At 62.1% G+C, this 56,470-nt stretch carries 52 protein-coding genes and 3 tRNA genes (2 of these 55 only partly in view); 29 read left to right on the top strand and 26 right to left on the bottom strand.

Going from position 1 to position 56,470, the window contains the following annotated elements; genetic code table 11:
- A protein-coding gene (uvrC, locus tag PCO31010_RS12150; protein WP_150664603.1) for an excinuclease ABC subunit UvrC crosses the window boundary here: on the top strand, positions 1–1,313 show its 3' portion. It extends 829 nt beyond the left edge of the window; 1,313 of the gene's 2,142 nt are visible here — the last part of the coding sequence; the start codon falls outside the window, past its left edge; it ends in the stop codon at positions 1,311–1,313.
- Between the two features lie 107 nt (positions 1,314–1,420).
- Here the strand turns inward: uvrC and kch are convergent, their stop codons facing one another.
- The gene (kch, locus tag PCO31010_RS12145) at positions 1,421–2,671 is read right to left on the bottom strand and encodes a voltage-gated potassium channel protein (protein WP_246184568.1); all 1,251 of its coding nucleotides are present in this window, start codon (positions 2,669–2,671) and stop codon (positions 1,421–1,423) included.
- 172 nt (positions 2,672–2,843) lie between these two features.
- Here kch and pgsA point away from each other — a divergent pair, with 172 nt between their 5' ends.
- From pgsA to PCO31010_RS12130, 3 genes are all read left to right on the top strand, one after another.
- Positions 2,844–3,437: a CDP-diacylglycerol--glycerol-3-phosphate 3-phosphatidyltransferase gene (gene pgsA / locus PCO31010_RS12140; RefSeq protein ID WP_150664481.1), complete on the top strand. Its 594-nt coding sequence runs from the start codon at positions 2,844–2,846 to the stop codon at positions 3,435–3,437.
- 188 nt (positions 3,438–3,625) lie between these two features.
- Positions 3,626–3,701, top strand: a tRNA-Gly gene (locus tag PCO31010_RS12135).
- A gap of 116 nt (positions 3,702–3,817) precedes the next feature.
- Positions 3,818–3,891 (top strand) — tRNA-Cys (locus PCO31010_RS12130).
- A 102-nt stretch (positions 3,892–3,993) separates the two neighbouring features.
- Here PCO31010_RS12130 and PCO31010_RS12125 read toward each other — a convergent pair.
- Entirely contained in the window at positions 3,994–4,779 is a 786-nt protein-coding gene (locus PCO31010_RS12125; RefSeq protein WP_150664480.1) for a helix-turn-helix domain-containing protein, read from the bottom strand.
- A gap of 171 nt (positions 4,780–4,950) precedes the next feature.
- Between PCO31010_RS12125 and PCO31010_RS12120 the strand changes: the two genes are divergently transcribed.
- The 3 genes from PCO31010_RS12120 to PCO31010_RS12110 all read left to right on the top strand — a co-directional run bounded on the left by PCO31010_RS12120 (position 4,951) and on the right by PCO31010_RS12110 (position 14,110).
- A complete protein-coding gene (locus tag PCO31010_RS12120) occupies positions 4,951–5,400 on the top strand; it encodes a hypothetical protein (RefSeq protein ID WP_217426157.1) in 450 nt (149 codons plus the stop codon).
- Positions 5,401–5,511: 111 nt separating this feature from the next.
- On the top strand, positions 5,512–6,165 hold the full coding sequence (locus tag PCO31010_RS12115) for a glutathione S-transferase family protein (RefSeq protein ID WP_150664479.1): 654 nt from the start codon (positions 5,512–5,514) through the stop codon (positions 6,163–6,165).
- 295 nt (positions 6,166–6,460) lie between these two features.
- On the top strand, positions 6,461–14,110 hold the full coding sequence (locus PCO31010_RS12110; RefSeq protein WP_150664478.1) for a type I polyketide synthase: 7,650 nt from the start codon (positions 6,461–6,463) through the stop codon (positions 14,108–14,110).
- A gap of 70 nt (positions 14,111–14,180) precedes the next feature.
- On the opposite strand, the gene PCO31010_RS12105 is transcribed toward PCO31010_RS12110, so the two are convergent.
- Complete coding sequence (locus tag PCO31010_RS12105; RefSeq protein ID WP_150664477.1) at positions 14,181–14,699, bottom strand: lipocalin-like domain-containing protein; 519 nt, start codon at positions 14,697–14,699, stop codon at positions 14,181–14,183.
- Between the two features lie 166 nt (positions 14,700–14,865).
- Here PCO31010_RS12105 and PCO31010_RS12100 point away from each other — a divergent pair, with 166 nt between their 5' ends.
- The gene (locus PCO31010_RS12100) at positions 14,866–15,744 is read left to right on the top strand and encodes a LysR substrate-binding domain-containing protein (protein ID WP_150664476.1); all 879 of its coding nucleotides are present in this window, start codon (positions 14,866–14,868) and stop codon (positions 15,742–15,744) included.
- Positions 15,745–15,896: 152 nt separating this feature from the next.
- On the opposite strand, the gene PCO31010_RS12095 is transcribed toward PCO31010_RS12100, so the two are convergent.
- Positions 15,897–16,586 (bottom strand): GNAT family N-acetyltransferase, encoded by a 690-nt coding sequence (locus tag PCO31010_RS12095; RefSeq protein ID WP_150664475.1) that lies wholly within the window; start codon positions 16,584–16,586, stop codon positions 15,897–15,899.
- A 33-nt stretch (positions 16,587–16,619) separates the two neighbouring features.
- Positions 16,620–17,045 carry an MAPEG family protein gene (locus tag PCO31010_RS12090; protein ID WP_150664474.1) on the bottom strand — a complete coding sequence of 142 codons (426 nt, stop codon included), beginning with the start codon at positions 17,043–17,045 and terminating at the stop codon, positions 16,620–16,622.
- Between the two features lie 100 nt (positions 17,046–17,145).
- Between PCO31010_RS12090 and PCO31010_RS12085 the strand changes: the two genes are divergently transcribed.
- A complete protein-coding gene (locus tag PCO31010_RS12085; RefSeq protein WP_150664473.1) occupies positions 17,146–18,114 on the top strand; it encodes a GlxA family transcriptional regulator in 969 nt (322 codons plus the stop codon).
- A 3-nt stretch (positions 18,115–18,117) separates the two neighbouring features.
- Here the strand turns inward: PCO31010_RS12085 and PCO31010_RS12080 are convergent, their stop codons facing one another.
- Both PCO31010_RS12080 and PCO31010_RS12075 read right to left on the bottom strand, forming a co-directional pair.
- Entirely contained in the window at positions 18,118–19,074 is a 957-nt protein-coding gene (locus PCO31010_RS12080) for an alpha/beta hydrolase family protein (protein ID WP_246184567.1), read from the bottom strand.
- Positions 19,075–19,180: 106 nt separating this feature from the next.
- Entirely contained in the window at positions 19,181–20,029 is an 849-nt protein-coding gene (locus PCO31010_RS12075) for an AraC family transcriptional regulator (RefSeq protein ID WP_343039170.1), read from the bottom strand.
- A 92-nt stretch (positions 20,030–20,121) separates the two neighbouring features.
- Here PCO31010_RS12075 and PCO31010_RS12070 point away from each other — a divergent pair, with 92 nt between their 5' ends.
- A complete protein-coding gene (locus PCO31010_RS12070; RefSeq protein WP_150664472.1) occupies positions 20,122–20,796 on the top strand; it encodes a pyridoxamine 5'-phosphate oxidase family protein in 675 nt (224 codons plus the stop codon).
- A 31-nt stretch (positions 20,797–20,827) separates the two neighbouring features.
- Here the strand turns inward: PCO31010_RS12070 and PCO31010_RS12065 are convergent, their stop codons facing one another.
- The 3 genes from PCO31010_RS12065 to PCO31010_RS12055 form a co-directional block, all read right to left on the bottom strand.
- Positions 20,828–21,574 (bottom strand): FadR/GntR family transcriptional regulator, encoded by a 747-nt coding sequence (locus PCO31010_RS12065; RefSeq protein WP_150664471.1) that lies wholly within the window; start codon positions 21,572–21,574, stop codon positions 20,828–20,830.
- A gap of 255 nt (positions 21,575–21,829) precedes the next feature.
- On the bottom strand, positions 21,830–23,002 hold the full coding sequence (locus PCO31010_RS12060; RefSeq protein WP_281357730.1) for a porin: 1,173 nt from the start codon (positions 23,000–23,002) through the stop codon (positions 21,830–21,832).
- A gap of 134 nt (positions 23,003–23,136) precedes the next feature.
- The gene (locus PCO31010_RS12055) at positions 23,137–24,411 is read right to left on the bottom strand and encodes a glucarate dehydratase family protein (protein WP_150664470.1); all 1,275 of its coding nucleotides are present in this window, start codon (positions 24,409–24,411) and stop codon (positions 23,137–23,139) included.
- A gap of 307 nt (positions 24,412–24,718) precedes the next feature.
- Here PCO31010_RS12055 and PCO31010_RS12050 point away from each other — a divergent pair, with 307 nt between their 5' ends.
- Genes PCO31010_RS12050 through PCO31010_RS12035 form a run of 4 tightly spaced genes read left to right on the top strand, consistent with a single transcriptional unit; the run spans position 24,719 to position 28,833 of the window.
- Positions 24,719–25,894: an extracellular solute-binding protein gene (locus tag PCO31010_RS12050; RefSeq protein WP_150664469.1), complete on the top strand. Its 1,176-nt coding sequence runs from the start codon at positions 24,719–24,721 to the stop codon at positions 25,892–25,894.
- A gap of 10 nt (positions 25,895–25,904) precedes the next feature.
- Complete coding sequence (locus PCO31010_RS12045) at positions 25,905–26,999, top strand: ABC transporter ATP-binding protein (RefSeq protein ID WP_150664468.1); 1,095 nt, start codon at positions 25,905–25,907, stop codon at positions 26,997–26,999.
- Entirely contained in the window at positions 26,996–27,880 is an 885-nt protein-coding gene (locus PCO31010_RS12040) for an ABC transporter permease (protein WP_150576152.1), read from the top strand. Before PCO31010_RS12045 ends, PCO31010_RS12040 begins: the two co-directional genes overlap by 4 nt.
- Positions 27,881–27,933: 53 nt before the next feature.
- On the top strand, positions 27,934–28,833 hold the full coding sequence (locus tag PCO31010_RS12035; RefSeq protein ID WP_150664597.1) for an ABC transporter permease: 900 nt from the start codon (positions 27,934–27,936) through the stop codon (positions 28,831–28,833).
- On the opposite strand, the gene PCO31010_RS12030 is transcribed toward PCO31010_RS12035, so the two are convergent.
- The gene (locus PCO31010_RS12030; protein ID WP_246184566.1) at positions 28,808–30,451 is read right to left on the bottom strand and encodes a methyl-accepting chemotaxis protein; all 1,644 of its coding nucleotides are present in this window, start codon (positions 30,449–30,451) and stop codon (positions 28,808–28,810) included. The two genes, PCO31010_RS12035 and PCO31010_RS12030, sit on opposite strands and share 26 nt — an antisense overlap.
- A 430-nt stretch (positions 30,452–30,881) precedes the next feature.
- Here PCO31010_RS12030 and PCO31010_RS12025 point away from each other — a divergent pair, with 430 nt between their 5' ends.
- From PCO31010_RS12025 to PCO31010_RS12015, 3 genes are all read left to right on the top strand, one after another.
- Positions 30,882–31,274, top strand: a complete 393-nt coding sequence (locus PCO31010_RS12025) for a COG4315 family predicted lipoprotein (RefSeq protein WP_084103996.1) — start codon at positions 30,882–30,884, stop codon at positions 31,272–31,274.
- Between the two features lie 176 nt (positions 31,275–31,450).
- Positions 31,451–32,023, top strand: a complete 573-nt coding sequence (locus tag PCO31010_RS12020; RefSeq protein WP_150664466.1) for an RNA polymerase sigma factor — start codon at positions 31,451–31,453, stop codon at positions 32,021–32,023.
- Positions 32,023–33,033 carry an anti-sigma factor family protein gene (locus PCO31010_RS12015; RefSeq protein ID WP_174984659.1) on the top strand — a complete coding sequence of 337 codons (1,011 nt, stop codon included), beginning with the start codon at positions 32,023–32,025 and terminating at the stop codon, positions 33,031–33,033. The genes PCO31010_RS12020 and PCO31010_RS12015 overlap by 1 nt, the downstream gene beginning before the upstream one ends.
- 86 nt (positions 33,034–33,119) lie before the next feature.
- Here PCO31010_RS12015 and PCO31010_RS12010 read toward each other — a convergent pair whose 3' ends face one another.
- A complete protein-coding gene (locus PCO31010_RS12010; RefSeq protein ID WP_150664465.1) occupies positions 33,120–34,694 on the bottom strand; it encodes an aldehyde dehydrogenase (NADP(+)) in 1,575 nt (524 codons plus the stop codon).
- A 10-nt stretch (positions 34,695–34,704) separates the two neighbouring features.
- Positions 34,705–35,616 (bottom strand): 5-dehydro-4-deoxyglucarate dehydratase, encoded by a 912-nt coding sequence (gene kdgD / locus PCO31010_RS12005; protein WP_150664464.1) that lies wholly within the window; start codon positions 35,614–35,616, stop codon positions 34,705–34,707.
- Between the two features lie 379 nt (positions 35,617–35,995).
- On the opposite strand from kdgD, the gene garD reads away from it, so the two are divergent.
- A complete protein-coding gene (gene garD, locus PCO31010_RS12000) occupies positions 35,996–37,582 on the top strand; it encodes a galactarate dehydratase (RefSeq protein ID WP_150664463.1) in 1,587 nt (528 codons plus the stop codon).
- A 30-nt stretch (positions 37,583–37,612) separates the two neighbouring features.
- Here the strand turns inward: garD and PCO31010_RS11995 are convergent, their stop codons facing one another.
- Positions 37,613–38,089 (bottom strand): nitrate reductase associated protein, encoded by a 477-nt coding sequence (locus PCO31010_RS11995; RefSeq protein ID WP_150664462.1) that lies wholly within the window; start codon positions 38,087–38,089, stop codon positions 37,613–37,615.
- 453 nt (positions 38,090–38,542) lie between these two features.
- Between PCO31010_RS11995 and PCO31010_RS11990 the strand changes: the two genes are divergently transcribed.
- The 3 genes from PCO31010_RS11990 to PCO31010_RS11980 all read left to right on the top strand — a co-directional run bounded on the left by PCO31010_RS11990 (position 38,543) and on the right by PCO31010_RS11980 (position 40,815).
- Positions 38,543–38,806: a hypothetical protein gene (locus PCO31010_RS11990; RefSeq protein WP_150664461.1), complete on the top strand. Its 264-nt coding sequence runs from the start codon at positions 38,543–38,545 to the stop codon at positions 38,804–38,806.
- Positions 38,803–39,795, top strand: a complete 993-nt coding sequence (locus PCO31010_RS11985; RefSeq protein ID WP_150664460.1) for a hypothetical protein — start codon at positions 38,803–38,805, stop codon at positions 39,793–39,795. The genes PCO31010_RS11990 and PCO31010_RS11985 overlap by 4 nt, the downstream gene beginning before the upstream one ends.
- 126 nt (positions 39,796–39,921) lie before the next feature.
- Positions 39,922–40,815, top strand: coding sequence for a DMT family transporter (locus tag PCO31010_RS11980; protein WP_150664459.1), 894 nt, complete (start codon positions 39,922–39,924; stop codon positions 40,813–40,815).
- A 24-nt stretch (positions 40,816–40,839) separates the two neighbouring features.
- Here the strand turns inward: PCO31010_RS11980 and PCO31010_RS11975 are convergent, their stop codons facing one another.
- From PCO31010_RS11975 to PCO31010_RS11950, 6 genes are all read right to left on the bottom strand, one after another.
- Positions 40,840–41,667: a DUF4088 family protein gene (locus PCO31010_RS11975; RefSeq protein ID WP_150664458.1), complete on the bottom strand. Its 828-nt coding sequence runs from the start codon at positions 41,665–41,667 to the stop codon at positions 40,840–40,842.
- Between the two features lie 349 nt (positions 41,668–42,016).
- Positions 42,017–43,009, bottom strand: coding sequence for an L-histidine N(alpha)-methyltransferase (gene egtD, locus PCO31010_RS11970; protein ID WP_150664457.1), 993 nt, complete (start codon positions 43,007–43,009; stop codon positions 42,017–42,019).
- Positions 43,009–44,265 (bottom strand): ergothioneine biosynthesis protein EgtB, encoded by a 1,257-nt coding sequence (gene egtB, locus PCO31010_RS11965; protein WP_150664596.1) that lies wholly within the window; start codon positions 44,263–44,265, stop codon positions 43,009–43,011. Before egtB ends, egtD begins: the two co-directional genes overlap by 1 nt.
- Positions 44,266–44,566: 301 nt before the next feature.
- Positions 44,567–45,091: a chromate transporter gene (locus PCO31010_RS11960; protein ID WP_246184565.1), complete on the bottom strand. Its 525-nt coding sequence runs from the start codon at positions 45,089–45,091 to the stop codon at positions 44,567–44,569.
- Between the two features lie 5 nt (positions 45,092–45,096).
- A complete protein-coding gene (locus tag PCO31010_RS11955; protein WP_150664455.1) occupies positions 45,097–45,753 on the bottom strand; it encodes a chromate transporter in 657 nt (218 codons plus the stop codon).
- A complete protein-coding gene (locus PCO31010_RS11950; protein ID WP_150664454.1) occupies positions 45,750–45,974 on the bottom strand; it encodes a hypothetical protein in 225 nt (74 codons plus the stop codon). The genes PCO31010_RS11955 and PCO31010_RS11950 overlap by 4 nt, the downstream gene beginning before the upstream one ends.
- A 91-nt stretch (positions 45,975–46,065) precedes the next feature.
- On the opposite strand from PCO31010_RS11950, the gene PCO31010_RS11945 reads away from it, so the two are divergent.
- The 4 genes from PCO31010_RS11945 to PCO31010_RS11930 all read left to right on the top strand — a co-directional run bounded on the left by PCO31010_RS11945 (position 46,066) and on the right by PCO31010_RS11930 (position 47,818).
- Positions 46,066–46,150: transfer RNA gene (locus PCO31010_RS11945), tRNA-Leu, on the top strand.
- Between the two features lie 198 nt (positions 46,151–46,348).
- The gene (locus tag PCO31010_RS11940) at positions 46,349–46,906 is read left to right on the top strand and encodes a hypothetical protein (RefSeq protein ID WP_150664453.1); all 558 of its coding nucleotides are present in this window, start codon (positions 46,349–46,351) and stop codon (positions 46,904–46,906) included.
- Positions 46,907–46,967: 61 nt separating this feature from the next.
- Positions 46,968–47,363 carry a helix-hairpin-helix domain-containing protein gene (locus PCO31010_RS11935; protein WP_217426155.1) on the top strand — a complete coding sequence of 132 codons (396 nt, stop codon included), beginning with the start codon at positions 46,968–46,970 and terminating at the stop codon, positions 47,361–47,363.
- Positions 47,364–47,476: 113 nt separating this feature from the next.
- Positions 47,477–47,818 carry an immunity protein Imm33 domain-containing protein gene (locus PCO31010_RS11930; RefSeq protein WP_150664452.1) on the top strand — a complete coding sequence of 114 codons (342 nt, stop codon included), beginning with the start codon at positions 47,477–47,479 and terminating at the stop codon, positions 47,816–47,818.
- A gap of 78 nt (positions 47,819–47,896) precedes the next feature.
- Here PCO31010_RS11930 and PCO31010_RS11925 read toward each other — a convergent pair whose 3' ends face one another.
- Positions 47,897–48,406, bottom strand: coding sequence for a hypothetical protein (locus PCO31010_RS11925; RefSeq protein ID WP_150664451.1), 510 nt, complete (start codon positions 48,404–48,406; stop codon positions 47,897–47,899).
- A gap of 908 nt (positions 48,407–49,314) precedes the next feature.
- Positions 49,315–49,935 (bottom strand): LPS-assembly lipoprotein LptE, encoded by a 621-nt coding sequence (locus PCO31010_RS11920; RefSeq protein ID WP_150664450.1) that lies wholly within the window; start codon positions 49,933–49,935, stop codon positions 49,315–49,317.
- A 154-nt stretch (positions 49,936–50,089) separates the two neighbouring features.
- On the opposite strand from PCO31010_RS11920, the gene PCO31010_RS11915 reads away from it, so the two are divergent.
- Entirely contained in the window at positions 50,090–50,614 is a 525-nt protein-coding gene (locus PCO31010_RS11915) for a P-loop nucleotide/nucleoside kinase family protein (RefSeq protein ID WP_150664449.1), read from the top strand.
- Between the two features lie 86 nt (positions 50,615–50,700).
- Here PCO31010_RS11915 and PCO31010_RS11910 read toward each other — a convergent pair whose 3' ends face one another.
- Entirely contained in the window at positions 50,701–51,465 is a 765-nt protein-coding gene (locus PCO31010_RS11910) for an SDR family NAD(P)-dependent oxidoreductase (RefSeq protein WP_150664448.1), read from the bottom strand.
- A 159-nt stretch (positions 51,466–51,624) separates the two neighbouring features.
- Between PCO31010_RS11910 and PCO31010_RS11905 the strand changes: the two genes are divergently transcribed.
- Entirely contained in the window at positions 51,625–52,545 is a 921-nt protein-coding gene (locus PCO31010_RS11905; protein ID WP_150664447.1) for a LysR family transcriptional regulator, read from the top strand.
- 133 nt (positions 52,546–52,678) lie between these two features.
- Positions 52,679–53,725 (top strand): cation diffusion facilitator family transporter, encoded by a 1,047-nt coding sequence (locus PCO31010_RS11900; RefSeq protein ID WP_150664446.1) that lies wholly within the window; start codon positions 52,679–52,681, stop codon positions 53,723–53,725.
- An 84-nt stretch (positions 53,726–53,809) separates the two neighbouring features.
- Here PCO31010_RS11900 and PCO31010_RS11895 read toward each other — a convergent pair whose 3' ends face one another.
- Positions 53,810–54,445, bottom strand: coding sequence for a hypothetical protein (locus PCO31010_RS11895; RefSeq protein ID WP_246184564.1), 636 nt, complete (start codon positions 54,443–54,445; stop codon positions 53,810–53,812).
- A 385-nt stretch (positions 54,446–54,830) separates the two neighbouring features.
- Between PCO31010_RS11895 and PCO31010_RS11890 the strand changes: the two genes are divergently transcribed.
- On the top strand, positions 54,831–55,358 hold the full coding sequence (locus PCO31010_RS11890) for an Lrp/AsnC family transcriptional regulator (RefSeq protein WP_150664444.1): 528 nt from the start codon (positions 54,831–54,833) through the stop codon (positions 55,356–55,358).
- Between the two features lie 28 nt (positions 55,359–55,386).
- On the opposite strand, the gene PCO31010_RS11885 is transcribed toward PCO31010_RS11890, so the two are convergent.
- Together PCO31010_RS11885 and PCO31010_RS11880 are read right to left on the bottom strand one after the other, a co-directional pair.
- On the bottom strand, positions 55,387–56,241 hold the full coding sequence (locus tag PCO31010_RS11885) for an EamA family transporter (protein ID WP_150664443.1): 855 nt from the start codon (positions 56,239–56,241) through the stop codon (positions 55,387–55,389).
- Positions 56,242–56,404: 163 nt separating this feature from the next.
- A protein-coding gene (locus PCO31010_RS11880; RefSeq protein ID WP_150664442.1) for an alpha/beta fold hydrolase crosses the window boundary here: on the bottom strand, positions 56,405–56,470 show its end. 846 nt of this gene lie beyond the right edge of the window; only the last 66 of its 912 coding nucleotides appear in the window; its start codon lies off the right edge, out of view; it ends in the stop codon at positions 56,405–56,407.

Here is a 56,470-nt window from a genome sequence, read left to right as displayed (position 1 = left end):
CTTGCGTGAACCTTGCGATGGTGCGCGGCGGACGTCATCTGGGCGACAAGGCGTATTTCCCGGCGCACGTCGAGCGGGGTGTCGAAGGCGGGATTGCCGACGAATTCGAGGAAGACGAAGTGCTGGCCGAGTTGCCGTCCGATGATTCGGACGATGCTGTGGCCAAGCCGGACGTGGGCGACAACGATCCGTCCACGCAAGTCGAGCAAGCACCGTCAGCGTCGCTCGAGTCGCGTCTGCTCGAAGCGTTCGTCGCGCAGCACTATCTCGGCCAGTCGGTGCCGCCGGTGCTGGTGGTGAGCCATGCGTTGCCGAACGACGAGTTGCTCACCGCGCTCTCGGAGCAAGCGGGCCGCCGTATCGCGATGGTGCGCCAACCGCAGGGCCAGCGACGCGCGTGGCTCGACATGGCGTTGCAAGGCGCACAACTTGCGCTCACGCGTTTGCTGACGGAGCAGGGCAGCCAGCAGGCGCGCACCAGCGAGCTGATCCAGACCATCGGACTCGACATCGACGATCCCGCGTTGCTGCGCGTGGAGTGCTTCGACATCAGCCATACGCAGGGTGAAGCCACCCAGGCGTCGTGCGTGGTGTTCCATCATCACAAGATGCAGACGAGCGAGTATCGGCGCTACAACATCACGGGTATTACGCCGGGCGACGATTATGCGGCCATGCGTCAGGTGCTCACGCGCCGGTACGGCCGTTTGATGGAGGCTGCCGCTGCGACGGTAAGCGACGCAGCGGATCCGTCGTCTGTGGCCGCCGACGTCGCACGTGCCGAGGCCGACACCTCCGTCGTGGCAGCAGGTGACGCCATCGAATCGAGTGCATCGACTACCTCCGATATCGCCGACGTCGAAGCCAATCTCCCGCAACTGGTGCTGATCGACGGCGGCAAGGGGCAGGTGGAAGTGGCGCGTCAGGTGTTCGTCGAGTTAGGGATCGATATTGGCCGTCTGGTCGGCGTGGCGAAGGGCGAGGGACGCAAGGTGGGTCTCGAGACGCTGGTCTTCGCGGACGGACGTGCACCACTCGAACTCGGTCGTGAAAGCGCGGTGCTGATGCTGATCGCGCAGATCCGCGACGAGGCGCACCGTTTCGCGATCACAGGCATGCGGGCGAAGCGTGCGAAGGCGCGTCAGACGTCGCGGCTGGAGGAGATCGAAGGCATTGGTGCGAAGCGCCGTCAGCGGTTGCTGATGCGCTTCGGCGGCTTACAAGGTGTGGTGTCCGCGAGCGTCGATGAATTGGCAAGTGTCGAGGGCATCTCGACAACGCTCGCCGAGCAGATCTATCGCCAGCTTCACTAGTTCGGTCAGTTCACCAGGGACGCCGGGCCGCTACCTCCCCCGGCGGTCCTCGTCACCCCTTCGTCACCCCTTCGTCACCCCTTCGTCACCCCCTCGTCACCCCCTCGTCACGTATCACCATGAAACAGCAATCGCATCACGGTGTCGTTATCGACGGTTTCACCGGAGAGCGTGCGGGCGAGCAACTCGCCGCCGACGACTGGCGGTGCAAAAATCATGTCCGGCTGCACGCGCTTGAGTTTGCTCAGGTGCTTGCTGTCGTTCACTGAGGCGATGGTGCGCACGGTCGGCGCGATCTCTTTCGAGGCGAGCACGATGAACGCATTTTCGGAATCGTCCGCCCGCAGTGCGAGCACGGCTTTGGCGTGCTCGATGCCCGCATGGGTCAGCACGGTGTTGTCGCTGGCGTCGCCGTGCATGACGTCCGCTTCTTCCGGGTAGGGGTTGTCCGCACCGCTCGCGATGATGACCGTCACCGGCCAGCCGCGCTTGGTGAGTTCATGGTGGACGTTGACGGCCAGCGGCGAGGCACCGGCCACGATGAAGTGGTTCTTTCGTATCACGTGCGTGAATCTCCCGGCGAGAATTTTCTTGAGGTTACCCCCGACGAGCGGGCCGATGACGACGGAGAGCGACGTCGCGAACACGCTGATCCCGAAGATGATGACCGACGCGGTGAACAGGCGCGCGTCGGTCGATACCGGCACGATATCGCCGTAGCCGACCGTCGTCATCGTGACGATGGCGAAGTAGAACGCCGTGGCGAGATCGCTGACATTCGGCTTGAACTCGCGCCCCAGATACATCGTGCCGAACGTCGCGTAGATCACCAGGGCGAACACGGCCACCAGCGTGTAGAGCGTGGCGGCGGCGAAGCTGGCCCGGTCGAATTCGCGCCAGTACCAGAGCAACAGTCCGAAGCAGACGAGCGAGAGAACGAACGTCAAGTCGAAGCGGATGTTGAGGTGGAAATTGATAGCGGCGGCAAGCGCGAGCATGACCAGCGTGAAAGCCCACGCGGTGCGCGCGCGAATCACGAGTCCGCAGGACAGTGCGACGAGCGCCGTGCCGACGAGCGCGCGGGGCAGATGCGAGAAGTCGATGCGCTCGATGGCGTTCAACCCGAACAGTAGCCGGGGCAGGTGCGTGGCTTCGATATGTTCGAGGGCGGAGAGGTCGCCGCGCACGAAGAGGTCGATGAGCAGCGAACCGGGCACGCGCAGCAATACGGAGGCAACGAGCAGCAGGCCGTCGATGCCGACGAGTCCTGCGATCAGCACGTGCCGGGGAATGAGCGACCCGAGAGGTGGCCGGTGCAGGGCACTACGCAGGGCGGGCAGGGGCGAGTGCAGTTTCACGAGATCGGCGCTATTGGCGGGATGTTGCGAGCAAGATAGGGTCACACTGGCGCACATGTCAACAGGTGTGCGGTGCCGCGGCCTTGTCGCTACGGGGCAGACACGGCACAATGCGGGTCTGGTACGGCTGCCGAGTGCGCCGTGTGTCGACGTTTGCCGAACTCATGCTGCCATGCCTTTCAATGTCCCCATATTCCTGACCTGGCTCCGGATCGTGCTGATCCCGCTGGTGGTCGGCGTCTACTATTTGCCGACGACGTGGTTGTCGTCCGTCGAGATGAACTGGGTGGCGTGCGCGGTGTTCGTGCTGGCGGCGCTAACCGACTGGTTTGACGGGTTTCTGGCACGCCGCTGGAACCAGACGTCGGCGTTCGGAGCGTTTCTGGACCCGGTGGCCGACAAGCTGATGGTGGCGGCGGCGCTACTGATGCTGTTACAAATGGGACGAATCAACGCGCTGGTGGCGCTCATCATCATCGGGCGGGAAATCACGATTTCGGCGCTGCGGGAGTGGATGGCGCAGATTGGCGCGTCGCGCAGCGTGGCGGTGCATCAGCTGGGCAAGATCAAGACGGCGGCGCAGATGGTGGCGATTCCGTTGTTGCTGTTCAACGGCACGGTGGCGTGGAATGGATTGCGTTTCGACTCGCGATTCTGGGGCACGTGGCTGATTTACGTGGCGGCGGTTCTCACGTTGTGGTCGATGCTGTATTATCTGCGCCGCGCGTGGCCGCAGATTCGTGAGCGTGGCGGCACACAGATGTGAGCGTAAGTCTCTGAATATGCGGGAAGTGCGCGGGATCTGTGCGGTGGAGGAGAAAAAACTTCACAAATTTTCAGTGCAGGTGCTTGACACTGAATCGTCGTTTAGACATAATCTCCTTCTCGCTGCTACGGCGTTAGCCCGGCAGCGAAGTTTTTAGAAGTCGATGGATTGGTAGTACGCATGACAATGCGGGAGTAGCTCAGTTGGTAGAGCGCAACCTTGCCAAGGTTGAGGTCGCGAGTTCGAGACTCGTCTCCCGCTCCAAATCCAGAGGGAAGCCTGACTTCCCTTTTTATTTGCCGAAAAGCCCACGGCGATCGATCCGACGGGCGCCCTCGATGGCAACAGCGAGTGGTTACAATGCGGCAGCATGTCTCGATGGCGGGATAGCAAAATGGTTATGCAGCGGCCTGCAAAGCCGTTTACGTCGGTTCGATTCCGTCTCCCGCCTCCAAAATTCAAAAGCCCTGACTTGTCAGGGCTTTTTCTTTTTCTGCGTCGGTTTTCTCGTCTGTAAGCATCCTCGCTGCGCAATAAGGCTGAGCGCAGCCCGGCTTCACAACACCATCGCACGCATAATCCGGCCGGTCGCCTCATCGGCCGGGTAGAACGCTTCGAGCGCCATCTCGGCGAGCGTCACATCCACCGGGGTGCCGAATACCGTGGTCGTGCTGAAGAACGACAGCAGACCCTCGTTTGCGTGCAATTGCATAGGCACGAAAATGTTCGCCGTGGGCGGTACCGCCGGTGTTGGCCCGCGCTCTGCCACGGGATACGCCTTCAGCTCCTCGTACAACTCGCTCAGCGTCGTATCGCCGCTCGCGTGAATCTGTTGACGCAGGCGATGCAGCAGATGCGCACGCCATTCCGGCAGATTGGCGATACGCGGCGCGAGACCGTCTGGGTGCAACGATAGACGCAGCACATTCACAGCACCGCTCAGCAACGAAGGATCGACGCCCGCGAGCAGTGGCATCACCGCGCGATTTGCCGCGAGCAGCGTCCAATGTCGGTCGACGGCCAGTGCCGGATACGGCTCGTGACCATCGAGCACGCGCTGGACGGCTTCTCTGGCGACGGTCATGTCGGGGCCGTCGAACGCACGAGCCTCGAAGCGGGGCGCGAAGCCCGCCGCGACTAGCAGGGCATTGCGCTCACGCAGTGGAATGTCGAGCGCTTGCGCGAGATGCAGGAGCATCTCGCGGCTGGGTTGCGCGCGGCCGGTCTCCACAAAGCTCAAATGGCGGGTGGAAATCTCGGCTTCCAGCGCGAGATCGAGCTGGCTCATGCGTCGACGCTGACGCCAGTCGCGCAACAGGGTTCCGATAGCAGGTGTCGTCATGATGCGGAGTGTGGCGCGGTTAGAGGACGAGCAGCCATTACCTCGCAGGTAATCGACGGTGCGTCGCGCAATCGGGAAGATTATAGCCAGCGGGACACGATGTCTCGTCATCCTGAGCAACGCTGCCATGCGCGCGTTGTCGGGATCGGACCCACTCCAATGGAGGTCATCATGATGTCATCCCGTCAGTCCTCGCTTGAGGCTTCTAGCCGCCATTCGCTTCATTCCTCCTCCCGCGCTTCGATGCTTGCTCGCGTCATGCTCACTGACGCGCTGGTGAGCGGTGCCGTCGGACTCTTGCAGGTACTCGCCGCAACGTCACTGGCAGAGCTGCTGGATCTGCCGGCCGTCGGGCTGCGCATCACGGGCCTTGTCCTGCTTGTCTACGGGGCTGCGCTCGTCTGGATGGTGCGACGCACCGCGTTACCCGCTGGAGCCGCGTGGGCGGTCATCGGCATCAACGTGATCTGGGCACTCGATTGTGCCTTGTTGCTGGCATCGGACTGGATCGCGCCCAACGGTCTAGGCGTGGCCTTCATCTGTGTGCAGATCGTCACTGTGCTGGTGTTCGCCGAACTGACGTTCATAGGACTTCGCCGCCGTCGGCTGGTGTCGGTCTGATGGGTGGGGTGCCCCCGCGACGGCAAGAGTTCACTGATATTCGATAACGGCGGGGGTAGTCGGCGTTACTATCGTCAGAATTGATCCAGACTTCAGAAATCGACGACAGACATGACCGCGAAGAAACTGTTCTACTACCCCAGTAACGCCAGCATGGCCCCTCATATCGTTCTGGAGGAAATCGGCCAGCCATTCGAACTTGTGCTGGTAGATCGTAAGCACAATGAACACAAGTCAGCCGAATATCTGCGCCTGAATCCCAACGGATTGATTCCGGTGCTGGCCGATGGCGACATGGTGTTGTACGAGACAGCCGCTATCTGCCTGCATCTGGCAGATACATCGCCTGAAAGCGATTTGGCACCCAAGCTGGCAACGCCGGAACGGGCCGAGTTTTACAAGTGGCTCATGTGGCTGACGAATACGCTTCAGTCGACATTGATTGTCTATTTCTACCCGGAGCGTTGGGTGGACGTCGGCAACGTGGCGGGCGTTGATCAGGTGCGGGCGCATGCCGAATCGAAGATCGGCGCTTTGCTTGAACAGTTGGAGCAACAGCTTCAGTCGAGCGGCGGCCCTTGGTTGCTGGGCGACGAATACTCGATCCTCGATCCGTACGCGTTCATGCTCTGTCGTTGGACAAGAGGCTTCACGCAACCGGCACGCGAGCGGGCGCTGCTCGGTCAGTATTTGCAGCGGATGCTTGCACGACCTGCAGTTCAACGTATGTTGAAGACGGAAGGGCTCGCCGCGCCCTTCGTGTGAAGCATCGGATCGTGTAGCTGTTTGCATCCATTCCAGCCTCGATTTCCAGAAATTCAAAGCCCTGACTTGTCAGGGCTTTTTCTTTTTCTGCACCGCGTCCTGTCCATCCCGCTTCCTTCATCCTCGTTAGCCGTATGCGGAGGCGGGGGGGCGGGCGAACCAAGCTCATTCGGGAAAATGCACGGCGCTGCCTTCGTCGGCGTCACCTAATATTGTTTCGGCAGGCAGCATACGTCCATAACTAAACGATCAACAGGAGTACGGAAATCTCGTAAATTGATAAGGAGTACTTATTTTGAACCACGGAGCCCAATTAAATCAGTCGAAGCGAGCGAGTGATCAAGTCGCCGTTGTCGGAATCGGATGTCGGTATCCCGGCGCGCAAGGGGTTAAAGAGTTCTGGGAAAACATTCTTGCCAAGCGACAGCAGTTCAGGCCGATTCCGGCGTGTCGGCTTTCGAAGCAAGGCTACTTTTCATCGGACCGAAGGGCAGAGGATCAAACCTACGCCTGGCAGGCAGCCGTAATCGACGGATATGCATTCGATTGGCAGGCGCGCCGCATTCCTAAAAGTACATTCGAGTCCACTGACATTGCGCACTGGTTGGCGCTCGATACCGCGATCAGCATGCTTGAGGATGCTGGCTATGTGGGCGGCGAGCGATTACCCCGGGAATCTACCCGGGTGATCGTAGGCAATACCCTGACAGGCGAGACGACGCGTGCCTACGACCTGCGCTTGCGTTGGCCGTACGTGTTGTCTTGCGTGCGAAAGGCGTTGGCATCTTCCGGTTGGAACGCCGACACGACCATCTCGTTCGAAAATCGTCTCAAAGAGATTTACAAGCGTTCATTTCCGGAAGCCAACGAAGACTCCCTGGCCGGAGGGCTTTCCAACACCATTGCCGGACGTATAGCCAACTACCTGGACCTCAATGGGGGCTGCTATACGATAGACGGTGCCTGCTCGTCCTCCCTATTGGCAATTCACGCAGCGGCGACCTGTCTGATCGCAGGGCAGTGCGATTTTGTGATCGCAGGTGGTGTCGACATCAGTCTCGACCCATTCGAACTGGTCGGCTTCGCAAAGGCAGGTGCGCTCACACCGACACAAATGCGCGTCTATGACGATCGCGGCAACGGGTTTATTCCAGGAGAAGGGAGCGGCTTCGTCGGATTGAAACGCCTGAGTGACGCGATTGAGAGTCATGACAAGATCTATGCAGTGCTCGACGGTTGGGGGATGTCGTCCGATGGTCGAGGGGGGATCATTGCACCGAGCGCACGGGGTCAGCACCTGTCGCAGGCGCACGCCTATCGCTTAGCCCGTGTTTCACCGGAAGCGCTTGATTTTGTAGAGGGGCACGGCACCGGCACTGCCGTAGGCGATAGGGCTGAATTGAATGCCCTCGGCATGACGCTTTCCTCGTCGGACGACGCACACGTTTGTGGCATTACGTCACTCAAGTCCATCGTAGGTCATACCAAAGCAGCTGCGGGGATTGGTGCATTCATCAAGAGCGTGATCGCAGTCAATCAACGTGTCTTGCCCCCGACGGCAGGGTGCGATGAGCCGCATCAGGCGTTTTCCAGCAGTGCACGTGCTTTGTTCCCAGCGATACGCGGCCGGGCATTTTGCGAAGCAGATGTGTTACGGGCCGGTGTCTCGGCGATGGGATTTGGCGGCGTCAACGTGCACGTTACGCTTAGATCCTACGTTTCCCCGCCGGCCTCGCATCTGCGTAGCGACCTGGAGAATCGCAGTGCGATGGCGAGTTGGCAGGACAGCGAAGTCTTCCCTTTGACGGCATCGTCTTCCACGGAACTTAGACACCGCGTGGCGAACCTTCGACGTGATGTCGAAGGAATCAGTCTGGCCGAACTTTCCGATCTGGCCGCGCACTGCGCGCGAAATGTCGATCTATCAGCCCCATGGCGTGCTGCAATCGTCTCGGCGTCGCCGGAGCAATTGTCCGAAAGACTGGCGCGGCTCGATACGGCACTCATCGATGCCAATTCTGTAAGTCCTGTCTCGGATCGCGAGCACGAGTTCACGTTCGGGCGCGTGACCGAATCGCCTCGGGTCGGCTTGTTGTTCCCGGGGCAGGGTGCCCAACGACTGGGCATGGCAGGCGCGCTGATGGAGCGCTATCGTTGGGCGCGCCGGAGCGCGGAGCAAGCCGAACAATGGGCGGCCAGGTATGGCGCGCCAAGCATTCTGAAGACAATGCACCCGGAGCTGGACCGGTTTCCCCATCAGGCGGAACGCGAGTCGCTCATGAACACGCTGCAACGCACCGAATGGGCGCAACCATCTATTGTGCTGGCGTCTCTGATCTGGCTGCAAATGCTGACGCGATTGGGAATTCGGCCCAACTGCGTCGCGGGGCACAGCCTCGGAGAGCTGGTCGCATTCCATGCGGCAGGGGCGTACGGCATGCAGACCGCCGTCGAATTGGCCGCTGTGCGAGGGCGCGAGATGGCGGCAGGTACCGGTGCCGCAGGAGCGATGCTTAGCCTCGCATGTACCCGCCTTCAGGCTCAACGCCTCATCGGCGAGGCAAAAACGTCCGGTTATGCCGTATTGGCCAACATCAACAGTGAGCGCCAGATGGTTGTGTCGGGGGAGATTGCTGCCATTGACGTCATTGAAAAGGCTGCCATCTCGGTCGGTACAGCCGCAGTTCGATTGCCCGTCAGTCACGCATTTCACTCGAAACTTGTCGAACACGCCGCCGATGCCGTAGGCAAGTGCGCACCGATCGCTCGCGACTGCGACGCGCTGACCTGCGTGTTGATTTCGAGTATCGATGGTCTGGAACTATCGCCGCAAGTTGAGCTGAAAGAGCATTTTGCTCGCCAAATCGTCAGTCCCGTCGACTTTGTGCAAACGCTGAACTCACTGGCAAGGCATGTCGACGTCGTGCTTGAAGTCGGACCGGGAAACGTTCTCACGAATTTGTCGCGTAACGTTACTGGCACAAGGGACTTGCCATGCTTTCCGGTGGAGAGCAAGTCGGAAACTTGGCGCGACATCAACTGGGCGCTTGCCAACCTGCACGTACTGGGTTCTCCCATCGTCTGGCGGGAGTTGCACGCAGAGCGAGTTATCCGGCCGTTTATTCCTGCGCGCAGTCGCGTGTTCATCGCGAATCCTTGCGAGTGCTTGGCCGGGGAGACGTTGCCGTCATGCGTGCCCGGTGATCAGATCGTTTCGCCGCCCGAGATTGCAACTTCCGATACAGCTCGCGAAGCCGAAAAAACGTCAGCTAAAGATGTCGCATTCGATTCTGAATCGCTGACGCCTGCCGCTGACGTTTCCGCATGGCCGGTCCTTCGACGCTTGTCTGCACAGATTACAGGTTTTGCCGAGGCGGCCATTGTCCGCGAGTCTCGCCCGCTCGACGACCTGAATATGGATTCGATCAAGACGGCTAATCTTATCTCACGTGCAAGCGAAGCCGTGGGTATTGCTCCGGGAACACTCGACGCGGTCGCACTTTCTGCGAAGCGGCTTGGCGAGATCGCTGACGCGATGACGAGTGTCAAAGGATGTGCGAGGGCTCCCGCTGAGGAACGCTCGGTAATGAGCGTGTTGCTCGACGAGGTTTCTCGGGTCACAGGATTCGACAAGTCGCGCCTGACCCCGGATGCTCGCTTGCTGGACGATCTCAATCTCGATTCCATCAAAGCTGCGGCATTGCTCGCTGGCATCATGCGCGTTACCGGGGTCGAAGGGGGCGGCGAACTTGTCAGGCTCGCCAACGCGACGCTGCAAGAAATTGCCGCACACGTATCCGGGTTGGCCGAGCGCGTTGTTGATCCCTCTACCGCGCCCGACCTCCCTGTGCAAACCGTTACGCCAACCCAGGCGAACGACACCGAATCACCCAAGTGGGTGCGCGCTTATGAAATGATCTGTGTTCCGGCAACTGCGCCCGAAGTCTCGGAGAGAGGGGACGGTGTGCGCTCGCGCGTTATGGCGATCGATCCGGTCGGTACGATGCGCCCGACCCTCATGGAGGCGTTGGCGTCGGTGGGCGTGAAGGTATTTGACGGGTTGAGCGTTAGCGTCGAACGAGTCGAGCACGCCGTGATCGTACTACCTCGCCGCGCGCGAAGCGCTCCCGCCCCGAGGCGCGATTACATCAAGTCGATTGTCGAGCCGCTGCATAGTTCAGTCGATTTTCTGACGCGAATGAGATGCGAACGCGTCACTTTCGTGCAATTCGAGCTGGGTCAGTTGTTCGGATTGCCGTCGCACGGCGGCGAATCCCCGTCGCCAGAGACGTCCTGCGCTCAGGCTTTCGCGTCCAGTCTTCGTATGGAGCGCCCGGAGCTGAGCGTCCACATTCTGGATTTTCCATCTGTCGTGCCTGATGAAGTCGTTGTGCAACGCATTTTGGAAAGTGCGTCGGACGCGTCCAGGTACCGGTTCTCGCTTCATGATGAGGCGGGGCAGCCATACGCTTTGACGCCTCGCGTTCTCGACATCGCCTCACTGCCGGATCGGACGCTGACATGGTCGTCCAAAGACGTCCTGCTGGCGACTGGGGGAGCGAAAGGGATTACTGCTGAGCTGGCGCTGGCTTTTGCCAGGCAAACCAATGCGACCGTAGTGCTGGTCGGAAAGAGCCCGGCGAATAACGCAGAGGTTCGCGCTACCGTGGCCAGATACGTTCAGGAGAATCTCCGCGTCGCCTACTTCGCTTGCGATTTATGCGACGCCGGAGGCGTTGCGGACCTCGTCAGAAGCATCGATGGACAGTTTGGCTCCGTGACGGCTGTGATACACGGCGCTGGCGTCAATGTCCCGAGGCGTATCGAACAGGCCAGTGTCGATGACGCCACTCAGGAAGTCGCTCCCAAGTTGCAGTCAGCGCTTTCCCTCGCTCACGCACTCGGGGATCACCCCCTCAAGCTCGTGGTTGGACTTGGCTCTGTTATCGGTGTAACAGGGATGCCCGGGAATGCGTGGTACGGATTCGCAAATCAGGCGATGGACGTGGTGCTGAACAATCTTGCCGTTCAGCGACCCGAGGTATCGACGCTCACCATCGATTTCAGTGTTTGGTCCGATGTTGGCATGGGGGCGAGGATGGGAAGCGACGTGCGTCTCTCGAAGACCGGCGTCGGCGCCATACCGAAAAATATCGGAGTCGAAAGCTTTCTCGGCCTGATCTTGCGCTTGCCGCCGGCGAAGCGAATCGTCGTCGCCGGCAGCCTCTCCGGACTCGAGACCTGGCAGGCGATGCTACCTGATCCTGTGGTGAATGGCCGCTTCGTCGAACGCGTAATTCGTTATCAGCCGGGAGTGGAGATCGTCTGCCGCCCGGATCTTTCCCTGGCTCACGACGCCTATTTGAAGGACCATGAGTATCACGGAGCTCTCTTGTTTCCTACGGTCTTCGGACTTGAGGCAATGGCGGCGTGCGCACACTCTGTGCTCGGTATTTCGGCATCCGCGGGATGGACGGGATTCAGATTCGAGAACGTTGTGCTTGAGCGGCCGGTGATCGCGAGTCCGACGGGCAACACCCGCATCGAAATACGCGCACTGGTGAGACAGAAGCAATCGAGCGAGGAACCTCTGCGGGTCGATGTCGTCATCGCGGCCGAACAGACTGGGTATCGACCGCGTCACTTTTCTTGCGAAGTCGTGTTCGAGAACGACCGGCAGACACCGGATGAAATGACGTGGCCTGAGGATACGATTTCAAACCTTTCGCCGAGCGACTTGTACGGCCGACAGTTGTTTCAGGGACCACAATTTCAGCGCATCAAGGCCCTCCATATGATGGACTGGTCTGGGGCGCGGGTCAGCGTCGAGACCCGAGATTCCGAGCGGGCGTCGTCGTTTATCACTGGCGATCCGTATTTCCGCGATGGCTTGCTACAAACCTCTCTGCTCGTGATTCAGGGGGATTTCTTGCCCGCGCACATCGAGCGCATTGAGCGCTTCGGCCTGATCTCCGACGAACGGACGTCTTACCTGGTCAGAAACGACGTGACATCGCGTACGGACGATTCCGTGGTATCGAACGTCGTGGCAGTGTCGGCGGACGGCCGTGTTGTCGAGAAAATCACCGGCTATCGAATTCAACGAATATCTGGCGACGAGCGAAATCCGACGCCTCTGGACTGGGTCGACCCCAGTTGCCGCGACAGCGGGATTCTCCATCGTGCTTTGCGTGTCGCTTCCGAGGCACTCACGTGTGAATCGCCACAAGTCCTGCTGCGTTACACACCTGAATTGCAGGGGGCGCAACGCTCGAAACGCCATGCGGAGGAACGTCCTCAACTGGCTGCCGTGATCGAGGCGGCGCTGACCGCCAGGCAAGTGAATTTTTCCGCCGAAGACACCACCGTTTCATGGGACGACAATGGCAGGCCCTATCTAACTGGAGCGATTGGAGAGCGCTTCGGTGTATCGCTTGCGCATGACACATCACATTGCTTGTGTGTGTGCGGAGCATGGATTCAAGGGTGTGACGTCGAAGAGATAACGTGTCGAGATGAGTCCATGTGGCGTCGAATTCTAGGAGACGTTTCGTTCGGATTGATGCCAGGTTTACGCCGCGACGGCGACACCCTGGACGAGGCCGGCACACGTTTGTGGTGTGCGATGGAAGCTGCCGTCAAGTCCTTGGGGAAAACAGATATCCAACTCGCGCTGACGCAACGGTCCGGCGATGCCGTCATGTTGCGCGGCGAAGGCGCGGGCGGGGCGCGAGGGGTGAACGTCCTCACTTTGCCCTGCGAGTTGACGCGGCATCCGAAGAAAATGTTCGCATTTGTCGTGAATCGTGGTGGCGTGCAGAGCGAGCCTGCCGGTCGGGTGCCTGGTGTCGCCTTGTCCTGTGCAACATCTGCGCAAAGTTCGGGGCCGGAGCATTCTGAGTCTCAGCAGCCCACCTTCATTACGAAAACTCGGTTCCGCGCGGCATTCAAGGATACATGGCCACCTGTGCTCACATTAAGCTCGGGAACGATCGCCGAATGGATGGGACGGCTTAGAGAGGAGCATGCCGTTGATTTCGGGCGGCAGATTCTGGACAAGTTCGATACCGGTGTGTTCGGCATGGCCACCAATCATTCCAGCGTCGAGTCGATTGCACGACCGGATACCACTGATCTCGTAGAGGGCCGATTTTGGTTTACCCGCCAATATGGCCGCGGTGATTCGACACTTGATCAAAATCTCGAGTGGCACCGGATCGACGCGGCGGGGAACAGCACGTTGATCGCCCGCGCAAAGATGACGACGTCATCGACGACAATAGTGAGCCATGGCGTGATAGAGCCGGTGAACCTGCCCGCGTTCTATGGTGACTGGCTTGCGCCGCGTCTTGCCGGTTTGCGCGATTGGCTGGAATCACATCCGTCCATCGATACGCCGCATCCCTCGTTTGAATGGAGTACGGCGGCCTCGTATGTGGCATGCTTGGCCCCCGCGTTGGAGTCGATACTCTGCCGGAAGATCTTTGAGACGTCACTCAGCAGCGGAAATTTGGTCGGGAACGTGTACTTCGCCCACTACTACCGTTGGCAGGATCTCATCGCTGAGCAGTATTTCCGGTCGATCTCGTCCGAAATGCCACATCCTTCTGCTGCCAGAGAGGGGTTCCATTGCTGTTCGGCTTCCGTGGACCATTTGCGTGAAGCCATGCCGTTCGACAGGATCGAAGTTGTCATGGCGCTTCAGGCGTTGCACGCCGACGGGCTCGAACTGCGCTTCGAGCACTATCGTCTTGGCGATGGTGACGAGCGAATCAAGTTGGCAGCGGGTTCTGCTCGGTACGTTTGGACACATCGTACACCTGCCGGAATCGCGATCTGCGCACAGCCATTGCCGCGTGTGCTGTTCGACGCGCTTAAGGCAGCATGCAGCTCGTTTCGAAACGAATCCTGTTTGCCGAAGACGGATGCTCACCCCCTCGCTTGATCGTCTACCGATCCGGTCATGTGGCAGTGGTCTTCAGGAGACGATCTCGCGCGATTTCGATGCTGTTGTGTCAGTCCACCCGCTGCCAGACGGAGATCGGCGTATCGCCGTTTGGCCGCGGCCTCACGCGGTAGCTCAGCACGCCTTCCTTGAGTTCGTAGTTGCGCTTTTGCTGTTCTCCCTCCCAGTTGGGAAACGAAGCGTTATGGATGTGGAACGTCAGCGTGCCGTCGGCCGGATCGATGCTGATCGTGCCCGTGTGTGTGCTGGAGCCCATGACTGCCGCCTTGTACTCGGCGGGCGTTCCCGCGCTCTTGTCTCCCGACGCGAACTTAGGCCGTTCCGCCTTGAAGATTTGCAGCGAGTAGTTTCCCTTCGCGTCGATGACAAGCAGGCCCTTGGGCGCCGCGCCATAGTCGCGTGCGCGAGAGCCGTCCGGATGCAGGACGTCAGCCGCGACCAACGTCCACGTGCCCGCGAGTGACGGCGCAACCGTCGGCGTCGCGGCGTGTGAGCCCGTCGTCAATATCGTGCACACTGAGAAGACCGCGCCGAGCATGCCGCGCTTGAGCATCGTCTGACCGTTCATAAGGTGATTTCTCCGTGACCGGAAGGAGGTAAGAGGGATGGCCGGGGAGGGCGCGCGCAGATCGTGCGAGACACGCGGATCGACCCGGCACAGTCACCGATGATAGCCAGATGAACGATGCAGTAAATGCGATAATTCGGCATCGATGCTTCAGAGAAACTGAATAATGGCGATCCCGAATCTCGACATGGATGCCCTGCGGACATTCCTCGCGACCCAGCATCTGGGCAGTCTGAATCGCGCGGCAGAACGCGTCGGACGTTCGCAATCGGCCGTCAGTCAACAGATGCGCAAGCTCGAAGAGCAGGTCGGCGAGTCGCTGTTTCGTCGACAAGGACGAGGTCTGGTGCTCACCGATGCGGGCGAACTGATCCTCTCCTATGCGCACCGCATCCTCGATCTCAACGACGAAGCCGTTCGTGCGGTTCGCGGGGCGTCGGTCGAAGGCGCGGTGCGCTTTGGTCTGCCAGGCGACTTCGCCGAAACGTGGTTACCGGCGGCGCTTGGGCAATTCAAGAAGACGCATCCGGGCGTGCGCGTGGAAGTGGCCGTCGAACGCAACGGCGTGTTGCTTGAACGGCTGGACCGAGGGGAACTCGACCTCGTGCTTGTGATGGGCAACGAAAGCCGGTCCGATGCCGAACCGCTCTCAACGTTGCCGATGACGTGGATCGGACCTGTCGGCGTCGACGTTGCCCTAACCCCGGGGCTTCCTCTGGAGCTCGCGCTTTACAACCCGCCGTGCTTCTTCCGTCGTGCGGGCATCGAGGCGCTCGATGTCGCAGGCATTTCGTGGCGGCTGGCCTACACGACGGCGAGTCTTCAGAGTCTTTGGTCGGGGGTCGCCGCAGGGCTAGGCATCACATTGAGAACGGCGGCCGGTCTGCCGCCGTCGCTAAAACGGCTCGGCGCAAAAGAGGGCCTGCCGCCGCTGCCGTCGGTTGCCCTCTGCCTGCATACGGGCCATCGGGACACGCCACCCGCATTGGCGCAGCTCAAGCGCGTGGTAACGGAATGTGCGGGCGCGAACCTCGCTGCAGCATAGTTTCTGCGGGACGCAAGTATACCGGTGCCGTATTGCCGCTTCGTGACGTTCGTCAGCGAATTGACGACGCCACGCGCGAACGCATTGCAAAAGCGGGATAAACGGGTAAGCAAGCGAATGAACTAGCGAATCGCGTGCCGAATCCTCAACGCTTAGGCTAGCGCTATCCGATTCATCACAAACGTCTGACGCGTTTCAAACCCCATGCGCTTGTAAAGCGCGATAGCCGCTTCGTTGTCATCCTTCACATGAAGGAATGGGGTATCGCCGCGTGCTTTGATTTGTTGGCGAAGGATGTTCATCAGGCGGCCCGCCAGCCATTTGCCGCGGTGACGCTCATCCACACACACCGCGCTGATTTCCACATAACCGTCCAGACGCATGCGCTCGCCCGCCATCGCAATCAGTTCGCCGTCTGCACGAATCCCGATGTAGTTGCCCATCTCGATCGTGCGCTTGCCGAACGGCCCGGGACGTGTTCGCTCCGTGAGCGCGATCATCTCTGGTACGTCGCTCACACCGAGTTGTACAACGCCTTCGTCGTTAAGCGCGCCGACATTGCCTGCATCCACCATCTGAATCACGGAAAACACGTGATCGTGATGAATGCCGTCCATCGGCGGCAATGCTTCCAGCGACGGCAGAAACACAAAGCCACCTCGCGAAATGATCGACGCCAGCGCATGAATTGCCGCCTGCGTCGTATTCGCCACGCCAGCAAACGGCGCCACATCGGCTTCGTATCGACGTGCCAATTCAGTCCCTTGCGCGAGTGCGGATTGCTGCGTCACCAGCGCATTCCACGTCGGGTTGTCGAGACGGCAATGATTCGGATATTCCATGTTCGTTTTCCTTGCTGATGCCTTGATGTCGATTTACACCGCGTGTCCGAGAATCGCCGTGGCGAACGAGACCGTCGCGCCGAAACCCACAAGAAATGCCAGCGTGCGCACGACCGGAATGCCGGCGACATAAACGACGTAATGCACGATGCGTGCGATCAGATACAGCTTCGCCGTGAAAACCGTGGCGGGTGTCGAAATTCCGACCAGTGCGGCAATCAACACGAGCGGCGCAAAGACGGCGAGGTTTTCTACCGCATTGGCATGCGCGCGTTTGGCGCGTTGCATCCATGCGGGCGTGGCGGCCCCGGGCGTCTGTCCGGCAACTTCCGGCACAGGATTAGCCATCGCGCGAATGGGTCCGCGCAGTACGATCCCAGCCAGAATGTAGGGAATCCACATGGCCGCCGTCAGCAATGCCACGAGGGCGAGGTAATACAGTTCCGGCGTGAGCTTCATGGTGCCCCCTTGTTGGAAGTCGTTGAATATGAGGCGATTCTAGACTTCGGGGGGCGACAGGAATATAGTCGCAAATGACAATATTTGAGTCATTTACGACATGAAGATTTGCGTTTTTGCACTGGACGGCGCGTTCGACACCGGCCTGACTGCGATCCTCGATACGCTCTGCACGGCCAACGAACTCGCGATGCTGCGCGGGGCCGATGTTTTGCCGTTCGACGTGAGCGTTGTCGGCACGAAGTCGCGCATCAAAACGGCACTGGGGATGACGATGGCCGTCGAACCGGCGCGTGACGTCGAACACTCGTCCCAGTTGCCCGACTGGGTGGTCGTCCCCGCGCTGAACGCCAAGTTGCCGGACATCCTCGTGCCTGCGTTAGCGCGACGTGACGTCGAAGACGCCAAGTCGTATATGCGCACGTGGCGCGAGCAGGGCGTCGGCATCGCGGCGGCCTGTATCGGCACATTCGTGGTGGCCGACAGCGGCTTGCTCGACGGGGAGGAAGCGACAACCACGTGGTCGCTTGCACCGTTGTTCCGCGAGCGATATCCGACGGTGAAGCTGAGCGATTCGCGAATGGTCGTGGAGTCGAACGGGCTGGTGACGGCCGGTGCGGCGATGGGGCATCTCGACCTTGCGCTGTGGTTCGTGCGGCAGGCCAGCCCTGAGCTAGCGTCGCACGTCGCGCGGTTCCTGCTGATCGACAACCGCTCGTCGCAGGCGCAGTACATCATCCCGGACTTCCTCGCGCATGCCGATCCGCTCGTCGAACGCTTCGAGCGATGGGCGCGCGAGCACATGTCGCAGGGTTTCTCGCTGGAGAGCGCCGCGCAGGCGTTGCATGTGCACGTGCGGACGTTGCAACGTCGCACGGAGCAGGTGCTCGGCAAGTCGCCACTGGCGTTCTTTCAGGACCTGCGCATTCAGCGCGCGAGACAACTGGTGTCGAACGGCTGCGATCTCGACACCGTCGCGACGCAGGTTGGCTATGCGGATGCCTCCACCCTGCGCAACCTGCTCAGACGCAAACTCGGTCGCACCGTGAAGGAGCTTCGCAGCGATTGACGCTCAGAATCCGATCTGTTTGAGAAATTCGTTGACCGGACCCGACCACATCTTGCCGCCGTAGGTGAGCAGCATGTGACCGTCGTGCCCAGCGATATCCTCCGTGTGGACGAACTTCGCCGGACTGCCCGACGCAGCGAACGCGTCGAACCATTGTTTCGGTGCGTCCGGTCCCCAATACTGGTCGTTGTGCGCGTACAGCCAGAGCCCCGGGATCTTCGTCGTCTTGCCGAATTCGCCGTAGACCGTCTTCATCTGCTCGGGATCGCAACTGTGTTGCGGCGACAACTCGGGCGACCCGCCTGCGCCGCCGGAGAAGTTGATGTAACCGACGACGCCCGGCGGATTCGTCGCCACCGTGGAGACGGTCGTGAAGCCGCCGACCGAGCGGCCCTCCAGCACCACACGATGCTTGTCCGCCCAGGGTTGCGCCTGGACCCACTTCAACGCCGCGAGGTTCGCTTCGGCCGTGACCTTCGCGAGCTTCTCGAAGTCGGGACGTCGCACGCATTGGCCGTTCTTGAACGACGAACCGGAGTTCTCCCGATCCGGCCCGCCCGTCAGTCCATAGCCGACACGAATCGGCGCGACGATGGCGAACCCCCGCGCCAGCCAGAACCGTACGTGACCCTTGAGAATCGGGGCGTCGAGCTTCGCACGAACTAGCGGATCGCCTGCGCGTCCGTGCTCGAAGATCAGTACGGGGAACGGGCCGTTGCCCGCCGGTTTGTAGACTTCCGTGTGCATGGCGATGTCGCCGCCGAAGGTATTCGCCCCGGGCACGACGATGCCGACGATTTCAGGCTTGACGTCCGTCTGCGACGGGGCGGCGCTCGCAGGCGGTGTCGAGTTGTCGTCCGTCGCCGCGAACGACGTCGGCATCGAGACGAGAAGTGCCGTCAGCGCAATGGCGCAGAGCGAGCCGGTGCGCTTGAGCGCGCATGCAGCGAAGCGTGTCATATGAGGGACGATCGTGTTGTATGAGCGAGGTGGGCTTGCAAACCGACGCTATCGTACTTCGCACTGTGTGACAGCGGCACTCATTCTAACGGCTGAGGATGTTGCTTCAGTCGACGGCTTCGATGCCGTCGTCGTCGGCGTTCGCCACGTCGACGATCTCCGTCGAATCCGTCGCGAAATAGCGGCCAGGTGTGGTGTCGAAGGTGCGTCTGAACAGCGCGATGAAGGCGCTGGCGTTGTCGTACCCGAGGTCCAGCGCGACGGCCCCGACCGGTTGCCCGGCGGCGAGCAGTTCCAGCCCGCGCAACAGACGCGCGCGCTGACGCCACGCCGTGAACGTCAGCCCCGTCTCCTCAACGAAGCGGCGGCTCACCGTACGCGTCGACGTGCTGGCCCAGTTGGCCCATGCGTCGAGCGAGCGGTCGTTGGCCGGATCGTCGATGAGGGCGGCGGCGATGCGTCGCAGGCGAGGGTGGCTTGGCATCGGGAGACGGAAGGCGTCGGCGGGGCTGACGGCGATCTCGTCCAGTATCACGTGCATGATGCTCAATTGCGCCCGATCCGGCTCGCCCAGCGCCCACTGTGCGGCACGCGCCACCGCCTCGCGCAGAAGTCCGGACACCGCGATCGCGCGCGGCTGATCCGGCAACCCGGCGCATTGATCCGGACGCACATACACCGCCCAGCCATTGAACGGGCCATGCGAGAAGGCCGCATGCGGGCAGTGCGGCGGTACCCAGACGGCACGCGACGTCGGCACGACCCACGTGCCGAGATTGGTGCGAACGGAGATCAGGCCGCTGAACAGCCCGAGCAACTGTCCCGACGCGTGTTGGTGCGTCTGCGAGACACGCGGCACACTTTCCCGACCGACGAGCGCAATCAGCGGCGGGTCCTGCGCGTCCATAATCTGTACGCGCGCCATTTTCGGCTTCAGGTGGTCGGGAAATTCCATGGCGTCATTTCGCTATTGAATGGCTTGGATAGTCTATCAGCGCCATCAGGCAACGCGATAAGCTCGGCACATGTTTTTGAAGGAGCATCGCCATGTCGTTGCCAATCTATCCCGTCGGTTCGCGTGACGCCGTGCAGTCGCCTGCGTCTTCGGCATCCCCCGATCCCGCTCGTGTCGATCTAGATGCCCTGTACGATCCGCCGTCCGAGGGGATCGTCAAAGGCGTGATGTCGCGCCTGTTGCCGTTCCACACGGCTTATCTCGATGTCGCGACGTTCTTCTGCGTGGCCACCGGCAATGCGCAAGGGCTCGACGCCTCGCCGCGCGGCGGCGCACCGGGCTTCGTCAAAGTACTCGACGAGAAGACTGTCGTCTTCGCGGACTGGCCCGGCAATAACCGTATCGCCTCGCTGCGCAATCTGACCGAAGACGACCGCATCGGCATGTTGTTCCTGTTCCCGGGGCTGGAAGTCTTTATGCGTATCAACGGTCATGCGCGCATTGCCGTCGACCCGATGTTGCTCGCGCAACTGAAGGAAGGTGAGCGTACGCCGAAGACAGCCATCGTCGTGAGCATCGACGAAGTGCTGTTTCACTGTGGCAAGGCGATCAATCGCGCGAAGCTCTGGTGTGCCGAGTCGCAACTCGACCGCAAGGCCGTACCGTCGATGGGAGATATGAAGGCGGCGCTCACGGGGATGGACCCTGCCCGCGCCAGCGAGATCGATGCGGGGTACTACCGCGCGGTGCGCGGCGACCTTTATTGACGACCGGTGTGCCGGTCTTGTGCCATAGCGCTTAGTTCTGGGTGCCAGCCGACTCTTGCGCGCGGCGCAGACGCTCGCGGCTGTTCGTGAGGTGCGTGCGCATGGCGGCGCGTGCGGCTTCCGGATCGCGACGCGAAATCGCGTTGTAGATGTCTTCGTGTTCGCGATTCACGCGATTGAGATACGACACCTGATCGTCGTCGGCCAGCGCTGCCGAGTTCACGCGCGTACGCGGAATGATCGTGTTGCCGAGTTGTTCGAGGATGTCGTGGAAATAGCGGTTGCCGGTCGCGCTCGCCACTTGCAGGTGGAAGGCGACGTCGGCCGTCACGGCGTTGCCGGTGCGCTGACGCACGTGCATCTCGAAGTCGTCCAGCGCCTGACGCATCGCCTTGAGTTGTCCGTCCGTGCGACGGTTTGCCGCCAGACCTGCCGCTTCCGTTTCGAGCGAGATGCGCAGCTCCAGAATCGCCATCACGTCGAGCATCGTCAGAATGCTGTTCGTGTCGACTTGCAGCGCATTCTCGCGCGGGGCTTCGAGCACGAAGGTGCCGATGCCGTGACGCGTCTCGACCAGCTGTGCCGCTTGCAGCCGCGAAATCGCTTCGCGCACCACCGTGCGGCTCACGCCCAGACTTTCCATGATGGCCGACTCGGTCGGCAGCTTGTCGCCCGGACGGAACGTGCCGGCGCGAATCTGCTCGGACAAGGCGCTCACCACCTCCTCCGTGAGGCTGCGAGACTTGCGGCGAGGACGTGCGGGCAACGGGCTGGTCATGGACATGGCGTCGGTTGGAATTGTGGGTGACGATAAATGGCAAAAACGCCCCCAGTTTACCTTATCGACCGTCGCATACATACGACAACCGATAAGAATCGACCGCCAACGCCACAGCCCAGACGTTACCGGGCGCTGGCGGCCGAAAAGACTGCTTTGTGCGACTTCTCGCGACCACTCTCAAGCACTTGCTGCCATCCGGACCGGCACGCGCACAGCGTCGGTCCGGACGGCGTTACCCCTTAGGCACGGGCATCAGAAATCGACGCGGATCCCCAGCATGCCGACGAACTGCGAGCTCGTCGCCGACGGCGTGCTGTTCTGCGAGTCGCCGACCACCGGACCCGCGTTGATGATGCTCACGCCGTTCGCCGAGATCGACTTACCGTTGGCGTGTTGCCACGCTTCGAGCGCATACAGCGACGTGCGCTTCGAGAGCGAGTACACCTGCGCAAGCGACACCTGATGGTAAGTCGCGGCGTCGGTGATGCCGTTGGCCTTGGAGGCAGCCGTGTAGCTATACGCTGCCGCCAGACGCCACTGCGGCGCGACGATCCACGACGCGTGCACGCCCGCCGTATTGAAGATCGCGCTGTCGTGGAAGAGCGACGCGGCGCCCGGCTTGTACTGCACGTTGCTGTAACTCGCACCCAGCGTCAGACTGCCGAGCGTGTAGATACCGGCCACCGCAATGTGTTGCAGCGAGTCGGCGGTAACGTAGCCCTGATTGACGGCCGACGTGCCCGGCACCCCGGTAGACGAGCTGTTCCAGGTCGTGCCGCCGCCGATGTTGTTCATCCGCAGGTAGCCCGCCGCCAACGACACCGGACCGCCGTCGTAACGCAACGCACCGGAGAACGTGTTGCCCTTGCCCATCGCACCGGCCTGACCGCCGAAGCCGTATTGAACGCTGGCCGTCACGCCCCACAGCACCGGCGACGTGTACGTCACCGAGTTGTTGATGCGGATGGTCGTGTCGAGGCCGTCGATATCGCCCGGGTGCGCACCGGTCGCACCCGTGACATAAGCGACGGGACCGATCGTGCCGACCATCAGGTAATACGGCGAGTACTGACGGCCGATGGTGACAGTGCCCGCTTGTGCGTTCTTCACGCCGACGAACGCCTGACGGTTGAACATCACGCCCGACGAACTGAATGCGCCGCTGTTCACGTCAAAGCCGTTTTCCAGTTGGAAGAGTGCGCTGGTGCCCCCGCCCAGATCTTCCGTGCCGCGCAGGCCCCAGCGGCTGCCCGCGAGGTTGCCGTTGCGCAGATAGGTGTTCGACTTGCCGTTCTGGTTGCTGCTGTAGGTCAGTGCATCGTCGACGATCCCGTACAGCGTCACGTTCGACTGTGCGAACGCCGGCATTGCACCGGCGGCGAGACCGGCCAATACGAGCCCGGCAAACAGTTTCGAATGTCTCACGACTTCTCCTCTTGTGATGTGTTTTCTTGGACTTCGCGTACTTCGTTTTTATGTGAAGCGGGTGCTGCTTTTGTGGTGCTGCCGTGGTGTTCTGTCGGGTGAGTGCTGGCCTGAATGAACGCGCAAAAGCGCGCTTAAAAACGCGGTGCTTTGCCGCTCCAGTCGGGCCGGTATTTGCGCATCTGCACCGCGTCGTTGCGCGTGCGCAGGCCGCAGCGCAGGTATTGCTCGTGGAGCTTGGCCAGTTGGTCCTGATCGATTTCGAGTCCGAGTCCGGGCGCCTTCGTGATGGCGACCGCGCCGTTGCGAATCGCGATCTTGCCGCCACGCACGACTTCCTCGTCGGCTTCCTGCCACGGGTAGTGCGTGTCGCAGGCGTAGGACAGGCGCGGCACGCTCGCCGCCAGATGCGTCATCGCCATCAGGCTGATGCCGAGGTGCGAGTTCGAGTGCATCGACAGGCCGATGTCGAACGTCTCGCACATACGCGCGAGCAGCTGTGTGTCGCGCAGTCCGCCCCAGTAGTGGTGATCGGAGAGGATGATTTGCGCGCCGTTCAGGCGCACGTTCTCGCGGAACTGCCGCAGATCGGTGACGACCATGTTCGTCGCGAGCGGCATGCCCGTCGCACGATGCAGTTCCGCCATGCCTTCGAGCGTGGGCGTGGGGTCTTCGTAGTATTCGAGATCGCCCGCCAGTTCGCGTCCCATCGCAATCGCCGTCGGGAGCGACCAGTTGCCGTTCGGATCGATACGCAGCGGCTTGTCGGGGAAGGCGCGCTTGAGGGCCTTCAGGCATTTCACTTCTTCGGCCGGTTCCAGCACCCCGGCCTTGAGCTTGATACTGCCGAACCCGTACGTGTCGATCATGAAGCGTGCCTGAGCGACGAGCTGCTCGGCGTTCAGCGTCTCGCCCCAGCTATCCGGCGCGTACGGCGAATCGATGTGCTGCGCGTACTTGAAGAACAGATACGCGCTGTACTGCACTTCCTGACGCACGGCGCCGCCGAGCAGCTCGACGAGCGGTATCCCCAGATGCCGCGCCTGCAAATCCAGAAACGGAACTTCGAACGCGGAGTAGAGCTTCTCAGTGTCCTTGCGCGGGTCGGTGCCCGGCGCGAGTTCGTATTCCACGCGCTCGCCACGAACGCCCTGACGCACCACAGCGGCGACCCGTTCGCGCAGCCCATTCGTGTCGAACGGGTCCATGCCGATCAGCAGCGGACGTGCGTTTTCGAGCAGGGCGAGCACTGGCGCATCGCCATAGGTTTCGCCTAGTCCGACATGCCCGTTATCCGTTTCGATTTCGATGATCGAGCGCAGGGCATACGGTTCGTGAATACCCGCCGCGTTGAGTAGCGGCGGGTCGCGAAAGGCAATCGGGGTGATCGTGATGCGCTGAATTTTCACGGCAACTTTTCCTTGGTCTCCACCGGGAACGGGGTGTCGGCGGCGACGTCTATCTCGCGGTTTGTGTAACTTTTACGTCATCGTATGACTGGCCGTAATTTAGGTGACGCACTGCCCGTGTCTCTATCGGTGAAATCCCTGACAAAATGCTCAGCGTCCTGATGAAATCAGGGATTAAACCCCGTATAAACAAGGATTTCTCGATTTATAAGGGAAACCTCTGGGGTGTTTTGGCATGTCTCCCAATTGCAAATTGGAAATCTCAGTCATATGATGACTTACGAGAAATTTAACCAAAGGAGACAGCATGAGCTTCAGCCGCAGGGGATTCTGGCAACGTACGCTCGGTGCCGTGGCATGTGCCGCGGTACTGGGTAGCTTCGCAAGCACGGCAACCGCCGCACCGGTTGCGCTGAACATCGTCGACGTGGCCGGCAATCTCGCGCTCACGCAAAAGGGCTTCGAGGCTTTCCGCGACAAGTACCCGGATCTCGTCTCCAAGATCACCTTCACCAATGCGCCTGCACCGCAACTGCCGGGCAAGATCAAGGCCATGCAAGCGGCTGGCCGCTCGGATATCGATATCGTGCTGACGGGCACCGATGCGCTCGCCGCCGGTATCCAGCAAAACCTCTGGCAACGTCTGCTCCCCGACTACAGCGCGAAGCTGCCGGGCGTGCTCGACAAGTACGCCCCGAACGTGCGCGCGATGCAGGAGCTGTCGAAGGGCTACGGCCTGGCCGTCACGTTCATGCCTGCGGGACCGCTCGTCGAATACAACCCGGCCAAGGTGACGAACCCGCCCAAGACGCCTGCCGAACTGCTCTCCTGGTGCAAGGCAAATCCGGGCAAGTTGATTTACGCGCGTCCGGCCAACTCGGGCCCGGGCCGCACGTTCCTGATGGGCCTGCCGTATCTGCTCGGCGACAAGGATCCGCACGACCCGATCAAGGGATGGGACAAGACGTGGGCGTTCCTCAAGGAACTCGATTCGTGCATTCCGTACTACCCGGGCGGCACGTCGGCGGTGATGAAGGAGTTGGGCGAAGGCAGCCGCGACATGACGCTCACCGTCACCGGCTGGGATATCAATCCGCGTGCGCTGGGTATCGTGCCTGCGACGTTCAAGATTCAATCGTTCGACAAGTTCACGTGGGTCAACGACGCGCACTACATGGTCGTGCCCAAGGGCGTGGCGAAAGAGAAGATGGACGTGATCCTCAAGTTGATCAACTTCATGCTTGAACCGGCTCAGCAGGCGCTCACGTATGACGATGGTTACTTCTATCCGGGCCCGGCGGTGAAGGACGTACCGCTGTCCGCCGCCCCGGCGAAGAGCCAGGAAACGATCGCGAAGTACGGCCGTCCGGAATACGCGAAACTCATCGCCGATTTCCCGCACGCTGTGCCGCTCGATGCGACGGCGATGGTGGCTGCATTCCAGAAGTGGGATGCCGAAATCGGTTCGCTGAAGTCGAAATAAGGGCTGCGTCATGAAGCACAACTTTCAACAACTGCGCCTCGATCACGTGGCGCGCAGCTTCACCAACGCCGAGGGGCAGTCGGTGGCCGCGTTGAACGGCCTCGATCTGACCATCGAGCGTGGCGAGTTCATCGCGCTGCTGGGGCCTTCGGGCTGCGGCAAGTCGACGGCGCTCAACTGCATTGCCGGACTCACGCCGCTCACGGGCGGCGCGATCTGGCTCGACGACGAGCGCATCGACGTACTGCCCAGCGAGAAGCGCGGCTTCGGCATGGTGTTCCAGAACTACGCGCTGTTCCCGCACATGAGCGTGCTCGATAACGTGGGCTTCGGTCTTCGGATGCGCGGCACGCCGCGCGCCGAGATCGAGAAGCGTGCCCGCGAAGCCTTGCAGCTCGTGCAACTCGTCGGGCACGAGCGCAAGTTGCCGGGGCAGTTGTCGGGCGGTCAGCAGCAACGTGTCGCGATTGCGCGTGCCATCGTGATCGAGCCGCCGGTTGTGCTCATGGACGAACCGCTGTCGAACCTCGACGCGAAGCTGCGTATCGAGATGCGCGCCGAAATCCGTCGCATTCACGGCAAGCTCGACCGCGCGACGATTTACGTCACGCACGATCAGGACGAAGCGCTCTCGATGGCGGACCGCATCGTCGTGATGAAAGAGGGGGTGGTGCAGCAGATCGGCGCACCGCGCGACGTGTATGGCCGTCCGCGCAATCTGCACGTGGCGCGCTTCATGGGCTATCGCAATGTGCTCGACGTGTCGATCACGTCGGCACAGGGCGAGCATGCCCGCGTGTCGTGCGGCGGGGCGTCGTTCGACGGTGTGTTGATGGAGCCGCCCGCCAGCGGTGGCAAGGTCGAAGGCAAGGTTTCCGTGGCGATTCGTCCCGACGATTTCGAGCGCGCACCGGCCGCTAACGACAACGCCTTCGAAGTGGTGGTCGAGACGGTGGAGTACGGCGGTCGCGATTCGCTGCTGCGCGTGGCGTCGCCGTTCGGTCAGTTGTACGCGCGTTTGCCGGGCGATTACGCCGTCGGCGAGCGCGTGCCGCTGCGCGTACCGGCCGACCGCACGCTGGTCTACACCGGGGAGCGCGCATGAGTGCCGCCGCTTCTGTGTCGATGACACCGGCGGCGCGTGCTGACGGGCGCGGCTGGCTCGTCGCGCCCGCGCTTGTGTGCCTGATCGCGATGTTCGTCTATCCGTTCGCGTACGGTCTGTTCCTGTCTTTCCAGCCGATGGAGGGTGGCGGCGTTTTCGCGAACTATCTGAAGTTCTTCACCGAGCCGACGTTGTGGCCGACGGTGCTGATCACGCTCAAGCTCGCCGTGCCCGCCACGCTGATCAACGTGGGGGCATCGATCCCCGCGGCGTTCGCGTTGCGCAAGAGCACGCGGGCGTCGAAGTTCGTGACGATGCTGCTGGTCGTTCCCGTAACGCTCGGCACCGTGCTCATCGCCGACGGCATGCTGACCTACTACGGGCCGAACGGCTGGTTCCCGCAGGCGTTGCATGCGTTGGGGCTGTATCACGACGAAGTGCGTCTCACGCACAATTATTGGGGCGTACTGATCTCGCTGGTGATCTCGGGCTTCCCGTTCGCGTTCCTGCTGATCCTGTCGTACGTCACCGGTATCGATCCGACGCTCGCGCGCGCGGCGGGTACGCTGGGTGCCGGGCCGTGGCAGCAATTCCGTCTGATCTATCTGCCGCTGCTGGTGCCGGGCCTGACGATGGCGGCGTGTCTGTCGTTTGTGCAGGCATTCTCGGTGTTCCCGTCGGCGGTGCTGCTCGGCGTGCCCGCAGGGGCGACGCGCGTGGTGTCGATTGCCGCGTACGAAGCCGCGTTCGAGAGCTACGACTACTCGCTCGCATCATGCGTGGCGATTGTGATGGGATTCGTGCAGTTGCTGATCGTGGCGGGCATGCTCGGCGCGCGTCGGGCGTTCTATAGCGGTCCGACCACGGGAGGCAAGGGATGAGTGTCGCAGACAAGAATCCGGCCGGTACGCTGGCCGCGCAGAACGGAGATTTCATGACAACGCAGGCGCCCGTCAGCCAGTCGGCAGCCGTTCCCGAAGTCAGGCGCAAAATGCGCCGCGAAGGGCCGGGCTCGCGTCTGTGGCGCGTGCTCGTCTGGGGCACGATGATCTTCTTCCTCGTGAACGTGGCGCTGATGATCGCCACCGTCACGATGAACTCGTTCGCCACGCGCTGGTTCGGCACGCCGCTGCCCGAAGGTTTCACGCTGCATTGGTACGCGCAGGCATGGCGCGACTTTCAACTCGCCGATGTGCTATGGGTGACGGTAGAAGTCGTGGGCGCAGTCGTGCTCCTGTCGATTGCGCTGGGTGTGCCTGCGGCGTATGCACTGGCCCGAGCGCAGTTCCCCGGCAAGAAGCTTGCGATGCTGGTGTTTCTGTTGCCGCTGATTGTGCCGCCGGTGACGTACGGCATTCCGATGGCGACCGTGCTTTACAAGGTCGGACTGGGCGGCACGCTCACGGGCGTAATTCTCGCGAATCTCGTGCCGTCGCTGCCGTTCGTGATTCTGGTGATGACCCCGTTCATCGAGCAGATCGATCCGAACCTCGAAGCCGCAGCGCGCATTTTCGGTGCGAACACGCTGAAGTACTTCCGTCACGTGTTGCTGCCATTGCTGGTGCCGGGCATTCTCGCGGCGGGGCTGCTCGTGCTCGTGCGCACCATCGGCATGTTCGAGCTGACGTTCTTCACCGCCGGTCCGGACACGCAGACGCTGGTCGTCGCGCTCTACTACGCAGTGTTCTCGACCGGCGTGAGAGCCCCGCAGTCTATCGACGCGATGGCGATGATCTACATGGCCATCACGTTGCTCTGGGTGCTCATCGCGCTGCAATTCGTGAGTCCGACGCAGTTGGTCAGCCGCGTCAAGGAAGCGCCGAAGGGCGAGTGATCGCGGCGTCTGCATTGTTGGCTCCGGTCGCTTCCAGCTGGAAGCGACCGACCGACAACGTGAGCGCCTGCGCCTGTTGCTGCAACATCTGCGCGGCCGCGCCGGCATCTTCCACCAGCGCCGCGTTGTGCGACGTCACCTGATCCATCAGCGCAATCGCGCGATTCACTTCCTCGATTCCCTGCTTCTGCTCGTGGCTGGCGGCGCTGATTTCGTCCATCGCGTTGCTGACCTGCTTCACGCGCGCCACGATCTCGCGCATCGTCTTGCCCGCGTTCTGCACGAGCGTCGTGCCCGAGGCGACTTCTGCGACGGACGCGTCGATCAGTTGCTTCACTTCCTTCGCGGCTGCTGAGCTGCGTCCGGCGAGGCTGCGCACTTCTGCTGCGACCACCGCGAACCCCTTGCCCTGTTCGCCCGCACGTGCGGCTTCGACGGCGGCGTTCAGCGCGAGGATGTTCGTCTGGAAGGCGATGCCTTCGATGACCGCAATGATGTCCACGATCTTGCGCGACGACGTGTCAATGGACGACATCGTCGTGACCACTTGCTCGACCATGTCGCCACCTTGCTCCGCCATCTCGGCCGCGCGGTGGGCGAGATCGTTCGCGCCGCGCGAGTTGTCGTCGTTCTGGCTGACGGTCGACGTCAGTTCTTCCATCGCGGCGGCGGTCTGCTCCAGCGAACTGGCCTGCTCGGCGGTGCGTGCGGCGAGGTCGCGGTTGCCCGAGGCGATGCGGTGGCTGATCGCCGTGACGTCGTGCGACGCGTGGCGCACTTGCGTGACCGCATGGCGCAGATTCGTCGCCATCTCCGCGAGCGACGCCATGATGCTCGTGTCGTGTTCGCGGTTCGATGCGTTTGACGTATTCGATGCTGCGCGTCCGACGTCGAACTCGTGGTACAGCTCGCCACGATCCACCGCCAGCGCCAGCGCTTTGACGTCGTCCGGCTCTGCGCCCAGCGCACGTCGCAATTGACGCGTAATCAGAAACGCCATGACCGCGCCGCACGTCAGCGCGACGAGCACCAGCGCGAGCATCACGGTCTGAAAGCCGTGTGCGCTCGCGACGGCGGCCATCGATTCCGTGTGACTGGTGCGGTCTTCGAGATCGATCATGCGGTTGATGGCCGCGAGCCAGTCGACGAAGGCCGGACGCGCCTGTTCGAGCACGAGACGGCGCGCGCCGTCGAGGTCGCCCGCGCGGCGCAGTGTGATCACCTGCGCGATGATCGGTTGCGTGCGCGCTTCGATGGACTTGATCGCGGCGAGATCGTCGCGTTCTTCTGCGCTCACGCGTTCGGCGTTCGATGGCGCAAAGAGGGCGTCCATCGGTCCGGCAGAGCGCTGATAGTCGGCGTTCAGGCGCTCGATGAGCGCGACGATTTCGTCGACATGGGTGTCGTCGGCCAGCGTGATGTCGCGCACGGCGATGGCGCGGTCGTGCACGCTGCCGCGAAAGTTCACGGCGTACTGCTGCTTCACATTGTTGTTGTCGCTGATGTTCGTGAGCGTGCGCTCGATGCCATGCACGCGAAGCACGGCGAGCGCGGCCAGCGCGAGCATCATCGCGAGGATGACGGTGAAGCTCAGCCCGAGCCGGGCGGCCACGCTCATTCGGGACTGACGGGGTAACGACGGTGTATGCGAAGAGGTGTGTGAGGCGGTGTGCGGAGCGGCTAATGCAGATGCGCTGGATGAGGCGTTCATGTGAATGTGTCCGGTCTGATCGTTTTTATACCTGACGCGCATGGGCGGTGCATCGCGGCGCGTCGGTGCGCGGTTGGGCGCATTGCCCGACGGGCAAACGTCTGGCAGACGGCGATTATTCCGCTTAGGCAGAGTCGATAGCGGTCAACGGTCCGTTGAGGCGACGCGCTTGAGTATGCGTTGTGCCTGTTGGAACTCCCGACGGATCAGACGCGATATCGGCCACTTGGCGTGCTGCGCCGCAACAATAAATATCTTAAGAAAGGTGTGGAATAAAGGGTCGGCGCGAAGCGTTCAGAGAGTGTCGACAACGACATTTCACTCAGGAGCCAAAGTCATGAACCAACGTCAATCGATGTCCGCTGTTCTCACCAGCCTCGTGGCTGCCGCCGGTCTGTTCGCTGCTGCTGCGGCCCACGCGGAAGTCCCGCTCAAGACGGCCGACGGCATGCTCGTCGACGCGCAGAACCGCACCGTCTATACGTTTGACAACGATGTGGCAGGCAGCGGCAAGAGTGCTTGCAACGGCGGATGCGCGACGGCCTGGCCGCCGGTCATGGCCGATGGCGGTGCCAAGGCCGAAGGCAACTATTCCATCGTCACGCGCGACGACGGTATGAAGCAGTGGGCCTACAAGGGCAAGCCGCTGTACCTGTTCGCGAAGGACGCGGCCGCAGGCGACAAGAAGGGCGACGGCTTCAAGGACGTGTGGCACGTTGTCAAGCCCTGAGCAGGCGCTGACGGGATTCTGACGGGGAGCGGCGCGTGTTGGCATATCGGCGGGCTGGGAACGCGCATGCAAAGTCGCGGCGGCTCAGTATAATTTCGCGGCAGGTGCCAGCGGTACTCGCTGGCGATGCTTCGGACTGGGTGGCCGTCACGCACCCTCCGCCAGGAAATTCGCCGATGACCGGTCAGGATTTACCCAGCTTGCTTCCGGGCTTGCTGCCACGCCTCTGGGCGTTCGCCTTGCGCATTACGGGCGATCGCCATGATGCCGAGGATCTTGTGCAACGCGCTTGCGTGCACGCGCTGGAGCGCGTGCACCAGTGGCAGCCGGGATCCTCGGCGTTGAGCTGGATGTTCAGCATCGTGCATACGACGTGGATCAACGAGATCCGCGCGCGGCGCGTGCGTTCGCGCGGCAGTCTGGCGTGGGACGAAGCCGACGTCGATGCGATTCCCGATTTTCAGGCATCCACGCCCGAAGAACTGGCCAGTTGTCATCAGGTCTTCGGTGCGGTCGACCGTCTGCCCGAAGCGCAACGTCTCGTGTTGCTGCTCGTGGCGGTGGAGGGTATGAGTTATCAGGAAGCGGCAGAAGTGCTCGACGTGCCCATCGGCACGGTCATGAGCCGTCTGTCACGCGCACGCCGTACCATCGGCGACCAGTTTCGTAACCCCGAGGGGCAACCCCGCACGGCAGAGCGCACCCTTCGGGGTGGCTCGGCCGCTGGCGCACGTGAGGAGGACGCGTGATGAACGAAGACGATATCCGCCTGCTCGCTTACGTGGACGACGCACTGCCTCCGGCGGAGCGTGCGGAAGTGGAAGCGGCCATTGCCGCGTCGCCCGAACTGGCCGACGCGGTTGCGTCGTTGCGGGCCTCGCGTCTGCCGTATCTCGAGACGTTCGCGGCGCAAGTGATTCCGCCGGTGCCGCAGAGCCTGAGCGCCGGTCTCGACGCACTCCTGCGCGAACACGCGCAACGTCAGGCCTCGCCGCCGACTCAGTCGGTTCAACAGGACACGCACGCACCCGACGCCATTAAATCTACGACATCGCTACCGTTGCAGCCCGTGCGTGTCGACACGACGCACAACGTGCCCGCTGCCAACGATGCGCCTGCCGGACGACGCGTGCGCCCGTGGTGGCTCGCGGCGGCCTTCGCGGCGGGTGTTGCGGCGACGGCGATTACGCTGCCGTTGATGTCGGGCGTGCTGAATCGCTCGGGTGCGGGGGGCTTCATGACCGCCTCTGTCACCCCTGCGCCCGCGCAGGGCCGGACATGGGTGCGCGCAGCGGCCGAGTATCAGCAGTTGTATGCGCGTGACACGGTGGCGTCGATTCACGTCGACGACAGCGACACCGAGCGCACCGTCAACGAGATCCATCAGAACGACAAGCTCGACATCAGCGTGCCCGACCTGCGTTCGCAGGGCCTGACGTTCAAGCGCGTGCAGCGTCTGCGCTGGCAGGACCGGGCGCTGGTGCAGATGGTGTATCTCCCGGCGACGGGCGACCCTGTGGCGCTGTGTGTGGTGCGCGATACGCGTCCCGATCAGAGCGTGGCGGAGCAGCAGATCGACAAGATGGGCGTGGTGACGTGGCGCAAGGGACAGATCGGCTATGCGCTCATCGGGGCGCCGGGGTCGACCGATCTCAAGGCCGTGGCGAAAGCACTGGCCGACGGCCCCGTCGCGCCGCTTTACGGGATGTTGATGCTGCGGGACCTGACCTCGCTGCAGTCGCCGTATAAGGCTTCATAACGACCGTCGCTTTCTGTCCGTACGTCGCACCAAAACAAACGCCCTCGAATCCGAGGGCGTTTGTCATTGCGGGACAGCGATTGCGATTACGCTTGTGCGAGCGCGCCATCGCGAAGTCGCCACAGACCGAGCGGATTGCGCTCCTGCAAGGCTTCAGGCAAAAGAGCGTCCGGCAGATCCTGATAGCAGACGGGGCGCAGGAAGCGATCGATGGCCGATGCGCCGACAGACGTGAACATCGCGTTCGACGTCGCCGGGAACGGGCCGCCGTGCACCATCGCGTGACACACCTCGACGCCGGTCGGGAAACCGTTGGCGAGAATGCGTCCGGCGCGACGTTCCAGACTCGGCAGCAAACGGCGAGCGTTAGCCGTGTCGCCAGCGTCGAGTTGCAGCGTGGCCGTCAACTGACCTTCCAGACGTTCCGTGATGGCGATCATTTCGTCGACGGTGTTGCAAGCAATCACGACCGACGCAGGCCCGAACATTTCGTCGTGCAGCGCGGGGGTGGCGAGAAACTCGGCGGCCGTCGTGCGGAACAGGGCCGCCTGACCCTGACATGCGCCGCCCGCCTGACCGCGCGCGACGAGCGTCACGTTCGGTTCATCGGCCAGACGCGCGACACCCTTGTCATACGCCTGATGAATGCCCGGCGTGAGCATGGTGCCTGCGGCCTTGGCTGCCAGCGCGTCGGATGCCGTCTGGCAGAAACGTTCGAGCGCGTCGCCCGCGAGGCCCAGCACCAGCCCGGGGTTCGTGCAGAACTGACCGACACCCATCGTCAGCGAATCGACGAAACCCTTCGCGATGGCGTCGCCGCGTGCGGCCAGCGCTTCGGGCAACAGGTACACCGGGTTGATGCTGCTCATCTCGGCATACACGGGAATCGGCACCGCGCGCGACTGGGCGATGCGTTGCAGTGCGAGACCGCCATTACGCGAACCGGTGAAACCGACGGCCGCGATCGCGGGATGCGCCACCAGTGCCTCGCCCACGGCACGCTCGCCGACGAGCAGCGAGAACACGCCTTCCGGCAAATCGAGCTTCTGCACGGCCGAGCGCACGGCGCGTGCCACGAGCTCCGACGTTCCCAAATGCGCGGAGTGTGCCTTCACGATCACCGGGCAACCCGCCGCGAATGCCGACGCCGTATCGCCCCCCGCCACGGAGAACGCCAGCGGGAAGTTACTCGCGCCGAACACCGCCACGGGGCCAAGACCGATCTTCGACAGACGCAGGTCGCTGCGCGGCAGCGGTTCGCGTGCCGGTTGCGCGGGGTCGATGGTGGCGTCGAGGAAATGGCCGTCGCGCACCACGCGGGCGAACATCCGCAACTGGCCGACGGTGCGTCCGCGCTCACCTTGCAGACGGGCGACGGGCAGGCCGGTCTCGGCGTGGCCGCGTTCGATCAGGGCGTCGCCCAGATCGAGGATGGCCTGCGCGACGGCTTCCAGAAACTCGGCGCGCTTCGCCAGCGGCAACGCGCGGAACGGATCGAAAGCCGCGCGCGCCAGCTCGCACGCACGCTCGACGTCCTGCACGGTGCCCGCGCCGAACGACGGCGTCAGGCGTTCGCCACGCGACGGGTCGAACGCTTCAAGCGTTCCCGCACTGCCGCGCACGTCGGCGCGGCCGATCAACATCTCACCGGTAATCTGCATGCGGCGCCCCTTAGCCTTCGACCTTCTTGATCAGCGCGTCGAGCGCGGCGAGTTCGTCCGGCAGCAGGTCGGTCAGCGGTGCGCGCACCGGACCGGCGTCGTGACCGACCAGTTTGGCACCCGCCTTGACGATGCTCACGGCGTAGCCTGCGCGACGGTTGCGAATCTCCAGGTACGGCAGGAAGAACACGTCGAGCAGGTGGCCGATGGTCTCCTGATCGTTGTTGCACACGGCGCGATAGAACTTCATCGCCGTCTTCGGAATGAAGTTGAACACAGCCGACGAGTACACCGGCACGCCCAGCGCGCGGTAGGCCGCTGCGTAGACTTCTGCCGTCGGCAGGCCACCCAGATACGAGAAGCGATCGCCCATGCGGCGACGAATCTGCACCATGCGCTCGATGTCGCCCACGCCGTCCTTGAAGCCGATCAGGTTCGGGCAGTTCTCGGCCAGACGCTCCAGTTGGTCCGCGCCGAGCTTCGAATTCGCGCGGTTGTAGACGATCACGCCGATGTTCACGGCTTTGCAGACCTGTTCGACGTGCGCGGCAATGCCGTCGAGGCTGGCTTCCGTCAGGTAGTGCGGCATGAGCAGCACACCCTTCGCGCCCAGACGCTCGGCTTCCTTTGCGTACTCGATGGCCAGACGGGTCGGGCCGCCCGCGCCCGCGAGAATCGGCACCTTGCCCGCGCACGTGTCGACGGCCGTCTTGATCACGGCGCTGTAATCCTGCGGCGTGAGCGAGAAGAATTCGCCCGTGCCGCCGGCGGCGAAGAGCGCCGTCGCGCCGAACGGCGCGAGCCACTCCAGACGCTCGGCGTAGCCGCGTGCGTTGAAGTCGCCGTTCGCGTCGAAGTCGGTCACGGGGAAAGACAACAAGCCGTCCGAGACGATTTGCTTGAGTTCTTGAGGTGCGGTCATTTCAAGAGTTCCTGTCGGCTGATGGGCCGGATTCGATGAATAAAGAAGGCGCTCAACCAGCGCTCGGCGCTGAGTTATATGTCATCGTATAACATGTGATGAGGCCGGACAAGAGGCTGACCCGTCGAATGGCAGTGGGATAAACCCGCAAAAGGCGTGGGAAGGGTTTTTCCCGATTCGCGCAGAGGCCCGTAAAGCCACGCATGGCTGGGGTTCTAGATGTATGATGACACATAAGTGACGGGTGGTTGAGCGAACATCAACGACCGCCCGTGGTTTTTGTGTCATGGCCCGGGTGATGCGACAGATCGCAGGTATCGAGAAAGGCGAACGTCGTGGAACGCGGGGCTGGCGGGATGAGATGGGAGGGGTGAGGGACATGGCAGCAACGCAGGAGACGGCCGGCGGGAAAGACGCGCCGCGCTACATTCGGATGCAGGCAGAGGACAACGTCGCCATCGTGGTGAACGACGGCGGCTTGCCCGCGGGTAGTCGGTTTGCGGACGGACTCACGCTCATCGATGCTGTACCGCAGGGCCACAAGGTGGCGCTGATCGATCTGGCCGCAGGCGCTGCGGTGGTTCGCTACGGCGTGGTCATCGGCTACGCGGCGCGCGATCTGAGCGCAGGCAGTTGGGTCAACGAGCGGAACATCGCGATGCCCGAAGCGCCGTCGCTCGACCGTCTGCCGATCAGCACGCGCGTGCCTGCCGAATTGCCGCCGCTTGACGGCTTCACGTTCAAGGGCTATCGGAATGCCGATGGCTCGGTCGGCACGCGCAACATCCTCGCCATCACGACCACGGTGCAGTGCGTGGCAGGCGTGGTGGAGTTCGCCGTCAAACGCATCAAGGAGACGTTGCTGCCCCAGTATCCGAACGTCGACGACGTCGTCGCGCTGGAGCATACGTATGGCTGCGGCGTGGCCATCGACGCACCGGACGCCATCGTCCCGATCCGCACGCTGCGCAACATCTCCACCAATCCCAACTTTGGTGGCGAAGTGATGGTCGTGAGTCTCGGCTGCGAGAAGTTGCAGCCGGAACGTTTGCTCCCGGCGGGCAGCATTCCCATCGGCAGCACCGATGCCGACGGGAAGCCCGACACCGTCTGTCTACAGGACGACGCACACGTCGGCTTTCTGTCGATGATCGATTCGATCCTGACGATGGCGCGCACCCATCTGGAGCGACTCAATGCGCGTCAGCGTGAGACGGTGCCCGCGTCGGAGCTGATTGTCGGTGTGCAGTGCGGTGGCAGCGACGCGTTCTCCGGTGTGACGGCCAACCCGGCAGTGGGCTTCGCCACCGACCTGCTTGTGCGTGCGGGCGCGACGGTCATGTTCTCCGAGGTGACCGAAGTGCGCGACGGCATCGACCAACTGACTTCACGCGCGGCCACACCGGAAGTGGCCGAGGCGATGATTCGCGAGATGGCCTGGTACGACGCATACCTGGAGCGCGGGCGCGTCGACCGCAGTGCCAACACCACACCGGGCAACAAGCGCGGCGGGTTGTCCAATATCGTCGAGAAGGCGATGGGGTCGATTGTGAAGTCGGGCAGCGGGCCCATTCACGGCGTGATTTCCCCGGGCGCGAAGCTCGACCGTGAACACCAGCGCGGGCTGATCTACGCCGCGACGCCCGCGAGCGATTTCATCTGCGGCACGCTGCAACTGGCCGCAGGTATCAATTTGCATGTGTTCACGACCGGGCGTGGGACGCCTTATGGACTCGCCGAGGTGCCCGTCATCAAGGTGGCGACGCGCTCGGATCTGGCGCGTCGCTGGCACGATTTGATGGATGTGGATGCCGGACGGATCGCCACGGGCGAGGCCACCATCGAAGACGTGGGCTGGCAGTTGTTCCACCTGATGCTGGCCGTCGCAAGCGGTGAAAAGACGTGGGCCGAGCGATGGGGGCTGCACAACGCGCTTACGTTGTTCAACCCGGCGCCGGTGACCTGAAACCGGCGCGTCGATGTGCTGGCGCGCAGTTCAGAGTTCGGCTTGCGTCTGCGCGAGTCCGAATTCGAGCATGGCGGGCACGAAGCAGTGATTGAGCGTGTCGCGCCGTGACAGCTTCGTGAGGACGTACCGGCGAAACGGCGTGAGCGTGCCCCAGTCGCCGACGTCCGGCACCAGCAGGTCGGCCATCTCGCATTGCTTGAGCAACCCCGGCGGCAGGGCGTTCATGTCCTGCCACGCCGTGGGGGCGGCGTCGACACTGCGCTCGACGGCCTGCCCCAGATGATCGCGCGCGATCTCGTCGAGTCGCGCCGTAAAATCCTCGTCGCCCGGCACGCACGACGCGAGCGTCTCACGGGCTTCCTGCGGCAGGCGTTGCCAGTCCGCCAGCGACAGATGCTGGCCGTTACGATCCAGATTGAAGCGAATCGCCATCGTGATGTATTTGAGGTTTTCGCAAGCTTCAATTTCGAAAACAAACATCGGCAGACGCTGGTAAAGGTGCATGGCTGTCACTCCTCGTGTGGCGACGTATCGCATGCGGCCGATTGTACTCGCGCCCCGAGGGCGATTGCGGACGGGGTGCGCGCATGACGATGCGGCATGGCGACGCATCGACGCGGAGAATCTGGCCAATGTGGCACCGCTTTCGGCGTCCCTCTCGCGGGTAATGTCTTTCCAAAATTGCCAATTGTTCTTGGGAAAACTCTCAAAAACACTCGGGCGAACACTGAAAATTTCCATCGTTTCGCGAGACGTCCCGTAGCACGGAAAGGCTGACTTTGAGCGGCCGCCCAGCGATTTCGGACAGTTCACATTCCTTGCAATGTGAAGCGTCCTAGAGATTCGGTTCTTTCCCAAGGCCGTCCGGATTTCCTAAGGTAGGCGTTCTGCCGATCCATTCCCGATTCACCCCCGACAGGAGCCGACATGCCACCCCGTACGTCAAATGCGTCGCCGATGCCATTTCCCTTTCTTCCCGTAGTCCTGGAGTCGCCCAAGGCGTCAACGTCGCACGGCTCAGCGGCGTCGCCCGAGGTGTCGGAGCCTGCGAGCCGTGCCAGTGCCGTACGTAGCAAGCCGCGCACGAGCCGTCGCCTGGCGGTGGTCGAGGCTGCACAGCCGCCGGGTATGGGCGGCGATGGCGGCTGCTCGTTGAGGGTGGACGTGGTGCGCAGCATCGCGCCCGAATGTCTGACGTTGCTTGGAGCCATCGTCCGATGAGCGCCGTTGCGACTCGCCCGGTGTTGCGCGCGCAAGACGATGCGGGCGGAGAGGCGTCGGTGTCGGCGGGTGGCGCGGTGTGGGTGATCGCCTCGCCGCACGCGCAATGGACATGTGCACCGGACGCCGTGACCGTATCGTCCTATGAGGTGTCGTGCACGCTGCACGAGGCGCCCGTCGACACGGCGTTGTGGCTCGAACGCATGAAGCATGGCGTGTTGCTGGCGCAAGCACCTGTGCGCGGGACGTGGCTGGCAACGCTTGTCGACGAAGCACTGGTGCACGTGTTGCCTGCAACACCTCGCGACAGTCAGGACATCGTGCCCGCGTTCGGGCAGATCTGCGACGCATGGGTGCGCGGCATTTTCGCGTCACCGTTCTGGACACGTTTCCTCGCGGGCGAGTCGAGCGACATTCAGGTACTGGCGTTTCTCGCGCAGCTCTACCATCGCGCGGCAGGGGCCGATGTCCATAATCGCATTGCGGTGGAGCGCTGCACCGACGCGGCGCTGCGGCCGCTGCTGCTACGTCAGTACCGGGAGCAGCGCGGTCAGTCGACGATGCTGGCCGCAGGGTTGTTGCGATGCGGCCCGGCGGCGCGCACGTTTCTGGACAGCGGTGCCTTCGATGCGACGCACGCGCTGATCGACTTCATCATCGGCGCGGCGGGTGACATGCCCGCTTACGTCGGGTGTTGTGCGCTGTGTCAGGCGCCCGCAACGGTGCGCGCGGCCAGCGAGATCGAAGCGCAGTTCGAGGCGCTCGCGCAGCGCTATCCGTCGGCGGCCGACGGCTTCGCGGCCGTCTGCGCGCATGCCCGGCATGACGCAAGCGTGTGCGGTGGCACGGCGCTGCTCGCGCAATGGGTCGAAGACGCGGGCGAGCCGGACGTGCCGTCGCGGCTGCGGATGTTGCGTGGCGCGTATGGGGTTGCGGCGGCATACCGGGCGATGTTCGACGCGTTGCATCGGCTCGACGAAGAGCTCTGATGAGAGAGGCACTGCGCAGTCCTGAGGTCGGCGAGCAACGCATGCCCCCGATTGGGGCATGTCACTCGTATAATGGCGTCCCAACGGCGGGGGCGGTTGCGGCTCCACGCCGTCCGCCCCCTGACCATGACAACCCAACTCGCCTACCTCGCCGCGCTCGGTGCCGCCCTCTGCTGGGCTTGCAGCGGCATGATCGCCATCACGCCTGTCCGTCAGGCCGGTTCGTTCCCCTTCAACTACGCCCGCATGCTGCTGGTCTTCGCGATGCTGCTGTTCGCACTCGCGGTGCTGCGCGGCTGGCCGTCGCTGTCGCTAGAACAATGGTTGCGGCTCACAGCGTCGGGGCTGATCGGCATTCTCGTGGGCGACACGATTCTTTACACGTCGCTCGGGCGCCTGGGGCCGCGACGCAACTCCATCGTCTTTGCAACCAATGCGCCGATGACGGCCGTACTTGGGTACTTCTGGCTAGGCGAAGCGCTGGGCTGGCGGGCGGTTGCGGGCGTTGCGCTGGTGACAGCCGGGGTGGCGCTAGCCATCGCCTTCGGCGGCCGTCGCGAGGATGCGCACCACTGGGAGTCGGTACGCGGCGACGTGCGCGTGGGTGTCGCCATCGGGTTGACGGCGGCGCTGTGCCACTCGATCGGGACGCTCATCGCCAAGCCCGTGATGGCGGCTGGCGTGGATCCGGTGGGGGCGTCGGCGGTGCGTGTTGGCGTGTCGGCGCTCGGGTTGACGATCCTTGCGGCGCGACGCGGGCGAGGCATCTTCTCGGACTTTACGCCGGGCACGCTCGCGCTCACAGCGGCCTCCGGCTTCGTCGGCGTGGCCGTCGGCATGACGTTGCTGCTGTATGGCATGGGGCATGGCAACACGGGCGTCATCGCGACGCTCTCGGCGACCACGCCGGTGATGGTGTTGCCGCTGCTGTGGATTCGCACCCGGCAGCGTCCGGCAGCGGGCGCCTGGTGGGGTGCGCTGATCGCCAGCGCGGGGGTGGCGCTGATCTTTAACCGCTGACGTTGAAGGGGGTGCCTGAAACGCCTAGCGCGTGACGGGCGTTTGCAGGGCGTCGGCGCTCTGATGCGACGCTTCGGTGCCAAGCGTCGGCACCTGAACGTCCTGTACGGGTGCGGGGCGCGGCACGCTCGGCGTGAGCAGGCGTCGCAACCAGGCGGCGATGCGCTCGAAGACACCCGGATCGTCGTTGAACAATTCGGGACGCAGCACGCCCAGATACTCCAGAATCTGATCCGCTTCCTGAGCGCCGACCGAGCCGTAAATGACGGCAAGATCGAGCAGCGCGCGCAGCTCACCAAGCTTTTCGCGGGCTTGCAGCGAGCGGGCGGTTTCGACCGCGCGCTTGGCTTCGAACACACGTTCGCGCAGCACCGACGCGGTGCGCCATGCGGGCGTCTGCAACGTGGCCTCCAGCGTTCGCAGGTCCTGCGCCGACGTCACGATCTGACCGGCGAGCGATTCCACGATGCGCTCCTCTCCCTTCGCTTCCCGCACGATGCCCTCGGCCCAGCGGCTGGCCTGACGCGCCATGTCTTCGCGCGACCATTCCGGGCGCGAGACGAAATAGAACCCGTGCTGACGCGCCTGATTCAGGATGATCGAAACGACGTCCGGAAACTGCTTGTCGAACGTGCGTTTGGCCCATGCGTAGTGGCCCCCCGCGAGCAGTTGGGCGACGGCGGCTTCGGTGAGCGGCACGGTGCTGTCGAGCAGGCGGGCGCGCAGGAAGTCGTCGAACGGCGGCGGCGTGAAGTGACGGTCGACGGCAGCGGAGATGCGCACGAAGGCGTCGAAATCCTTTTGCAGGTCGGCCAGCGCGCTGTCGGAGAGCGTAAGGGCGATGCGGCTCATCGTGACCGGCTCCCGGTCGCGGAGAAAGCGTGTCCGCCCCACGCGAACGAAGTCGCGTCGGCCGGTCGAGTGTCGGTGCGAGTGCCCGTGTGAGTGAGGCGGGCCACAGGCGGAGCCGCCGGAGCCCGTGCCACGTGCATCCCCATTGCGCGTGAAGTCATGTGCAGCGATTCGTATCAACGGTGCGCTGCGGTCATGGCCGTGCGCTGTGAGATGGGCTGTCCCGCCGGACGTTTGTCACGTCCATGGCGGGCAGCATGAGTCTGCATGCATCAACGGCACAACGGTGTAAAAACTTTAGCCTCCGGGGCGCATTTTCTTTCAACGCCTTGTGGAGACGGCCCCCGGATCACTCCCCGTTGGCGGGGCGCAGCAGGTAGACGGCGAAGCGCGAGCGGGCGTCGAGCCAGACGCGCTCGATATCCCATCCGGCGGAGTTCGCGAGTGCGCGGAACTCCGTCTGTCCATATTTGTAGGAGTTCTCAGTATGGATGGACTCGCCTGCCGAGAAATCGAAGCGATGGCCGAGGACGGTGGCCGAGAATGCGCGCTGTGCGACCAGATGCATCTCGATGCGGCTAGCCTTCGCGTTGAAGCGGGCTTCGTGACGGAAGGCGTCCAGCGGCAGATCGCCGTCGAGTTCGCGGTTGATGCGCACGAGTACGTTCAGATCGAACTGCGCCGTCACCCCGCGCGCGTCGTCGTACGCGGGCAACAGCACGGCGGGATCCTTGCACGCGTCCACGCCGACGACCATGCGTCGGTGCGGTCCGAGCATCTTGCCGACATGCGCGAGGAAGGCGGCCGCCTGTGCGGGCGCGAAGTTGCCGATCGTCGAGCCGGGGAAGAAGCCGAGGCGTGGCCCTTGCGTGTTGTGCAACTGCGGCGGGAGGTGGAACGGGCGGGTGAAGTCGGCACGCACCGGTAGCATCGGAATGCCGGGACAGCGGCGCGCGAGTGTGGCGACGGCGTCGTCCAGAAAGTCATCGGCAATGTCGACGGGGACATACGCGCGTGGCGTCACGAGGGCGTCGAGCAGCAACGGTGTCTTACGGCTCGACCCGCTGCCGAACTCCACGACGACGGCGTTTGGTCCGACGACATCGGCGATGGCGGCGGAGCACTCGCCGAGCAGGGTGGTTTCGGTGCGCGTCTGGTAGTACTCGTCGAGGCCGGTGATCTCTTCGAAGAGTTCGCTGCCGCGCTGATCGTACAGCCAGACGCTGGGCAGCGTCTTCGGCGTGTGACCGAGACCGGCGAGCACGTCGGTGGCAAAGGCGTTTTCCGGCAATGACGGGCAAACGAACGCCGTGGCTTGTTGGGATTGTGTAGCTTGCAACATCAGCGGTCCTCCGCGAGCCTCAGGCCGCAGAACTGCCAGCGCTGATGCGGGTAGAAGAAGTTACGGTACGTGGCGCGTGCGTGGCCCGGCGGCGTGGCGAGCGATCCGCCGCGCAGCACGAACTGTCCGCACATGAACTTGCCGTTGTACTCGCCGACGGCCCCCGATGCCGTCCGGAATCCCGGGTATGCGACGTATGGACTGGCTGTCCATTGCCATACCGGGCCAAAGCGCTGCTCCATCGTGGGTTGCATTGGTGACGAAGTACGGCCACTGCCGCTTGCCGCCACCTCCCACTCTTGTTCTGTCGGCAGACGCTTGCCCGCCCAGCGCGCGAAGGCATCCGCTTCGAAATAGCTCACGTGTTGCACTGGGGCGTCGTCGTCGACGGGCTGCATGCCTGCGAGCGTCATCGACTGCCATTCGCCGTCGTGCAGCTCCCAGTAAAGCGGATGTCCCCAGCCTTCACGCTGTACCGTCGCCCAGCCGTCCGAGAGCCAGAGTCCGGCCATGCGGTAGCCGCCGTCTTCGATGAAGTCGCGCCATTCGCCGTTCGTTACCACGCGCGACGCAATCGCGAACGGTCGGACCAAAACGTCGTGCGCGGGCGTCTCGCAATCGAAGGCGAAGTGACCGCCAGAACGGCTGTCGTCACCCGGATGCCCGATGCTGTGTTGACCGCCGCCGTGCTCGATCCATTGCAGCGGCGCACTCGCGTGAAGCGCTGCCGATGGCGGACGATGGGCGGGACGCAGCGGATTCTGCGCGAAGAGATGCAGCAGGTCGGTGTGCATCAACTCCTGATGCTGCTCTTCGTGATGCAGGCCGAGCGTGATGAGCGCGACGGTGTCGGGCGCGAGATCGGGCTGTTGCAAGAGCGCGTGCATGGCAGCGTCGACGTGGCGGCGATAGGCGAGCACTTCGTCGAGCGTGGGGCGTGTGAGCAGCCCGCGCTGCGGACGCGGATGACGTGGACCGGCGGCTTCGTAATACGAGTTGAAGAGGTAGGCGAAGCGGGGGTCGTAGGGGCGGTAACGGGGGGCGGGTCGCCCGGCCGCAACGTTCGCCTCGCTCAGCAGAAACGTCTCGAAAAACCAGGTGGTGTGGGCCAGGTGCCACTTGATGGGGCTCGCGTCGGGCATCGACTGGACGGTGGCGTCGGCGTCCGAGAGGCCTTGCGCGAAGGCGACGGACGCGGCACGCACGGCGTCGAAGCGAGCATGCAGGGACGTGACCGGCGACGTGACGGGCGACATGATCTGCGAGGCCGTCGCCGCATTGGCAGACGGCCCATCGCGAGCGGTCCGCGAGGGGGATGCATTGGGGGAGGTGCCTGAGGGCGCCTCGGCTTGCGACGTACAACAGGGGACGGTCATAGGAAATATCCGGGGACACACCGTGCTGTGAAACGTGCTGCCTATTGTAGACCCGTTGCCGGGGCGTCATGTACCCCCAGTTTGGGGCCAGTATGTGACGGTTCGTAACGACGGTTGACGCTGGCGGTCGTCTGCCTGCATCGCTGCGCGCCATAAGCCTGAGCGCTGTGTCGGAGGATGCCTACATCAACCAGCCAGTGAGGCCGAGCAGGCTGCCTGCGGCGATGAGCCACAGCGGGTTCCAGCGGGTGCGCAGGGTGATGCCGACCGCGACGAGCGTCACGAGTCCGCGCGCCACGTTGATATCGACCTCCCGGGCGAGCAGCGCGCTGCTGGCGGCGAGCAGACCGACGGTGATTGGCGCGAGACCGGCGCGTACGGCGCGGACCCAGGGTGAGTGTTCGTGACGGTCCACCCATCCGCCAACCAGATACGCAAGGAGCGAACTCGGGGCGCATTTGGCGAGCGTGGCGGTGAATGCGCCGGGCAGTCCGGCGGCTTGCAAGCCGATCAGGGTGACGGCCATGCCGTTGGGGCCGGGCGCGGCCTGCGCGAGCGAGAAGAAGGTGACGAACTGGGCGTCGGTAATCCAGTGTCGGGTGTCGACGGCGTAGCGATGGATGTCGGCGAGCGTGACGTTGGTGCCACCGACGGCGAGCAGCGACCAGAGCGAGCCATGCAGGAACAGATCGATGAGCGTGGTCATGATGGTCAGGGCGTGGCGTCGCCTTGATGATGCTGCCGGTCGCGCTTGTCGAGCCGCTCAAGTCGATAGGCACTCAGGATCGCGCAAGGGCCGAGCACCCCGAGGACCAGTAACAGCGGCAGTCCGAAAACGAAACTGCCGAGGAAGGTTGCGGCGGCGAACGCGAGTGTCGTCCAGTGGCGTTTTAACCCGGCAAGTAGACGCACCGACGTCGCAATCACCAGACCGGTCGCCGCAGGCATCAGGCCGGACAGCAGGTGTTGGACGAGGGGTGTCTGTCCCCACTTGGCGTAAGCGAAGCCGATCAGGATGATGACGATGGTCGGGCAGAAATAGAGACCTGCAACGGCAGCGGCGGCTCCTCGCGGGCCGCGAAAGCGACGGCCGAGGACGGTGGCGATATTGGCGACGTTGGGGCCGGGCAGGAGTTGCGCGAGCGGGAGCAATTCAGCGAATTCCCGGTCGGTGAGCCAGTGGCGCTGGTCGACCACCATACGGCGTGCCCACGGCAGGACACCGCCGAAGCCGGTCGCGCCGACGGTGCCGAAGGCGAGCGCAAGGTCCCAGCAGGTGGGGTGTTCGGTGGGGTTGGGGGTAGCGGAACTGGGGGCTGACGACGCGGGGTGTGACGCGTCTGACGGCGGGGAAGCGTGGGATGTCACGATTGTCCGTTGCCGGGGGGATGGTTGTGGCCTTGCAGGGGGCCGTGGAGTTCGTGTTCGAGGCGCACGACTTCCTGAGCGACGAGTGCGATGGCGTTACGGATTTCCATGAGCGCGGTGTAGAGGGCTTGCGCGTTCTGGGGGGAATGCATGGCGACGTCGCGGGCGGCGGTTTCGATGGCGTCGAGCGACAGGGCGATGCGGTCGAGATTCTCCAGCATGGGCGATCTCCGTTGACGCGCACAGTGCGTGCATACCCCCATGATACCCAACTGACGTATCTCGGTGGGGGATGTTAGAATGCGTGCCCTTGCCGGGGTGATGAAATTGGTAAACATAGCGGACTTAAAATCCGCCGCCTTCGGGCTTGCCGGTTCAAGTCCGGTCCCCGGTACCACTAAGGCTTCGAGCCACATCAAGCCAAACACAGTAATCCCTATTGTTTCAGGGGTTTGTATTGGATGTTCTGTTTCAGTAGCTGTGCAGTAGCGTAGTAAAAGGTAGCCCAAGAAAGCTATTTTCGCTTGTCAGTGCACCAGATTTGCACCCAAATTTGCACCAAAAGGTTTGCGAACTCTCAACTGTTTGAAGCCAGATGGAAGTCCTGACGCTCCTCGTCCCAAAAGGGGCAGCAAGGCTCCTTTCGAAGGTATTCGATGGCGAGCCGTTCGACGTTCAAAGTCCTTTGCCTTGTGCGCAGGCGCTCGCTCAGTTGCAAATGCTCACCGAATGGCGTCCTGACAAAAATTCCTTGTTGGGCTCTGTGAGTACCGACACTATCGAGTTGCGCATCTCGCATGTCTTCATACGAGGAAATGGCACGCGGTTCCGAGGGCGCTTACTGACAAGCGGCGAGGGGTCGTTACTCGTCGGATCGTTTATGTCTTCAGGTTATAGCCGCTTCATTACCGCAGTGATCTTGGTATTGGTGGGCGTTATGCTCTTCGGTGGGCTGTTCGGTGGCCTCTATCAAGCTTTTACACAAGCATCCAGTCTGCTCAATGCGCTGACAGTCACCGGATTCCTGCTGGTATGGGGGGCAGGCGTGTGTCTAGTGGGTTGGCTCGTGGTATGGAATGGCGCACCGGCACGCAAAGATGTTCTAGAGATATCGACAGCTATCCGGCATGCCTTGCGGGGTCGCGGGACTTAGTCCAAGTGTGTGCCTCCAGGATGCGCGACTGGCTGAAGTCGGCCAATTTCGGTCAGTCGACGTGACCCGACCAGATCGTCGACAATTCGACATTATCAAGAGCGGCGTTGAACGGATGGAGGCAAATATGGGACCCAACGGGCAAGAGCTTATTGAGGTGTTGGCCAAACTCGCCGATCTACTTGAAATCAACGGCGGACGGCACTGGCGCGCTTGGTTGCTTCGTGCCAAAGCTCGTTTAGAAAATGCGGATTACTCCGGTATTGAATATTTGCTTCAAGCGTACGGAGGTATGGGCTCGTTCAATGACTTTGTTGCGCCACAGAGCGCTATAGAGGGGCATCCCACCGGGAAACCCGGGTACGTTGAACTGAACGATGAGATAGATGCTTTAAGAACTAAGGCGTGGGAGATTGCAACAGACATAAAGCGCAACCACGAAGTCCAGCGCACCTAACCATTGAATTCATTTCGACTAACCGCGTCAGGCAGATCTCGGCCAATTAGGGACATCCAACAAATCCCGCAGAATTGGCGACAATCGGGACGAGCTAAATATATTGCGCAACCATGTCCAACGATCAACGAACCGTTTGCCACCGATTCGGTGCAGAATACATGCCGCCAGAGGCGAGCCAGAAGGTAGGGATCGCGCTTGGATCTCTTGAGGGTGTGCCGCTTCACGCGGTTCGGCTAACCCCGGAAAACGGTACGTGCGGTTGGTATATTTACGGCGGTGACTACTCATCGGACGCGGACTTCTATCAGCCGCTCCATGTCGCCCACTTGATCGAGCGTTGTCCGAACATTGTCCCTTACTTGGCACTGCCGCCGGGATGGCGTGTATTGCTTGCGCCCGACTATGAGGATGTCTGGTTCGATGGTGAGTTGCTGGTCACTGAACGCTCGTGACGGATAGGAACGGACGGTCAATTTCGTGCCTTGATTCATTGACACCTTCACGGCCAAGTTGACTGGATGCGCCGTCAGCTACCTTTTCTTCAACAGGGCCGCGTAGTAGTCGGTGATATTGTCCTCCGTCCCCTTGGTGATCCGATTGAACACCCGTCTCCATGGCCAGAAACTGGAACTTGTGGTAGTTCGAAAACCCGGGAATCGGCTTTCGCCGAGGGTGACCATACCCCATTCGCCACCATGATTGCGGCGATACACTTCTCCGACGTAACTTCCATAGGCTTTCGCAAATGACATGACTTGCGCGTCCGTTGGCTTGGGACTAGTGCTGACGTAGGATGAACTCATTTGCGCCAAGACCTTTTCGACACTTGCAATACTCGCGTCCGACCAGTCGAGTTTTATTCCAAACTGTTTCGCGGAGAAGTCAACGGCGTCTAGCGAGTACGCTTCCGCGATTTTCTGGATTTTTGCATCAGGGGAAAAGGTCTGGCCGGACGGGGTTTCTGCCAACGCAACTCCACAGCGAACGCAAGCCATCAGGGCGATCAACGCTAATAGGAAGCGCTTTGCGATTGTTTTCAAGAGGATTCCCACTGCAAGATTACTCTGACTCGCTCCAGCGAATTAGAGTGTTGAATGATCGCCTCGACCGATCTCATACGCCGGAGCGGCCTATAAGCAATGTGAATGGCAACTTTCGGCAAATCTGAAGGTCCCCCTCGGGTCGAAAGAAGACGCAGATCACCGGCCACAACCGGCCGTTCGACATGGCCACTCAGATCGTCGACAATCGAAGCCTCTCAAGCCATGTTGTCAGGATGAGCAGATGGATAGCCGGGCATTTAGTCTCCACCACCCAGTTGGCGTCACCATCTCGCCTTCGCTCACAGAAGCGGGAGTTGCGGACATCAGTTGCTCGCGTAGAGATATGGGTACGACGTGGGTTTGGTATCAGCTTCCAACGTTTCAAGATGGTGAAATTCTTGTTGCCATTGCCTTGGGATTCCGTGCAGGGAAGCTTGGGCAACTTTCACTATCAGACGCGAACCCCAAGTTTGGTGATAGCTGGTCCACATTCTCTGAGCATCAAGAGCGCCTCCGAGCACAGAGCATCAGCGCGTGGCTTGCCAGCAAAAGCCTATTTGTTGGCACATATTCCTGGGGGGCGGTCTGGGCTGGTTTTGATCCCAAGGGAGGATTCGGATCGGCCGTCATACAGCTTGCAACTTAACCGGTAATCAGGCGAAGGTCTAAGTGCGCTCCCCAGTACACCGTAGTTGAGCGAGAGCTTTGCGAGATCGGCAACGTCCGCTTAGGGTTGGAATCGGTCATCCACGACGGCTATGCCCCTTCGGCGAAAACTCTCGTATCTGTGCACCAAACGTGCACCGATAATGCCCCTTCCCGGCCAGGAGGCGACGCTGGCCGGGGACTAACGCTGACAGTTGAACGTCACCTCGTCAGCCAACACTAGGCGTGTGTCGAAACCGTTAAAGCTTTGCAGGGCTGGACTGTTGCGCGGTCGTTGGCGTTTCCGGCGCGAGCGGCTGATTGCGTGTCCAATTGACGAATCCATTGAGCATCGGGTGCAACAGCGGATCATCAAGTCCAGCCATGTTGAAGGCGGTTCGGTCTATCAGCAGAACGGTTTTTCCGGTGCTGGCGTCAATCGCCTTCAGCGTTCCCTGGAAGTTGTAGCCCCCCTTGAAGAGCACATTGGGCTCAACGATCAGGAAAGGGCCGATCTCTTTACTCAGGTTATTGAGTCCGACGAGATCCGACACACTCGGAACCTTACTGCCGAGGTTGCGTTCAATAACAATGGCTTGCAAGTCATCCTTTGTCACGACCTTCTTGAAAGTGTTCGTTTCTCGGAGAGCCGAAACAAAGAAATCTACAAAGCGCGGGTTCGGCGTTTCTGCGTTGATTTTCAGATAGACCATCTGGGCGTATGCCGGATCAAACTTCTCTGCTATGCGAACGTCATCAGACTTCAATACATTATTTGTTGCATAAAGGCCGGTTTTCGGATCCGGCTTTTCGACATGTAGCGTCGAGTTGCAACCTGAAAGCAGGCCGGCGAACAGCAGTGCAAATGCAAAGCGCAGCATAAATCCCTCGAAATAATGGTTTAACTGACGCTATATCGGCACGGGATATGAAATCTTGAGCCTTGCAACGCCAGCCAGCTGCCGCCTAGGGATATTCGCGAGGTCAGCTTGAATCCTTGATAATCAAGCGTCATTGCCAGACATTGAGCCTGAAATGTTGATTGTCTTTGCCGGACTCCCCGGTACTGGAAAAACGACTGTTGCCAAGGAACTCGCGCGTGCGCTTGCTGCGGCTTACATCCGTATCGATACGCTTGAGCAGGCGTTTATCGGCTCGGTCGATAGCGGCGTGGATATCGGCCCCGCTGGCTACATGGCAGGATACGCGGTGGCCGAAGACAACCTTAGTTCCGGCCTGACCGTGATTGCCGATTCCGTCAATGCACTGCAATTGACTCGGGATGCATGGCGATCAGTGGCGACGGAAATGGGGGTAGGCATTCCGGAAATCGAACTGATTTGTTCCGACGCGTCAGTGCACCGTCAGCGAGTGGAGGCACGACAAGCCGACATTCCCGGCCACAAGTTGCCCACGTGGAAGCGCGTCATTGAACGCCAGTACGATCCGTGGGACGTCGAACACCTTGTTATCGACACCGCCCGCGTTTCCGTACGTCAGGCGGTGGACTGCATTGTCAACCGGTTAACGACCCTTCAAGTGCAGAATCGGCCGCAGTAATCCGGAATTCGTGTCGGCCCCTGGTTCTAGCCACGCCAATGCCGAATACTGCGGATAATTCGGAGTGCAACGTAAGCACTCTTTTGTCAGATCTGCTGCTGACCACCATCAACGAACAACTCCGCACCGTTCACGAAACTCGCATCGTCCGACGCAAGGAACAGCGCGGCGCTGGCGATTTCCGTCGCTTCGCCGAGACGCGCCAGCGGGATCTGTGCGGCAAGGTAGTCGGCCAACCCCTGACGTTGCGCTGCGTCGTCGCCTGCGAGATCAAGCAGGCCGGGGGTGCGCGTTGCGCCCGGGCTGATCGTGTTCACACGGATGCGGCGTGACTTCAGGTCAAGAATCCAACTGCGGGCAAACGCGCGCACCGCCGCCTTCGAGGCCGAGTACACGCTGAACGCTGCGGTACCCGAGCTACCGGCCGTCGAACCCGTCAGGATCACCGATGCACCGTCTGCCAGCAACGGCAGCGCCTTCTGCACCGTGAACAGAACAGCCTTCACGTTACGGTCGAACGTCTCATCGAAGTGGGCTTCGGTGATGTCGCCGAGTGCGAGCATCGAGCCGCCGCCAGCGTTGGCAAACAACACGTCGAGACGGCCGTGGGCTTCGCCGATTTGCTTGTACAGCGAATCGAGTTCTTCCAGTTTCGTCGAGTCGACGCGAAGACCGGTGGCCTTGCCGCCGACTTCACGGATCGACGCGACGGCTGCATCGAGTTCGGCCTGACGGCGTCCGGTCAGATAGACGTGCGCGCCTTCGGCGGCAAAGCGTTGTGCCGTAGCCAGGCCGATGCCGCTGGTTGCGCCGGTAACGAGCGCGATCTTGTTGTCGAGTTTGCGTGCCATGGTATTGCCCCTTCGTTCGATTCAGTGTGTTGGTCGGGCCGGTGTCCGGCGTTCGCAGCGCGTTGTCGGTTGCGATGTGATGAGAATATCGACGCGCCGACTTTTTCGAAATAGAATCAATTGCAAATCAACGTTGCAAATTTGAAATGATGGGTGATCGTGTCGAAACTGCCTGATTTCGAAGGACTCGCGATGTTTGCCAAAGTCGCCGAGGAGGGGTCTTTCGCGGCTGCGGCGCGCGAGATGGGGGTGTCGGTCGCCACCGTGTCGCGCGGCGTTGCGCGTCTGGAGGACCGCTTGGGCGCGCGGCTGCTCAATCGCACGTCGCGTCAACTTGCGCTGACCGAGTTCGGTCGGACGTTGTGCGAGAAAGCTGGCGAGATCTACCGGCAGGCTGAGGCGGCCGAGGGCGCTGCCCGTGAGATGTCGGTACAGCCTCGCGGGCTGGTGCGACTGGCTGTGCCGATGTCGTTCGGGCTGCGTTGGGTCGCGCCGTTATTGCCAGAGTTCTTCCGGCGCTATCCGGACGTCCAGGTCGACCTGCATCTGGCCGATTCGACCGTCGATCTGGTGGCGGATGGATTCGATGCAGCGCTGCGTATTGCCGCGCTGCCGGATTCGTCGCTCGTCGCCCGGCGCTTGTGCGCGGTGACGCAATTCGTCGTCGCATCGCCGACGTATCTGAAGCGCGAAGGTCGACCGGCGCATCCGCGCGAGTTGGTGGACCGGCCTTGCATGTCGTACGCCTATCGTGCGCGCAGCGACGTCTGGCGCTTCACCAACGATGCGGGAGACGAAGAACTGGTGACACCGGTCGGGCCGCTTCGTGTGACCAATTCCGATGCGCTACTGCCGATGCTGCTCGAGGGACTCGCCATCTCCGAGTTGCCGGAATTCATCGCAGCCGAATATCTGAGCGATGGGCGGCTCGAAGCGATTCTCACCGGCTGGTCGTTGACGAAGGGAGGGCTGTACTTCGTTACGCCGTCGGCACGCGCGAGGCCAGCGAAGGTCAGCGCATTGTCGGACTACTTCGCCGAGCATCTGAGTGAACCGACGTGGCGCTGGCCACACGAATGATTTCATTCCGGCAGGCGCGTTCGGGATTTTCGCGATCTGCATCAATTCATGACAGGCGTGATCTTGAAAGGTCGTTGACGACGAAGTCTTCGCCGCAGGATTAAAATCCTCTCATCTCGACGCGAGGTTTGCCATGTCGCACTCACCGAACGACGCTCATGATCATGGGCATCACCACGGGCACGCTCATTCACACAGCCACGCCGGGCACGGTCATGCCGGTCATAGCCATACCAGTGGCGTCACAGATCAGAAGCGGCTTGGGATCGCGTTCGTCATCATTGCGATCTTCATGGTTGTCGAGGTGGTCGGCGGGTTGTTGTCCGGCTCGCTTGCGCTGCTGGCCGACGCCGGACACATGGTCAGCGACGCCGCCGCGCTTGCCTTCAGCTGGATCGCGATTCACTACGGAAAACGCCCCGCGACGTTGCAACTGACCTACGGATACAAACGTCTCGAAGTCCTCGCCGCGTTCGTGAACGGCTGCGCGCTTTTCGTCATCGCCGGATGGATCGTGATCGAAGCGATAAGACGGTTTTTCGCACCGGTGCCGGTCGTCGGCATGACGATGCTCATCGTCGCGGTCGCCGGGCTGCTCGCCAATATTGCCGCCTTCATGGTCTTGCACGGGGGCAATCGAGAAAACCTCAATATGCGCGGCGCGTGGTTGCACGTGATGGGCGATATGCTCGGGTCGGCGGCGGCCATCGTCGCCGCTGGCGTGATTCTCCTCACGGGCTGGACACCCATCGACCCGCTGCTGTCGATCTTCGTCGCCGTGATCATTCTGAAAAGTGCGTGGGGCATCGTGAAGTCCTCCGCGCATATCCTGCTCGAAGGCACCCCCGATTCGCTCAACCCGACGGAGATCAAAGCCGATCTGGAGACAACCGTGGTGGAAGTGCAGGGCGTGCATCACATTCACGCGTGGTCGATTACCGGTGAGCGCCACATGATCACGCTACACGCCGTGCCAGCATCCGGAGTGAGTGCGCGCGACGCCATGACTGCCGTGCAGCAGCGGCTCGCCACACGCTTCAACATCGAACACGCCACGATTCAGATCGAAGACGCGGAATGTGCGGATGGCCACGGCGGTGCAGATTGCGACGGTGCTTCAGCCTCGTCGGCGTCATCGCCTGCCAAGTCCTCCCATGAGGATCACGGCCACTCGCACTGACGGAAATAAGGCCGCGCGGCGACCCGAGCCCGCGTTACGCTGCGCGCGAGCCTGCGCTGCCGCCAGTCGACTCCGTCACCCCTGTTACCACTTGTACGTCACACCGACTTTCACGATTGGGTAGAACTTGAGCTTGTTGGCCTTGTCCTGAAGCTGCTCACGCTGATCGTCGACAGTGGCTTGTCCCACGATAGCCGTGATGAGCGGCGGGACGTCGAGTTCCACGGTCGGTTTGCCGTAGGCGATACCTGCGTCGAACGACATCGACCAGCCCGGCGTCGCCAGCGGGCTATGACCGAAGCCGATGCCGACATACGGTCGCACGGTCGGCAACTTGATGCGCCCGTTCACCGATTGACCCGCGGTCGGATACGCGACACCTCGATAGACGTACGTGCTTTGCTCGGCATGGCCGACGAGATCGACATGGTCGTCGCCGACCAGCATCCCCGCCGTCAGACGAAACGGAACCGTCGCCGGAGCGGGGAAGAAGTCGGCGTAGACGCCGCCGTGCACGAAACGCGCGCGGCCGTCGTAGCGAACCTGACCCGCCGTGAAGCTATGCGACAGCGCCAGACCATTCACATCGGCGCGCACCCCGAGGTGATTCGTCACACCGACACCGGCACCAATGCCGAGACCTTCCGTACCCACCGCGCCATACACCTCGATGGCTTGCGCGTGCGCGGCGCTCGCGAGCATCGCCACGGCAAAAGCCATTGCCTTGCAATTCATGTTGCCTAACTTTCAAAATGGATGAGAGGGACGTCGAGGAGGCGGTGTTTATCGGCGACCGTCGTCCGACGGTGCAACACGTTGACGTGCCTGCGATGATCGATGGACAGACTTCACTACTTCCCCGGCGTGATCTTGCGCCCCTGTTTCAGGTGACGTTCTGATTTTGTGGCGCGATCCTAGCACGCGGTCCGTGACAGTCTGATCGGCTGTGAGGATACGTTGTCGGGGTACAACAAGGCCGTGGCGGACCGCCTCGGACGTCGAGGGCGACGGCTTTCCCCGGCTCCCGACGCGGGCCGACGCGCGTCGTAGAATGGCGAACCGGTCGCCCGCGAGCGCCGAACCCCTTTCGTCACATTCCCGGTAAATGAGAAATAAAACCGACAAAATCGCCGACAAAAGCGCCGACAAAAGCGCCGAGAAAGCCGATCTCGACCGGTTCGACCTGAACATCCTCGACCTGCTTCAGACGAACAACCGGCTATCGCACGCGGCCATCGCCGAGCAGGTGGGGCTTTCCACGGCCTCAGTGCAGCGGCGCATTAGTCGGCTGGAGGCACGCGGCGTCATCCGGGACAACGTCGCCGTGCTCAATCCCGCCATGATCGGCAATCCTGTGACGGCCGTCATCGAGTCGCGACTGGTCGAGGATCGAAGCATCGTGATGGATCGCGCGAAGCGCTACTTCCGCAACGTCGACGAAATTCAACAGTGCTATTTCGTCAACGGCGGCGTCTCGTTCATCATCATCATGATTTCCCGCGACATCCCGCATTTCGAACAGCTTGTCCGCCAGCACTTCGCCGACAACCCGGACATCCTCACCTACCGGACGCTCATCGTGCTCGATCAGGTGAAGACCGGTCTGAAGCTTCCGCTCTTCGATCTGATCTGACGATAGCGCAAGGACCAACGCAACGACGTCACGCTTCGGCGCGTGGCCGCGAAAACAACGCACACCCCGCACATGCGGCGACGACGCACGCGATCCCGGCGCACTGCGTCGGCGTCAGCGTCTCGTTCAGGACGAGCCACCCGGCGATGGCGCTGACGGCGGGCGAGCCGCTCAGCAGCACGCCGAACACCCGCGCGGGCAAACGGCGCATCGCGTAGATGTCCAGCAGAAACGGCAGCATGCTCGACAGCACGGCCACGCTGAAGCCGACCAGCAGCACGTGTGTGGACGCGAGCGCCGTGCCCGCCTGCGCCACCCCCAGCGGCACGGCAATCACCGCAGCAATCGTCATGCCGACCGCAACCGATTGCCCGCCACCGGCCGACGCTCTACGTCCCACGAGCACGTAGATCCCCCAGAACAAGGCGGCCGCCAGCGAAAACGCGACGCCCCGGACATCTATCTCGCCTTTGATGTCGCCAATCGCAAGCCCGACCATGCCGAGCGCGGCCAGCGCAATCCAGACAAGGTCGGACGCGCGTCGAGACGTCAGCAAGGCCGCGCACAATGGCCCCATGACTTCGATGGAGATAGCGACGCTGACGGGGATGTACGCGAACGCGCGATAGATGAGCAGATTCATCAACGCCAGCGTGATGCCGTAGGTGAGCATCGTCAGCCACGAAATACCCGCGTCTCGGAAATTCAATCGCCAGGGCTTAAGCGCGACGACAAGAACGAGAGACGACAGGCCGAGGCGCAGCGCGGCAACGCCTTCACTGCCGACGAGGGGAAACAGCGTTTTGGCAAATGCTGCGCCGGTCTGGACGGAGACCATGCCCGCGAACGCGGCGGCGAATGGCACATTCCGGTGGTTGAACATCTGAGTCGGTTGCAATGACGAAGGAGAGGAAATTCTAATTTCCTCTCCTGATTTATCGCCTCGCAAGTGCTGCGTATCCGAGTGATTTACCCGAATTTCGACGTCAGACGATGCAAAAACTCACGCGTCGTGTGCGGGCATCGATGATGCAGTGCAAAGGCGCTTACTGAAGAAATTCGGTAATCGCCGTCATCGTCGCGTCCGGTTGCTCCTCCATCAGCCAATGTCC

The organism is Pandoraea commovens, from assembly GCF_902459615.1.
Taxonomy (GTDB): domain Bacteria; phylum Pseudomonadota; class Gammaproteobacteria; order Burkholderiales; family Burkholderiaceae; genus Pandoraea; species Pandoraea commovens.
This window is presented reverse-complemented; position numbering and strand designations above follow the sequence as displayed.

Bases quoted from the DNA above. Each gene is read 5' to 3' on its own strand.
- pgsA (WP_150664481.1), top strand. From the start codon at position 2,844: ATGCCTTTCAATGTCCCCATATTCCTGACCTGGCTCCGGATCGTGCTG.
- PCO31010_RS12125 (WP_150664480.1), bottom strand. From the start codon at position 4,779: ATGACGACACCTGCTATCGGAACCCTGTTGCGCGACTGGCGTCAGCGT.
- PCO31010_RS12120 (WP_217426157.1), top strand. From the start codon at position 4,951: ATGATGTCATCCCGTCAGTCCTCGCTTGAGGCTTCTAGCCGCCATTCG.
- PCO31010_RS12115 (WP_150664479.1), top strand. From the start codon at position 5,512: ATGACCGCGAAGAAACTGTTCTACTACCCCAGTAACGCCAGCATGGCC.
- PCO31010_RS12105 (WP_150664477.1), bottom strand. From the start codon at position 14,699: ATGAACGGTCAGACGATGCTCAAGCGCGGCATGCTCGGCGCGGTCTTC.
- PCO31010_RS12100 (WP_150664476.1), top strand. From the start codon at position 14,866: ATGGCGATCCCGAATCTCGACATGGATGCCCTGCGGACATTCCTCGCG.
- PCO31010_RS12095 (WP_150664475.1), bottom strand. From the start codon at position 16,586: ATGGAATATCCGAATCATTGCCGTCTCGACAACCCGACGTGGAATGCG.
- PCO31010_RS12090 (WP_150664474.1), bottom strand. From the start codon at position 17,045: ATGAAGCTCACGCCGGAACTGTATTACCTCGCCCTCGTGGCATTGCTG.
- PCO31010_RS12085 (WP_150664473.1), top strand. From the start codon at position 17,146: ATGAAGATTTGCGTTTTTGCACTGGACGGCGCGTTCGACACCGGCCTG.
- PCO31010_RS12080 (WP_246184567.1), bottom strand. From the start codon at position 19,074: ATGACACGCTTCGCTGCATGCGCGCTCAAGCGCACCGGCTCGCTCTGC.
- PCO31010_RS12075 (WP_343039170.1), bottom strand. From the start codon at position 20,029: ATGGAATTTCCCGACCACCTGAAGCCGAAAATGGCGCGCGTACAGATT.
- PCO31010_RS12070 (WP_150664472.1), top strand. From the start codon at position 20,122: ATGTCGTTGCCAATCTATCCCGTCGGTTCGCGTGACGCCGTGCAGTCG.
- PCO31010_RS12065 (WP_150664471.1), bottom strand. From the start codon at position 21,574: ATGACCAGCCCGTTGCCCGCACGTCCTCGCCGCAAGTCTCGCAGCCTC.
- PCO31010_RS12050 (WP_150664469.1), top strand. From the start codon at position 24,719: ATGAGCTTCAGCCGCAGGGGATTCTGGCAACGTACGCTCGGTGCCGTG.
- PCO31010_RS12045 (WP_150664468.1), top strand. From the start codon at position 25,905: ATGAAGCACAACTTTCAACAACTGCGCCTCGATCACGTGGCGCGCAGC.
- PCO31010_RS12040 (WP_150576152.1), top strand. From the start codon at position 26,996: ATGAGTGCCGCCGCTTCTGTGTCGATGACACCGGCGGCGCGTGCTGAC.
- PCO31010_RS12035 (WP_150664597.1), top strand. From the start codon at position 27,934: ATGACAACGCAGGCGCCCGTCAGCCAGTCGGCAGCCGTTCCCGAAGTC.
- PCO31010_RS12030 (WP_246184566.1), bottom strand. From the start codon at position 30,451: ATGAGCGTGGCCGCCCGGCTCGGGCTGAGCTTCACCGTCATCCTCGCG.
- PCO31010_RS12025 (WP_084103996.1), top strand. From the start codon at position 30,882: ATGAACCAACGTCAATCGATGTCCGCTGTTCTCACCAGCCTCGTGGCT.
- PCO31010_RS12020 (WP_150664466.1), top strand. From the start codon at position 31,451: ATGACCGGTCAGGATTTACCCAGCTTGCTTCCGGGCTTGCTGCCACGC.
- PCO31010_RS12015 (WP_174984659.1), top strand. From the start codon at position 32,023: ATGAACGAAGACGATATCCGCCTGCTCGCTTACGTGGACGACGCACTG.
- PCO31010_RS12010 (WP_150664465.1), bottom strand. From the start codon at position 34,694: ATGCAGATTACCGGTGAGATGTTGATCGGCCGCGCCGACGTGCGCGGC.
- kdgD (WP_150664464.1), bottom strand. From the start codon at position 35,616: ATGACCGCACCTCAAGAACTCAAGCAAATCGTCTCGGACGGCTTGTTG.
- garD (WP_150664463.1), top strand. From the start codon at position 35,996: ATGGCAGCAACGCAGGAGACGGCCGGCGGGAAAGACGCGCCGCGCTAC.
- PCO31010_RS11995 (WP_150664462.1), bottom strand. From the start codon at position 38,089: ATGCACCTTTACCAGCGTCTGCCGATGTTTGTTTTCGAAATTGAAGCT.
- PCO31010_RS11990 (WP_150664461.1), top strand. From the start codon at position 38,543: ATGCCATTTCCCTTTCTTCCCGTAGTCCTGGAGTCGCCCAAGGCGTCA.
- PCO31010_RS11985 (WP_150664460.1), top strand. From the start codon at position 38,803: ATGAGCGCCGTTGCGACTCGCCCGGTGTTGCGCGCGCAAGACGATGCG.
- PCO31010_RS11980 (WP_150664459.1), top strand. From the start codon at position 39,922: ATGACAACCCAACTCGCCTACCTCGCCGCGCTCGGTGCCGCCCTCTGC.
- PCO31010_RS11975 (WP_150664458.1), bottom strand. From the start codon at position 41,667: ATGAGCCGCATCGCCCTTACGCTCTCCGACAGCGCGCTGGCCGACCTG.
- egtD (WP_150664457.1), bottom strand. From the start codon at position 43,009: ATGTTGCAAGCTACACAATCCCAACAAGCCACGGCGTTCGTTTGCCCG.
- egtB (WP_150664596.1), bottom strand. From the start codon at position 44,265: ATGTCGCCCGTCACGTCGCCGGTCACGTCCCTGCATGCTCGCTTCGAC.
- PCO31010_RS11960 (WP_246184565.1), bottom strand. From the start codon at position 45,091: ATGACCACGCTCATCGATCTGTTCCTGCATGGCTCGCTCTGGTCGCTG.
- PCO31010_RS11950 (WP_150664454.1), bottom strand. From the start codon at position 45,974: ATGCTGGAGAATCTCGACCGCATCGCCCTGTCGCTCGACGCCATCGAA.
- PCO31010_RS11940 (WP_150664453.1), top strand. From the start codon at position 46,349: ATGGAAGTCCTGACGCTCCTCGTCCCAAAAGGGGCAGCAAGGCTCCTT.
- PCO31010_RS11930 (WP_150664452.1), top strand. From the start codon at position 47,477: ATGTCCAACGATCAACGAACCGTTTGCCACCGATTCGGTGCAGAATAC.
- PCO31010_RS11920 (WP_150664450.1), bottom strand. From the start codon at position 49,935: ATGCTGCGCTTTGCATTTGCACTGCTGTTCGCCGGCCTGCTTTCAGGT.
- PCO31010_RS11915 (WP_150664449.1), top strand. From the start codon at position 50,090: ATGTTGATTGTCTTTGCCGGACTCCCCGGTACTGGAAAAACGACTGTT.
- PCO31010_RS11910 (WP_150664448.1), bottom strand. From the start codon at position 51,465: ATGGCACGCAAACTCGACAACAAGATCGCGCTCGTTACCGGCGCAACC.
- PCO31010_RS11900 (WP_150664446.1), top strand. From the start codon at position 52,679: ATGTCGCACTCACCGAACGACGCTCATGATCATGGGCATCACCACGGG.
- PCO31010_RS11895 (WP_246184564.1), bottom strand. From the start codon at position 54,445: ATGGCTTTTGCCGTGGCGATGCTCGCGAGCGCCGCGCACGCGCAAGCC.
- PCO31010_RS11890 (WP_150664444.1), top strand. From the start codon at position 54,831: ATGAGAAATAAAACCGACAAAATCGCCGACAAAAGCGCCGACAAAAGC.
- PCO31010_RS11885 (WP_150664443.1), bottom strand. From the start codon at position 56,241: ATGTTCAACCACCGGAATGTGCCATTCGCCGCCGCGTTCGCGGGCATG.